At 61.6% G+C, this 57,671-nt stretch carries 48 protein-coding genes (2 of these 48 running past the window's edge); 18 read left to right on the top strand and 30 right to left on the bottom strand.

Going from position 1 to position 57,671, the window contains the following annotated elements; genetic code table 11:
* Together DDE77_RS08585 and DDE77_RS08580 are read right to left on the bottom strand one after the other, a co-directional pair.
* A protein-coding gene (locus tag DDE77_RS08585) for an RNA polymerase sigma factor (RefSeq protein WP_108397049.1) crosses the window boundary here: on the bottom strand, positions 1–288 show its 5' portion. The gene continues 267 nt to the left of window position 1, outside the view; only the first 288 of its 555 coding nucleotides appear in the window; its start codon is at positions 286–288; the stop codon falls past the left edge of the window.
* Positions 289–292: 4 nt separating this feature from the next.
* Entirely contained in the window at positions 293–514 is a 222-nt protein-coding gene (locus DDE77_RS08580; protein ID WP_245895142.1) for a NepR family anti-sigma factor, read from the bottom strand.
* Between the two features lie 154 nt (positions 515–668).
* Between DDE77_RS08580 and DDE77_RS08575 the strand changes: the two genes are divergently transcribed.
* The 7 genes from DDE77_RS08575 (at position 669) to DDE77_RS08545 (ending at position 6,216) form a co-directional block, all read left to right on the top strand.
* The gene (locus DDE77_RS08575; RefSeq protein WP_108397048.1) at positions 669–1,463 is read left to right on the top strand and encodes a response regulator; all 795 of its coding nucleotides are present in this window, start codon (positions 669–671) and stop codon (positions 1,461–1,463) included.
* Positions 1,464–1,579: 116 nt separating this feature from the next.
* Entirely contained in the window at positions 1,580–1,744 is a 165-nt protein-coding gene (locus DDE77_RS08570; RefSeq protein ID WP_108397232.1) for a DUF1328 domain-containing protein, read from the top strand.
* Positions 1,745–1,832: 88 nt separating this feature from the next.
* Entirely contained in the window at positions 1,833–2,810 is a 978-nt protein-coding gene (locus tag DDE77_RS08565; RefSeq protein ID WP_170116498.1) for a sensor histidine kinase, read from the top strand.
* Between the two features lie 142 nt (positions 2,811–2,952).
* Positions 2,953–3,771, top strand: coding sequence for an ABC transporter ATP-binding protein (locus DDE77_RS08560; protein ID WP_108397046.1), 819 nt, complete (start codon positions 2,953–2,955; stop codon positions 3,769–3,771).
* Positions 3,772–3,793: 22 nt separating this feature from the next.
* The gene (locus DDE77_RS08555; protein WP_108397231.1) at positions 3,794–4,546 is read left to right on the top strand and encodes a transporter substrate-binding domain-containing protein; all 753 of its coding nucleotides are present in this window, start codon (positions 3,794–3,796) and stop codon (positions 4,544–4,546) included.
* A gap of 123 nt (positions 4,547–4,669) precedes the next feature.
* On the top strand, positions 4,670–5,482 hold the full coding sequence (locus DDE77_RS08550) for an ABC transporter permease subunit (RefSeq protein WP_108397045.1): 813 nt from the start codon (positions 4,670–4,672) through the stop codon (positions 5,480–5,482).
* Positions 5,482–6,216 (top strand): ABC transporter permease, encoded by a 735-nt coding sequence (locus DDE77_RS08545; RefSeq protein WP_108397044.1) that lies wholly within the window; start codon positions 5,482–5,484, stop codon positions 6,214–6,216. The genes DDE77_RS08550 and DDE77_RS08545 overlap by 1 nt, the downstream gene beginning before the upstream one ends.
* A gap of 174 nt (positions 6,217–6,390) precedes the next feature.
* Here DDE77_RS08545 and uxuA read toward each other — a convergent pair whose 3' ends face one another.
* The 14 genes from uxuA to DDE77_RS08475 all read right to left on the bottom strand — a co-directional run bounded on the left by uxuA (position 6,391) and on the right by DDE77_RS08475 (position 22,477).
* Positions 6,391–7,602 (bottom strand): mannonate dehydratase, encoded by a 1,212-nt coding sequence (gene uxuA, locus DDE77_RS08540; protein ID WP_108397043.1) that lies wholly within the window; start codon positions 7,600–7,602, stop codon positions 6,391–6,393.
* Positions 7,603–7,662: 60 nt separating this feature from the next.
* Positions 7,663–8,274: a trimeric intracellular cation channel family protein gene (locus DDE77_RS08535; protein WP_108397042.1), complete on the bottom strand. Its 612-nt coding sequence runs from the start codon at positions 8,272–8,274 to the stop codon at positions 7,663–7,665.
* Positions 8,275–8,409: 135 nt separating this feature from the next.
* Entirely contained in the window at positions 8,410–9,819 is a 1,410-nt protein-coding gene (gene lpdA, locus DDE77_RS08530) for a dihydrolipoyl dehydrogenase (RefSeq protein ID WP_108397041.1), read from the bottom strand.
* 24 nt (positions 9,820–9,843) lie between these two features.
* Complete coding sequence (locus DDE77_RS08525; RefSeq protein ID WP_108397040.1) at positions 9,844–10,476, bottom strand: LysE family transporter; 633 nt, start codon at positions 10,474–10,476, stop codon at positions 9,844–9,846.
* Positions 10,477–10,573: 97 nt separating this feature from the next.
* A complete protein-coding gene (locus DDE77_RS08520) occupies positions 10,574–11,014 on the bottom strand; it encodes a hypothetical protein (protein WP_108397039.1) in 441 nt (146 codons plus the stop codon).
* Positions 11,015–11,117: 103 nt separating this feature from the next.
* Positions 11,118–11,876 carry an SDR family oxidoreductase gene (locus tag DDE77_RS08515; protein ID WP_108397038.1) on the bottom strand — a complete coding sequence of 253 codons (759 nt, stop codon included), beginning with the start codon at positions 11,874–11,876 and terminating at the stop codon, positions 11,118–11,120.
* Between the two features lie 62 nt (positions 11,877–11,938).
* Positions 11,939–13,255: a 2-oxoglutarate dehydrogenase complex dihydrolipoyllysine-residue succinyltransferase gene (gene odhB / locus DDE77_RS08510; RefSeq protein ID WP_108397037.1), complete on the bottom strand. Its 1,317-nt coding sequence runs from the start codon at positions 13,253–13,255 to the stop codon at positions 11,939–11,941.
* A gap of 158 nt (positions 13,256–13,413) precedes the next feature.
* The gene (locus DDE77_RS08505; protein WP_108397036.1) at positions 13,414–16,416 is read right to left on the bottom strand and encodes a 2-oxoglutarate dehydrogenase E1 component; all 3,003 of its coding nucleotides are present in this window, start codon (positions 16,414–16,416) and stop codon (positions 13,414–13,416) included.
* A gap of 354 nt (positions 16,417–16,770) precedes the next feature.
* The gene (sucD, locus tag DDE77_RS08500) at positions 16,771–17,679 is read right to left on the bottom strand and encodes a succinate--CoA ligase subunit alpha (RefSeq protein WP_108397035.1); all 909 of its coding nucleotides are present in this window, start codon (positions 17,677–17,679) and stop codon (positions 16,771–16,773) included.
* Between the two features lie 25 nt (positions 17,680–17,704).
* Entirely contained in the window at positions 17,705–18,904 is a 1,200-nt protein-coding gene (gene sucC / locus DDE77_RS08495) for an ADP-forming succinate--CoA ligase subunit beta (protein ID WP_108397230.1), read from the bottom strand.
* Between the two features lie 160 nt (positions 18,905–19,064).
* Positions 19,065–20,027, bottom strand: a complete 963-nt coding sequence (gene mdh / locus DDE77_RS08490; protein ID WP_108397034.1) for a malate dehydrogenase — start codon at positions 20,025–20,027, stop codon at positions 19,065–19,067.
* A 138-nt stretch (positions 20,028–20,165) separates the two neighbouring features.
* Positions 20,166–21,314, bottom strand: a complete 1,149-nt coding sequence (gene zapE / locus DDE77_RS08485; protein WP_281261295.1) for a cell division protein ZapE — start codon at positions 21,312–21,314, stop codon at positions 20,166–20,168.
* A gap of 138 nt (positions 21,315–21,452) precedes the next feature.
* Positions 21,453–22,121: an AprI/Inh family metalloprotease inhibitor gene (locus tag DDE77_RS08480; RefSeq protein ID WP_108397033.1), complete on the bottom strand. Its 669-nt coding sequence runs from the start codon at positions 22,119–22,121 to the stop codon at positions 21,453–21,455.
* 128 nt (positions 22,122–22,249) lie between these two features.
* Positions 22,250–22,477, bottom strand: coding sequence for a hypothetical protein (locus tag DDE77_RS08475; protein ID WP_157959737.1), 228 nt, complete (start codon positions 22,475–22,477; stop codon positions 22,250–22,252).
* Between the two features lie 198 nt (positions 22,478–22,675).
* Between DDE77_RS08475 and DDE77_RS08470 the strand changes: the two genes are divergently transcribed.
* The 4 genes from DDE77_RS08470 to DDE77_RS08455 are packed head-to-tail and all read left to right on the top strand — an operon-like array spanning position 22,676 to position 28,426.
* A complete protein-coding gene (locus DDE77_RS08470) occupies positions 22,676–23,773 on the top strand; it encodes a microcin C ABC transporter permease YejB (protein WP_108397031.1) in 1,098 nt (365 codons plus the stop codon).
* Positions 23,770–24,912 (top strand): ABC transporter permease, encoded by a 1,143-nt coding sequence (locus tag DDE77_RS08465; protein WP_245895140.1) that lies wholly within the window; start codon positions 23,770–23,772, stop codon positions 24,910–24,912. Before DDE77_RS08470 ends, DDE77_RS08465 begins: the two co-directional genes overlap by 4 nt.
* Positions 24,909–26,531 carry an ABC transporter ATP-binding protein gene (locus DDE77_RS08460; protein ID WP_108397030.1) on the top strand — a complete coding sequence of 541 codons (1,623 nt, stop codon included), beginning with the start codon at positions 24,909–24,911 and terminating at the stop codon, positions 26,529–26,531. The genes DDE77_RS08465 and DDE77_RS08460 overlap by 4 nt, the downstream gene beginning before the upstream one ends.
* A 50-nt stretch (positions 26,532–26,581) precedes the next feature.
* The gene (locus tag DDE77_RS08455) at positions 26,582–28,426 is read left to right on the top strand and encodes an extracellular solute-binding protein (protein ID WP_108397029.1); all 1,845 of its coding nucleotides are present in this window, start codon (positions 26,582–26,584) and stop codon (positions 28,424–28,426) included.
* 387 nt (positions 28,427–28,813) lie between these two features.
* Here the strand turns inward: DDE77_RS08455 and DDE77_RS08450 are convergent, their stop codons facing one another.
* Together DDE77_RS08450 and DDE77_RS08445 are read right to left on the bottom strand one after the other, a co-directional pair.
* Positions 28,814–33,148: a translocation/assembly module TamB domain-containing protein gene (locus tag DDE77_RS08450; protein ID WP_108397028.1), complete on the bottom strand. Its 4,335-nt coding sequence runs from the start codon at positions 33,146–33,148 to the stop codon at positions 28,814–28,816.
* Positions 33,148–35,025 carry an autotransporter assembly complex protein TamA gene (locus tag DDE77_RS08445; protein ID WP_245895139.1) on the bottom strand — a complete coding sequence of 626 codons (1,878 nt, stop codon included), beginning with the start codon at positions 35,023–35,025 and terminating at the stop codon, positions 33,148–33,150. The genes DDE77_RS08450 and DDE77_RS08445 overlap by 1 nt, the downstream gene beginning before the upstream one ends.
* A gap of 245 nt (positions 35,026–35,270) precedes the next feature.
* Here DDE77_RS08445 and DDE77_RS08440 point away from each other — a divergent pair, with 245 nt between their 5' ends.
* The 5 genes from DDE77_RS08440 (at position 35,271) to fabV (ending at position 41,073) form a co-directional block, all read left to right on the top strand.
* Complete coding sequence (locus tag DDE77_RS08440) at positions 35,271–36,044, top strand: SDR family NAD(P)-dependent oxidoreductase (protein ID WP_108397027.1); 774 nt, start codon at positions 35,271–35,273, stop codon at positions 36,042–36,044.
* 181 nt (positions 36,045–36,225) lie between these two features.
* Positions 36,226–37,119 (top strand): aromatic ring-hydroxylating oxygenase subunit alpha, encoded by an 894-nt coding sequence (locus DDE77_RS08435; RefSeq protein WP_108397026.1) that lies wholly within the window; start codon positions 36,226–36,228, stop codon positions 37,117–37,119.
* A gap of 186 nt (positions 37,120–37,305) precedes the next feature.
* Positions 37,306–39,012, top strand: a complete 1,707-nt coding sequence (locus DDE77_RS08430) for a Rieske 2Fe-2S domain-containing protein (protein WP_108397025.1) — start codon at positions 37,306–37,308, stop codon at positions 39,010–39,012.
* Positions 39,013–39,148: 136 nt separating this feature from the next.
* Entirely contained in the window at positions 39,149–39,796 is a 648-nt protein-coding gene (locus DDE77_RS08425; RefSeq protein ID WP_108397024.1) for a glutathione S-transferase family protein, read from the top strand.
* Positions 39,797–39,903: 107 nt separating this feature from the next.
* A complete protein-coding gene (fabV, locus tag DDE77_RS08420) occupies positions 39,904–41,073 on the top strand; it encodes an enoyl-ACP reductase FabV (RefSeq protein WP_108397023.1) in 1,170 nt (389 codons plus the stop codon).
* A gap of 112 nt (positions 41,074–41,185) precedes the next feature.
* Here the strand turns inward: fabV and DDE77_RS08415 are convergent, their stop codons facing one another.
* Both DDE77_RS08415 and epmA read right to left on the bottom strand, forming a co-directional pair.
* Positions 41,186–42,292: a lysine-2,3-aminomutase-like protein gene (locus DDE77_RS08415; protein WP_108397022.1), complete on the bottom strand. Its 1,107-nt coding sequence runs from the start codon at positions 42,290–42,292 to the stop codon at positions 41,186–41,188.
* Positions 42,293–42,455: 163 nt separating this feature from the next.
* Entirely contained in the window at positions 42,456–43,511 is a 1,056-nt protein-coding gene (gene epmA, locus DDE77_RS08410; protein ID WP_108397021.1) for an EF-P lysine aminoacylase EpmA, read from the bottom strand.
* A 129-nt stretch (positions 43,512–43,640) separates the two neighbouring features.
* Here epmA and efp point away from each other — a divergent pair, with 129 nt between their 5' ends.
* On the top strand, positions 43,641–44,210 hold the full coding sequence (gene efp, locus DDE77_RS08405) for an elongation factor P (protein ID WP_108397020.1): 570 nt from the start codon (positions 43,641–43,643) through the stop codon (positions 44,208–44,210).
* A 212-nt stretch (positions 44,211–44,422) separates the two neighbouring features.
* Here efp and DDE77_RS08400 read toward each other — a convergent pair whose 3' ends face one another.
* Positions 44,423–44,911, bottom strand: coding sequence for a YciE/YciF ferroxidase family protein (locus DDE77_RS08400; protein WP_108397019.1), 489 nt, complete (start codon positions 44,909–44,911; stop codon positions 44,423–44,425).
* 133 nt (positions 44,912–45,044) lie between these two features.
* On the opposite strand from DDE77_RS08400, the gene DDE77_RS08395 reads away from it, so the two are divergent.
* Positions 45,045–45,764 carry a class I SAM-dependent methyltransferase gene (locus DDE77_RS08395; RefSeq protein WP_108397018.1) on the top strand — a complete coding sequence of 240 codons (720 nt, stop codon included), beginning with the start codon at positions 45,045–45,047 and terminating at the stop codon, positions 45,762–45,764.
* Positions 45,765–45,773: 9 nt separating this feature from the next.
* Here the strand turns inward: DDE77_RS08395 and DDE77_RS08390 are convergent, their stop codons facing one another.
* The 9 genes from DDE77_RS08390 to DDE77_RS08345 form a co-directional block, all read right to left on the bottom strand.
* Complete coding sequence (locus DDE77_RS08390) at positions 45,774–46,421, bottom strand: ThuA domain-containing protein (protein WP_108397017.1); 648 nt, start codon at positions 46,419–46,421, stop codon at positions 45,774–45,776.
* Between the two features lie 183 nt (positions 46,422–46,604).
* Entirely contained in the window at positions 46,605–48,245 is a 1,641-nt protein-coding gene (locus DDE77_RS08385; RefSeq protein WP_108397016.1) for an acyltransferase, read from the bottom strand.
* 144 nt (positions 48,246–48,389) lie between these two features.
* Complete coding sequence (locus DDE77_RS08380; RefSeq protein ID WP_245895152.1) at positions 48,390–49,400, bottom strand: hydroxyacid dehydrogenase; 1,011 nt, start codon at positions 49,398–49,400, stop codon at positions 48,390–48,392.
* On the bottom strand, positions 49,397–51,250 hold the full coding sequence (locus tag DDE77_RS08375) for a DUF2264 domain-containing protein (protein ID WP_108397014.1): 1,854 nt from the start codon (positions 51,248–51,250) through the stop codon (positions 49,397–49,399). Before DDE77_RS08375 ends, DDE77_RS08380 begins: the two co-directional genes overlap by 4 nt.
* Before the next feature lie 203 nt (positions 51,251–51,453).
* Complete coding sequence (locus DDE77_RS08370; RefSeq protein WP_108397013.1) at positions 51,454–52,494, bottom strand: ABC transporter ATP-binding protein; 1,041 nt, start codon at positions 52,492–52,494, stop codon at positions 51,454–51,456.
* Positions 52,491–53,510, bottom strand: coding sequence for an ABC transporter ATP-binding protein (locus DDE77_RS08365; RefSeq protein WP_108397012.1), 1,020 nt, complete (start codon positions 53,508–53,510; stop codon positions 52,491–52,493). The genes DDE77_RS08370 and DDE77_RS08365 overlap by 4 nt, the downstream gene beginning before the upstream one ends.
* A 189-nt stretch (positions 53,511–53,699) precedes the next feature.
* On the bottom strand, positions 53,700–54,824 hold the full coding sequence (locus DDE77_RS08355) for an ABC transporter permease (protein ID WP_245895151.1): 1,125 nt from the start codon (positions 54,822–54,824) through the stop codon (positions 53,700–53,702).
* A gap of 15 nt (positions 54,825–54,839) precedes the next feature.
* Positions 54,840–55,832, bottom strand: coding sequence for an ABC transporter permease (locus DDE77_RS08350; protein WP_108397009.1), 993 nt, complete (start codon positions 55,830–55,832; stop codon positions 54,840–54,842).
* Between the two features lie 428 nt (positions 55,833–56,260).
* Positions 56,261–57,671 carry the 3' portion of an ABC transporter substrate-binding protein gene (locus DDE77_RS08345; protein ID WP_108397008.1) on the bottom strand. Its footprint extends 518 nt past the window's final position, so only the last 1,411 of its 1,929 coding nucleotides appear in the window; its start codon lies off the right edge, out of view; the stop codon is at positions 56,261–56,263.

Here is a 57,671-nt window from a genome sequence, read left to right as displayed (position 1 = left end):
CGATGGATGAACGGACAGCCGCTCGGTAAAGGCCCCGTCGCTGTCCTGCACTTCACGGCCGCGCTTGCGCATCTGGCTATAGAATTCATTGCGCAGGATGGTGAAGAGCCACGCCTTGATATTGGTGCCCATCTCGAAGCTGGTCTGCTTTGCCCAGGCCTTCATGACGGTATCCTGCACCAGATCGTCGGCCTTGTCGTGCTTGCCCGTGAGGGAAACAGCAAAGGCGCGCAAGCTGGGCAAGGTCGCAAGCATCTCGCGCTTGAAAGAGGTCGGTTCGGCGCTCATGGCGTTACTCCCCGTCTCTCGTGGCAGTCCCGTTCTTTTGCGCCTGTTCGGCGCTGTCCAACTTTTCCAGTAAGTCGAGCAACTGCGCCGGCACGCCTTCTTCCTGCACCGCACCATAAAGAGCGCGCAGACGGTTACCAATGTCCGTGTTCGGACCCAAACCGTCGTCTGCGCGCCCGGCTTGCGTACGCGTACGCTGCTGGGTCACCAGTTTATCCTTCATCATGCCCTGTCAGACCGCCAATGTATTTGATTTGCCCACATTCGAGACTACAAATCCCCAACGCCAAAAAAGTTCCGGCCGGTAGGAACTTCTATCTTTTCAAGCCGTTTTCCAGCTTCGTGTATTCACGAGCCAAAGCGTCACTGGGAGTTTCTATATGACTTTGTCCACGCGGATTGCTCCGCACCTGCCGTACCTGCGGCGGTTTTCACGCGCGGTTACCGGATCACAAACATCCGGCGATGCCTATGTCGCGGCGACACTTGAAGCCCTGATTGCTGACATTTCCCTTTTCCCGGAAGCCTCCAACGATCGCATAGCCCTCTACAAGCTATTTTCGGCACTGTTCTCCACCTCGGCAGTCACCATTCCCGAGCCGGTTTCGACCTTTGCCTGGGAACAGCGCGCAGCAACCAATCTGGCCAATCTTTCTGCCCGTCCTCGCCAGGCCTTCCTGCTGGTCGCCGTGGAGGGCTTCACCCACGCCCAGGCCGCTGAGATCCTCAACGTCAGTGAGGCTGAATTTGGCTCCTTGCTGGAAGAGGCCACTATCGAAATTTCCCGCCAGGTCGCAACCGAGATCATGATCATCGAGGATGAGCCACTCATCGCGATGGATATTGAGCAGTTGGTAGAGAGCCTCGGCCACAAGGTAGTGAGCGTCGCCCGCACCCATCGCGAAGCGGTCAGCCTCTTCAACCAGACCCAACCGCGCATGATCCTGGCTGATATTCAGCTGGCAGATGGCAGCTCGGGCATCGATGCGGTGAACGACATCCTCAACACCCACTCGGTGCCTGTGATCTTTATCACGGCCTTTCCCGAGCGCCTGCTCACCGGCGAACGCCCCGAGCCTACCTTCCTCGTGACCAAGCCGTTCAATCCGGACATGGTCAAGGCCCTGATCAGCCAGGCCTTGTTCTTCGATGAGGGATCGCGCGCGGCCGCGTGATTTTTGCTGGTTTTCCACAGCAAAGGGCTGGCAGTGCCGGCCCTTTTTTGTTGCGCGCAGGAACCGGCAAACGGGCAAGCCGTTGTGAAACCAACAAGCTGATCCGGAGAGTTACGGTGTTATATTACACTCTCGTATTCCTGGTTATTGCGCTGATTGCCGGTGTTCTGGGTTTCGGCGGCATAGCCGGGGCATCCGCAGGCATAGCGCAGATCCTGTTCTTCCTGTTCGTCGCATTCCTGCTGATTTCCATTGTTGTCGCCCTTATTCGGCGGGTCTGAGCGCCCCGGCATAGATGGCCTGAAATCCTGACGGCCTCGCCCTGGCGAGGCCTTTATTGTTCCGAATAGACCAGTTTCGAGTATGCCCATGCCCCCTGCCGTTCTCCCGCAGCAAACGCAGTTGAGGCTCAAGGCTTTCGCCCAGGCTCTGGAAGGCCGCGGCATCTGCATTCTGCACCAGACCAGTGACCAGCGCTTCGATCTGGCGGAGCATCTTCCGCCGATCTGGACGGCTTCCGCGATCCTGGGCAAGGACGTTGCTGAGTTCATGACCGAGGGCAATGCGCGGCTGTTCTCCGAGGCAGCCGAAAAATGCATACGCGAGCAGCAAGCGCAGGATCTGGAGCTCGAACTATCCCAAGCTGGCAGGACCTCCGTTTACCTGGCGCGGCTTGTTCCAGACGAAGACGGCGTACTCACGACACTGAGCGACGTTTCCGAGCGGCGGAACCGGGAAGCCGCCATAGCCGCGCTCCTGCGCGAGGTCAGCCACCGCTCCAAGAACCTGCTCGCCATTGTGCAATCCGTCGCCATGCAGACCGCCCATCACAGCGGCGACATCCAGGATTTTCTCAAGAAATTTCGCGGCCGGCTGCATGCCCTCTCCACAACGCAGGACCTTGTCACCGAAAGCAATTGGCGCGGCACCCATCTGCATGTCCTGATAGCATCGCAGCTGGCCCGTACCGGCTACGGCGCGCTGCGCGATATCGAGATCACCGGCGAAAATCCGCTATTGGGTCCCAATGCATCCCTCCATCTGGGGCTGGCTATTCACGAACTGGCGGCCAATGCTGTTGTCCATGGTGGCTTGGGCGATGGCAAGGACGGCCATGTTGGCGTGCATGCAACTCTGCACGATGATGAAGGCGCAGATCCCACGCTCGAGATCGAATGGACGGAAACCAACCCCGGTGCAGCCCAAACATCCGGTGAGCCCCGCTTCGGCACTTTGGTGCTGGAAAGGATCGTGCCCCTTTCTGTCTCTGGCACAGCCCTCCTGTCCATCGGGAACGAGCAGGTGACCTATCGCTTGACCATTCCTGCGGGACAGTTCGAGATATAACTCACAAGCCAGTTAGGCTCTCCGGCCTGATTATGCTTGCTATCTCCCCTGTTTTTGCTTTTCTAGCGGGCGGTTTAGGTTGCCAGCCTCTATTCATGGCAATCGCCCTCAGGAAGGCGCCTGCCCAGCAGGCTCGGTAAGCATGGCGCAAACTGCCCCGGCAGCAGAAGCATTGCCCGTCGTTGAAACCAGCGACCTGCACAAATCGTTCGGCACCTTGGAGGTGCTCAAGGGCATATCCTTTCGCGCCTGCGAAGGCGAAGTTATCTCCTTGATCGGCTCGTCAGGCTCAGGCAAGTCCACCCTGCTGCGCTGCATCAACATGCTCGAAATTCCCGACAGCGGCACGGTCAGGATCGACAACGAGACGATCAAGCTGCGCGGTGAGGGCCAACGGCGCCAGATCGCCGATGAGGAACAAATCCGGCGCATTCGCTCCGAACTGGGCATGGTCTTCCAGAGCTTCAACCTTTGGGCCCATATGACGATCCTCCAGAACGTCATGGAAGTGCCTATCATTGTGCAAAAGCGCGACCGCGCAGAAGTCGAGCAGGAAGCCTTGGCCATGCTGGCCAAGGTTGGCATTCGCGAAAAGGCCGACGCCTATCCTAACCAACTCTCCGGCGGCCAGCAGCAGCGTGCCGCCATAGCGCGTGCCCTTTGCATCAATCCGCGCGTCATGTTGTTCGACGAACCGACTTCTGCTCTTGATCCTGAACTCGAGGTGGAGGTTCTGCGGGTCATCAAGATCCTCGCCGATGAAGGCCGCACCATGATCCTGGTCACCCATGACATGGAATTTGCCCGATCGGTCAGCGATCGGGTGATCTTCCTTCATCAAGGATTGATCGAGGAGCAAGGTACGCCCGAAGAGGTCTTCACAGCCACCAAATCGGCGCGTCTCAAGCAATTTCTCAATGCTGCCAGCCACGAGCAGGAAGCAACGGAACAGGCGTTTTAACCAGAATAATATGGAGCAAGACATGAAGAAGCTGATCTTGGCGGCCGCAACCGTCCTCGCCCTCGGCACTGCCGCGCAGGCGCAGGAAACCGTCCGCATCGCGACCGAAGGCGCCTATGCCCCCTGGAACTATGTCAACGAAGCCGGTGAGCTTGCCGGCTATGAAATCGATCTGGGCAATGCCATCTGCGAAAAGGCCGGGCTCACCTGCGAATTCGTCAGCAATGACTGGGACTCCATCATCCCGAACCTGCTGGCTGGCAACTACGACCTGATCATGGCCGGCATGTCGATCACCGAAGAGCGCAAGGAAACGATCGACTTCACGCAAGATTACTTCCCGCCCGATCCGTCCAAGTTCGTCGCCATGGCCGGCTCGGACATTGATCCGACCAATCTCGAAGGCAAGCGCGTCGGTGTTCAGGGCGGCACCATCCAGGCTGCCTATGCCGAAGAAAACTTCGGCAGCACCAATACGGTCGTGTCCTTCACCACGGCTGACCAGGCCATGGCCGACCTTGCCGCCGGCAATCTCGACACCATCATCGCTGATGGCCCCTATCTCGAACCCGTCGTTGCTGCATCCGGCGGCGCCATCGAATTCGTTGGCGAAGACGTCATGATCGGGGATGGCTTTGGCGCAGGCATCCGCAAGGACGAGACCGAACTCAAGGCCAAGTTCGATGAAGCCCTTGCCGCGCTCAAGGCAGACGGCACGGTCGACAAGCTGATCGCGCAGCACTTCGAAGGCCGCGGTCCCTTCTACGCCGAGTAACAAGCTCATTGCACTTGTGTTTCCTCCCCTTCATAGGGGAGGAAACCTGGGGCATATGCCCCTCCTCCCTCTTGGAGGTGCTTTACGGATTTCTTTGATGTTCTTGCCAGCCCGGACCAGTTCATGAGCGAAGATATCGCCTTCTGGCTGAGCTATCTGACCAATGGCAAGCACCTCACCTGGTACGCCAGCTTCCAGTTCACCATCTTTGCGGCAATTGCAGGCGGAACGCTTGCCGTTCTCTTCGGCCTGGGTGGTGCAGCGCTCAAGAACTCACGCTTCCTGCCTCTGCGCCTTATTGGCAGCACCTATTCATCCATAGTACGCGGCGTCCCAGACGTTTTGTTCTTCCTGTTCTTTCCCCTCGCCTTCGAGCAGGCGGTGGAATGGTTCATTGCGGCGCAGGTCTGCACACCCGAAGCCATCGCCGCCCAAAGTGCGGCTTGGCCACCCTGCCGTGAGGCCAATTGGTTCCTGGGCACGCCCGAATACCTGATCCTGGCCTCCGTCTCCCTGGGCCTCGTCTACGGTGCTTTTGCCACCAACGTCATTCATGGTGCCATGTGCTCGGTGCCGCGCGGCCAGATCGAAGCCGCGCGCGCCTATGGCATGTCGGCCCGTCAGGTTCTCTGGCGCATCCAGATCCGCCAGATGTGGGTCTACGCCCTGCCGGGCCTTTCCAATGTCTGGATGCTGATCGTCAAGGCGACCTCGCTCCTCTCGCTGCTGCAGATCGCCGACATTGTCCTCTGGGCCGATCGCCTGGGCGCACCCAATTTCTTGCCAACGGTCGGCCTTGTCCACGAGGACTGGCGCTGGCGCTACTACCTCGTGCTATTCCTGTTCTATATCCTCGTGACGCTTATATCCGAGAAGGTCTTCAACGCCCTCATGGCGCGCATGGGCCGCGGCATCCTGAGCGAGGCGCGCGCCTGATGGATCGATTGTTAACCGAACTCGCCATCTTCGCGCCCGCCGCCCTGTTCAATATCTATTTTGCCGTAGCGTCGATCCCGCTCGGCTTCGTGTTTGCCGTTTTTCTCGCCCTTGGTAAGGCCTCCAGCAATCCTTTCTTGTCGCGCCTCAGCCGCGCCTACATCTATGCTTTCCGTGGCTCGCCGCTCTTTATCCAGTTCTTCATGGTTTATTCGCTGGGCCTTTCGTTCAACGTCTCGGTCTGGAAGCCTATGGGCATATCGGGGTTCGTCCTCCACCCCCTCTTCATCGGCCCTCTCGTGCTGGTCCTCAACACCGCCGCCTATACTGCCGAAATTTTCTATGGTGCCCTTCGCGCCGTACCGCGCGGCGAGATCGAGGCCGCCAGGGCCTATGGCATGTCCCGCACGCAGCAGTTTCGTCGCGTTGTCTGGCCCAATCTTATCCGCCTGGCTTGGCCGGCCTACACCAACGAAGTGGTGTTCCTGTTCCACGCCACGGCGATTGTTTACTTCGCCCTACCGGTGATCGGCCAGCAGAAGGATCTGATGATCACCGCCAAGGAGCTGTTCGAGCGCGACTACAATGCCTTCCTCCACTTCTCCGTGGCAGCGCTCTATTTTTTGGCCGTATCGCTCGTGGTGTTCTTTATCTTCGGGCTGGTCTACCAACGCCTGATGCGGCACATGCCTGCCGCGCCGCGCATGCGCTTCGTTCCCAAGTGGATTCGCTGAAGACCTCCCGAGCCAGCGGTGGCTTGCTGGAAGACGACAACCACCCCAAGGCCAACACCCTCAACTAGGCGCTCAATCTCTCCCCACCCCCGATGTCATCCCGGCCTCGGGCCGGGACCCATCCTGCGAATGCTGCAACAAAAGCGAGGCGAGTGGAGCAGGCGCTACAAGCCCCTACAGCCCCAATTCGCCATGCTCAAGCGTGCGGAACACACCTCGCAGTTCCGCAAGCCCCTTCATCCGCCCAATTGTCGGATAGCCCGGCTGCGAGCGTCGTCCCAGATCGTCGAGAATGTCTTGTCCATGATCGGGCCGCATGGGAATGCTGTGGTCAGCACGCCCCTCGTCACGGCGACGCTTCTCTTCCCTCACAATGGCTGCGATCAGCGCCACCATGTCCGTATCGCCATCCAGATGCTCGGCCTCATAGAACGAGCCCATGATGTCATCGCTGTCGCGCTTGACGTTGCGCAGATGCAGGAAATGTACCTTTGGCCCCAGCCGCTCCATCATCCCGGGCAGATCATTGTCCGGCCGCGCGCCCAGTGATCCCGAACACAGCGTCATGCCGTTGGCCGGGCTGCTGACCGCATCCATGATATAGGTATAGTCCGCCTCGGTAGACATCACCCGCGGCAGACCCAGCAGGGAGAACGGCGGATCATCGGGATGGCAACACATCCGCAATCCGAGGTCCTCCGCCACCGGCACCACCTCGCTCAGGAAATCGACGAAATGCTGCCGCAGCAAGTCGCGGCTGATATTGCCATATTCCGCCAGATGCTCGCGCACATCGTCCAGCGTCATGGACTCGGTGGAGCCCGGCAGGCCCATGGTCACATTACGCGCCAGCTGCTTGCGCCCCTCCTCATCGAGTTCGGCAAAGCGTCGTCCCGCTTCATCCGCAATGGCATTGGTATAGTCGGCCCCTGCCCCGGGCCGCTCCAGCACATGAATGTCGAAGGCGGCGAAATCGTTGATGTCAAACCGCATGCACGAGGCGCCGTTTGCCACGGTGTAGCGCAGATCCGTGCGCGTCCAATCCAGCACTGGCATGAAATTGTAGCAGATGACCTCGATTCCTGCGTCCGCCAGATGGCGCAGCGACACCTTGTAGTTGGCGATATGCTCGCGCCAATCGTTCTTCTGCTTTTTGATGTCCTCGCTGACCGGCAGGCTTTCCACCACATCCCAGGTCAGCCCCGATGGCGAACCATCCTTGCGCGTCGCGATCTCCCTCTTGCGCTTGGCGATCTCCTCCGGGGTCCAGATCACGCCATTTGGCACATGGTGCAGCGCGCTTACGACACCCTCGGCCCCCACCTGCGTAATATCATCGATGCTGCACAAATCCTTGGGCCCGAACCACCGCCAGGTCTGCCGCATGTCGTCTCTCCTCCATCTTGTATGGCAGTGCTTGCCACAAGAGCGTGCCTTCGTGAAGAGCTAGAGATCCTTGTCATAGACGAATTTTGGCATTTCCCACTTGCGCCACAGAGCAACCATCCGCAGTGGAAAGCCGATTGCGACAGCGATGATGATGAGGATGTCGCGGTTGATGTCGGTCATGGCACCAAAATAATAGATGGCGCCCGTGACGATCGACACGGTTGCATAAAGCTCGCTGCGAAAAACCAGCGGCACGTCGTTGCACAGGACGTCACGCAATATGCCGCCCACAATCCCCGTGACCATGCCCGACACGATGACAATCAGCGGATGGGCGTTGATCTCCATCGCCACATTGCACCCGACAATGGTGAAGACCACCAGCCCCAAAGCGTCCAGTGCCAGAAACGCCCAGCGCAACCGGTCCATGACGCGGGCGATGATGATGGTGAACAGCGCTGCCCCGCACACCAACAGCAGGACATAGGGATTGCCGACCCAGTACAGCGGATAATGGTCGAGAAACGTGTCGCGCATCGTGCCCCCGCCCAGCGCAGTAACACAGGCAAGAAGGCACACGCCGAACCAGTCCATCTTTCGGCGCCCCGCAGCCAATGCCGCCGTCATCGCTTCGGCTGTGATGGCAATATAGAAAAGGATCTGCAGCATGGTTTGCCCTGCACGGAGAGTTGCGGCCCTAATTAGCGCAGGAAGCTTGTGGGTCCAGTGCTTCCCGCTCGCCTTGCGCCAAAACAAAGCGCCGCCGGATTGCTCCAGCGGCGCCAGAAATGCGTTTAGCCCAGATCAGATGTGGATGGCGCCATCCCCCAGCGACAGCGCTGCCTCGCGAATGGCTTCCGACAACGTCGGATGGGCATGAGTCGAGCGCGCCAGATCTTCCGAAGAGCCCGAGAACTCCATCAACACCACCAGCTCGTGGATCATTTCGCCAGCATTCTTGCCTACAATGTGAGCGCCCAGCACGCGGTCGGTGTTGACGTCGCTCAGGATCTTGACGAACCCCTGGCTCGCCAGCATTGCCTTGGCGCGCCCATTGGCCGTGAATGGGAACTTGCCAATCTTGTATTCTATGCCCTCGGCTTTCAGCTCATCTTCGGTCTTGCCGACGGAAGCCACTTCGGGGTTGGTGTAGACCACCGCCGGGATTGCGGCATAGTTCACATGCCCCGCCTGCCCGGCCAGGATTTCGGCAACGGCAATGCCCTCGTCCTCTGCCTTATGCGCTAGCATCGGCCCGGCAATCACGTCACCAATGGCGTAGATACCGTCAACCGAGCTCTTGTACTGCCCGTCTACGCGCACGCGCCCGCGCTCATCCAGCGCCACGCCGACAATCTCGAGCCCCAGCCCTTCGGTATATGGCTTGCGGCCAATGGCGACCAGCGCCACATCGGCGTCCAGCACCTCGGCCTCGCCGCCCTTGGCTGGCTCCACCCGCACCTTGAGCGCGCCGTTGGGCTTCTTGTCGATCCCCGCAACCTTGCTGGAAAGCTTGAACTCCATGCCCTGCTTTTGCAGCATGCGCTGGAACTGCCGCGCCACTTCGCTGTCCATGCCGGGCAAGATGCGGTCGAAATACTCGACAACTGTTACTTGGGCTCCTAACCGCGCCCAGACCGAACCAAGCTCAAGCCCGATAACGCCAGCACCAATCACCACCAGCTGACGCGGTACACGCTCCAGCGTCAATGCACCGGTGGAGGTAACAATCGTCTTCTCATCGATCTCGATGCCCGGCAGGCTTGCCGATACCGAGCCCGTCGCGATCACGATGTTCTTGGTTTCGTATTCCGTAGCCGCGCCATTCTGTGGCGTCACACGCACCTTACCAGGGCCGGCAATGGTGCCGATGCCGCGCAGCACGGCGATCTTGTTCTTCTTGAACAGGTAATCGACGCCGCCCACATTGCCCGCCACGGTCTGGGTCTTGTGGTTCATCATTTGCGGCAGGTTCAGCACGGGCTTGGGAATATCGATGCCCAGCGCCTTGAAGCCGTGCGTTGCTTCTTCAAACAATTCGGACGCATGCAGCAGCGCCTTGGACGGGATACAGCCGATATTGAGGCATGTTCCGCCCAGCGTTGGCCACTTCTCCACCACGCCGACCTTCATGCCCAGCTGTGCTGCGCGGATCGCCGCGACATAGCCCCCTGGACCCGAGCCGATGATGATGAGGTCGAACGCGTCTGCCATGATTACCTAGCCCTGAATCGTATTTTAGTGCTGTTGCGCCAGCGCCACCCGAATGGCGAGCGCGATGAATGTAATGCCGGTGACCCGATTAAACCACCGGCCGAACCGGAAAAAGCCCTGCCGCACGGCAGGGGTCGTAAAGAAAACCGACACCAAGGCAAACCAGGCAAAAAGCAGCATGCTCATGCACAGCACATAGATGACCTTGATGTCCCCCGCCGTGTGGGCTGATACCAGCGTCGTAAACAGCGCCAGAAAGAACAGCACGGCCTTGGGGTTCAACAGATTGGTCAGGAACCCGAGCGCGAAAGCGGCCCAGTCGCCGCGCCGCGCGCCTGCCAGTTCAGCCTCTTGGGGCGGCTGCGGCGGAGCCGATCGCAAAGCCGAGATAGCGAGCCACACCAGATAGGCCGCGCCAAGCCATTTAATGATGTTGAACAGCATCAGCGATTGTCCCACGATCACTCCGATACCCAGCAGCGTATAGCTGCCATGGACCAGAATGGATGTCGCGATCCCCGCCGAGGTGAACAGCGCGGCCCGGCGGCCATGCGCTATGGACTGGCGCAACACCATGGCAAAGTCCGCCCCCGGAATAATGGCGTTGATGCCAAAGGCCAGCATAAGGGCGGCGAACTCGAGCCAGGGAAAAATCATCGGGGCACCAATGTTTGCCCACCCTGTTTAGCGGAGTCGCCGCCCGTGGCAAGCCCGCTGCTGTTACGGAGCCCGCAATAAGTGCGAGAAACAGACGCTACTCTGCCGCGATCTCCTGTGCCTGCTTCAGCGGCCCGGGAAGCTGCTTGTCGATGTCGAGCGCACCGCTATCCACCTGCTCCAGAAATGCGCGGCAGAAAATCTCTTTGTCCTGGGCCTGGTTGTAGGCGCTCATGATTTGGCTGCCGCCATAGTTTTCCGCTGCAGCAATCTCCTCGGGCGTTCCCCCGCCAAGCTTTGCCGCAACCCGGTCAGCAAGGTCGAGAAAGCCGATATTGCGCAAATACCAATTGTCGTAGGCCGACTTGTAGGCGCTATCGAGACCGGTCGTTTCATAGCAATGCGTTGTCATTGCCGACACGATCGCGTCGGATCCATGAAAAGCCATCAACTCGCCTACCAGCTTGGCATTGGCTGCCTCTTGCGCCTGGACCTGCGGCACGAGCAGACAAAACCCAACAAGCAGAAAACGTCTCAATAGCTCAACTCCAGCATTGGGGCAGAAAGCCCTTCTAAGCAGCCCAAAATGCTAGCAATTCCTTAACGAATACCGTTTCCCACGCCATTGTGAGCAAGCCTCGCTAGGGCGCAATAGCCCGCCCGCCCGAAACATGGATCACCGTTCCCGTGGTGTAGCTCGCTTCGTCCGACAACAGCCAAAGCGCGGCCCGGGCGACCTCTTCGGCCGTTCCCGTGCGAGCCATGGGCAGGCTCGGCGCCAAGCGCGCGGCCCGCTCTGGATCACCGCCCGAAGCATGAATATCAGTTTCGATAATGCCGGGGCGCACGGCATTGACGCGAATGCCTTCATTGGCCACTTCAAGCGCCAGGCCAATTGTAAACGTGTCGATGGCGCCCTTGGCAGCTGCATAGTCCACGAACATGGCAGGCGCGCCGAGCTTGGAGGCCGCAGACCCGATATTGACGATGGCCCCGCCCTTGCCCCCATGGCGGGTGGACATGCGCCGCACTGCCTGTCCCGCGCAAAGGATCGAGCCCAGCGTGTTGATCGAAAACATGCGCGTCAGCCGAGCCATGTCCATCTCATCGACGCGCGCCGCCTTGTCCACCACCCCGGCATTGTTGACCAAGCCTGCAAGAGGCCCAAATGCATCCGCCTCAACAAAGAGCTGTTCGATATCGGCTTCAACAGCCACATTGGCCTTCACCGCAATAGCAGACCCGCCCTTTGACGTAATCTGCCCGCAAACTGCCTCGGCCGCATCCCTGCTGGCCGCATAGTTGACCACCACGCCGTAGCCGCGCTCCGCCGCAAGCAGCGCGATGGCCGCCCCGATCCCGCGCGATCCGCCGGTAACAACAACGACACCCCTGTCCATATCCCCCTCCAAATAAAAAAGGCCGGAGCATCGCCCCGGCCTTTGCCGAACTAAACCAGACCCTAGAGGTCGAGCACCAGGCGCTCGGGAGCCTCAAGGCTTTCCTTGACGCGCACGAGGAACGTCACGGCTTCCTTGCCGTCCACAATGCGGTGGTCATAGCTCAGCGCCAGATACATCATCGGGCGCACAACGATCTGCCCGCCAACAACCACCGGCCGCTCCTGGATCTTGTGCATGCCCAGAATGCCCGACTGCGGTGCATTGAGGATCGGCGTCGACATTAGCGAACCGTAAACACCACCATTGGAAATGGTGAAGGTGCCGCCCTGCATGTCGGCCATGGACAATTGCCCGTCGCGAGCCTTCTTGCCGAGATTGCCGATTTCCTTTTCGATTTCGGCAATGCTCATCTGGTCCGCATTGCGCACCACCGGCACGACAAGGCCTTTCTCGGTGCCCACAGCCACCCCGATATGGGCATATTGCTTGTAGATCAGGTCATCGCCATCGATCTCGGCATTGACCGCCGGGATCTCCTTGAGCGCGTGCACCACGGCCTTGGTGAAAAAGCCCATGAAGCCAAGCTTCACGCCATGCTTTTTCTCGAACAATTCCTTGTAGGAATTGCGCATGTCCATCACCGGCTTCATGTCTACCTCGTTGAAGGTGGTGAGCATTGCGGCCGTGTTCTGCGCGTCCTTGAGGCGCCGCGCAATGGTCTGGCGCAGGCGGGTCATCTTCACGCGCTCTTCGCGGCTGGCGTCGTCCGCCGCCACAGGGCCCCGTGGCGCTGCCGGGCCCTTGGCTTCAGGAGCCTTGACCTCTGAGGGCTTGGCCGCTGGTGCCGAAGCTGGCGCGGGCTGGTAAACCTTGGGCGCTGCATCTTGCGGAGCACCAGAGGCTGGCTGCGCTGCTGCCGCCGGACGGCTCAGGGCCGCCAGCACGTCTTCTTTGAGCACCTGGCCATGCTTGCCCGACCCGCTGATGCCACCGGCATCAAGGCCATTCTCGTTGATCATCTTCTGGGCCGATGGTGCAGGTGGCCGCTCGCTTGATGGCGCGGGCTGCGTCGCTGCTTCTTGCGGAGCGGCTGCGGGCTGCGGACGGCTCTCGGCAGGCGGCGGGCTCGCCGAAGCACCGGCTGCGCCTATAGCACCCAGAAGAGCCCCCACATCAACCGTCTCACCCTGCTGTGCTGCAATCGCCTCCAGCACGCCCGCTGCGGGCGCGGGCACTTCGATCGTCACCTTGTCAGTTTCAAGCTCAACAATCGGCTCGTCTGCACTCACCGTGTCGCCCACCTTCTTGAACCACTGACCGATGGTTGCCTCGGTAACACTCTCGCCCAGCGTTGGAACGCGGATTTCAGTCGACATTGTTTTCTGTCCTTTTTTGGCAGGGTAGATAGCGCGGTCAGTCCGAGACGAAAACCGAGATGTTCGAGAACCGGAGCAGATTGTACCCTTTGTACATGAGCATCGGAAGCGCTGAATATCTCGGTTTGCAAGTCCGAATGGCCGTAACTGCTATCCCCCTATTGAGCGAAGGCTTCGTCGAGGAAGGCCTGCAATTGTGCAAGATGGGTCCGCATCAGACCGGTGGCGGTGGAAGCCGAAGCCGGCCGACCGACATAGCGCACGCGCTGACCACCCCGGCCCATCTGGTCGAACACCCATTCAACATAGGGCTGAATGAACGCCCAGGCACCCATGTTCTTGGGCTCTTCCTGGCACCAGATGATCTCGGCATGGGGGAACCGGTTGAGCTCGTCCAGCAGCGCCTTGGCCGGGAACGGATAAAGCTGCTCGATGCGCAGGAGATACACATCGTTAAGCCCACGCTTTTCGCGCTCTTCCAGAAGGTCGTAATAAACCTTGCCCGTGCACAGCACCACGCGGCGGATCTTGTCGTCGCCCGCAAGCTTGATGCTGGTCTTGGGCGCACCCGGCGCCTCCGCATCGTCCCACAAAAGGCGATGGAAGCAGGAGTCCGGACCCATTTCGACCAGGCCAGACACCGCCCGCTTGTGGCGGAGCAGCGACTTGGGTGTCATCAGGATCAGCGGCTTGCGGAAGTCGCGTGTCACCTGCCGGCGCAGGATATGGAAATAGTTCGCCGGCGTCGTGCAATTGGCGACCTGCATGTTGTCTTCAGCGCAAAGCTGCAGGAACCGCTCCGGACGCGCCGAAGAGTGTTCCGGCCCCTGCCCTTCATAGCCATGCGGCAACAGCATCACCAGGCCCGACATGCGGAACCATTTGCGCTCGCCCGAGGAAATGAATTGGTCGATCACCACTTGGGCGCCGTTCACGAAGTCACCGAACTGGGCTTCCCAGATTGTCAGCGCCTTGGGCTCGGCCAGCGAATAGCCATACTCGAACCCTAGCACCGCTTCTTCGGAGAGCATCGAGTTGATGACCTCGTAGCGGCTCTGGTCGTCGGCAAGGTTGTTGAGCGGGGTATAGGTCTTGTTGTCGACCTGCTGATCATTCAGCACCGAATGGCGCTGGCTGAACGTGCCGCGTTCGACGTCCTGGCCCGAAAGGCGCACGGGATGACCTTCTGTCACGAGCGTCCCGAACGCCAATGCTTCGGCCGTCGCCCAGTCGATGCCCTCACGCGATTCAATCGCGGCAAGGCGGTTGTCGAGGAAGCGCTTCACCGTCCGATGAACGTTGAACCCTTCGGGGATACGGGTCAGCGCCGTGCCGATCTTTGCGAGCTTATCAACGGCAACGCCGGTTTCTCCCCGGCGCGCGCCTTCCTGGTCAGCGGGACGGAAATCCTTCCACGCACCATCGAGCCAATCGGCCTTGTTGGGGCGATAATCCTGGCCCGCCTCAAACTCGTTTTCGAGCTTGGCACGCCACTCAGCCTTGAGTTTTTCAATATCCTCGGCGCTCAGCAGACCTTCGGCAACGAGCTTGTCCGAGTAAATCTCCAGCGTCGTTTTATGCGAGCGGATGCGTGAATACATCAGCGGCTGGGTGAAGCTGGGCTCATCGCCCTCGTTATGCCCAAACCGGCGATAGCAGAACATGTCGATCACGACAGGCTTGCCGAACTTCTGGCGATACTCGACCGCCACCTTGGCCGCAAAAACCACTGCTTCCGGATCATCGCCATTAACATGGAACACCGGCGCTTCGATCATCTTGGCGACGTCGGTCGGGTATGGCGAAGATCGCGAATACATCGGGCTCGTGGTGAACCCGATCTGGTTGTTGATCACGAAATGGATCGAGCCGCCCGTGCGGTGCCCCTTTAGGCCGGAAAGCCCCAGGCACTCGGCAATAACGCCCTGCCCGGCAAAGGCCGCATCACCATGGATCAGCAATGGCAGCACCATGGACCGGTCCGGCTTGCCGTCGGTCGCGATGTTGACGAGCTTGCCGTCGGGCGCGATGTGCTGGTCCTGCTTGGCGCGCGACTTGCCCAGCACCACGGGATCCACGATCTCGAGGTGCGAAGGGTTGGCGGTGAGCGACAAGTGAACCTTGTTGCCGTCGAAATCGCGGTCCGAGGAAGCGCCGAGATGGTACTTCACGTCGCCCGAACCCTCCACATCGTCGGGGTAGAACGCGCCGCCCTTGAATTCGTGAAACAGGGCGCGATGCGGCTTGTGCATCACCTGCGTCAGCACGTTCAGCCGCCCGCGGTGCGCCATGCCAAGAACGATGTCCTTGATCCCGAGCGCGCCGCCGCGCTTGATGATCTGTTCCAGCGCCGGAATGGTGGATTCCGCGCCATCAAGGCCGAACCGCTTGGTGCCGGTATATTTGACATCAAGGAACTTCTCGAAGCCTTCGGCTTCGATCAGCTTGTTGAGGATCGCCTTCTTGCCTTCACCGGTAAAGGTGATTTCCTTGTCCGGCCCCTCGATGCGCTCCTGGATCCACTGCTTGGCTTCAGGATCCGAGATATGCATGAACTCGATACCGAGCGTGCCGCAATAGGTGCGGTTCAGGATCGCGAGCATCTCTGGGATGGTCGCGTATTCCAGGCCCAGATAGTTATCGATGAAAATCTTGCGGCTGTAATCGGCCTCGGTGAAGCCATAGCTTTTGGGATCGAGCTCCGGCGCCGGCTCCTCGGCCTTCATCTTGAGCGGATCAAGATCGGCATGCAGATGCCCGCGCATGCGATAGGCACGGATCATCATGATGGCGCGGATCGAATCGCGCGTGGCCTGCAGCACATCGGCGACGCTGGCCTTGGCTACGCCCAGGGCTTCGGCCTTCTTGGTCACGGCCTTTTCGGTCTTGACGGCGATGTCGCCCCAATTGCCATCCAGCGCACTGACCAGTTCGCCCTTGGGGCTCTGCGGCCAGTCCTTGCGGCCCCAGCTCGGACCCTCGGCATTCTGCTGCGCGACACCCTCGGCGTCGTCCAGCCGGCCGAAAAAGGTCTTCCAGGTCTCATCGACGCTGGACGGATCGGATTTGTAGCGGGAATAAAGTTGCTCGATGTAGTCGGCGTTCCCACCATAGAGGAACGAGGTCAGCAAGAACGTGTCGTTCTTTTCCTGTCGTGTCATCGCTTTTTGTGCGAGGCGCTGGCCCCGCCATCCTTCTCAACAACCGGTTTAAGGCCGGTCCATGCGGTCCTTAATTCTAGATCGGATACTGACCGCTTATCCTTAGTATCCTGTTAAGTGTAACGGCCCCTGAGCAGGGCCGTGGCTCAAATCAACTATAAACGCTTCGGGCAGCTTTTGGCATAACACCCTTGTGTGTCCGAAGCGGGACTGACTTTGGTCGAACAGAAGTTCTCGACATCGACAACATCCCTCCCATCGTCATTGCCCGGCTTGTCCAGGCAATCCAATTTCGCGCTGGAAGCTGGATCAGCCGGACAAAGCCGGGTGACAATGGCAGAAACGGTTCGACACCTACCCCTTCAAGACTTCCGCCAGGGTCCGGCCAATACGCGCAGGCGACTTTGAAACACGGATCCCGGCCGCTTCCATGGCCGCGATCTTGTCTTCCGCACCGCCCTTACCGCCCGAAATTACTGCGCCAGCATGGCCCATCGTGCGCCCCTTGGGAGCAGTCAGACCCGCAATGAAACCAGCCATCGGCTTCTTGCGGCCGCGCTTGGCTTCATCGATCAGGAACTGCGCGGCTTCTTCCTCGGCCGAACCACCGATTTCGCCGATCATGATGATCGACTTGGTGGCTTCGTCGGCCAGGAACATTTCGAGCATGTCGATAAATTCGGTGCCCTTCACAGGGTCGCCGCCAATACCCACAGCGGTCGTTTGGCCCAGGCCCTCATTGGTGGTCTGGAACACTGCCTCATAGGTAAGCGTGCCAGAGCGCGAAACAATGCCCACCGAGCCCTTGGAGAAGATCGAACCGGGCATGATGCCGATCTTGCATTCTTCCGGCGTCAGCACCCCCGGGCAGTTCGGCCCGATGAGGCGAGATTTCGATTTTTCGAGCTTGGCCTTAACCCGCACCATGTCGAGCACGGGAACACCTTCGGTGATGCACACGATCAGCGGGATTTCCGCATCGATCGCTTCCTCGATGGCGGCAGCGGCGCCCGGAGGCGGCACATAGATCACCGATGCATTGGCGCCGGTCTTTTCCTTGCCTTCGGCAACCGTGGCAAACACGGGCAGCGATGCCGAGGCATCAATCCCGGAAGTCCAGGTTTCCCCGGCCTTCTTGGGGTTCACGCCCCCGACCATCTTGGTGCCGTAATAGGCTAGCGCCTGTTCGGTGTGGAACGTGCCGGTCTTGCCGGTCAGGCCCTGCACGAGAACCTTGGTGTCTTTATTGACGAGAATGGACATCGGTTTTTAAACTCTCTTGCGGGGCTTAGGCGGCTTGCTTGACGGCAGCGACGATCTTTTGCGCAGCGTCGTCAAGGTCGTCGGCGGAGATGACGTTAAGGCCCGACTGGTCCAGAATGGCCTTGCCCTCTTTCACATTGGTGCCTTCAAGGCGCACCACGAGCGGCACTTCAAGACCCACTTCCTTGACGGCCGCAATCACGCCCTCGGCGATCACGTCGCAGCGCATGATGCCACCAAAAATGTTGACGAGGATGCCCTTCACCGCCGGATCGGCCGTGATGATCTTGAAAGCCGCCGTTACCTTCTCCTTGGAGGCGCCGCCGCCTACGTCGAGGAAGTTGGCCGGCTCGGCGCCATAAAGCTTGATGATGTCCATGGTGGACATGGCAAGACCCGCGCCATTGACCATGCAGCCGATGTTGCCATCCAGCGCCACATAGGCAAGGTCGTACTTGGATGCCTCGATTTCCTTGGCATCTTCTTCCGAAAGGTCACGCAGGGGCTTGAGCTCTTCGTGGCGGAACGCCGCATTGTTATCGAAGCTCACCTTGGCGTCCAGCACGCGCAGATGACCATCGGTCATGACGATCAGCGGATTGACCTCGAGAAGGCTCATGTCCTTCTCGGTGAAGGCCTTGTAGAGGATCGGGAACAAGCTGGCAGCATCAGCCGCGGCATCGCCATCGAGCTGCAGCGCGGAGACGATCTCGGCCACATTGGCTTTCGTCACGCCAGCTGTCGGATCGATATCAACGGTGATGATCTTTTCGGGCGTATGCTCGGCAACAGCCTCGATGTCCATGCCGCCTTCGGTGGAAACCACAAAGGAAACACGGCCGGTAGCACGGTCCACCAGCAGCGAGCAGTAAAGCTCGCGGGCAATGTCCGCACCATCTTCGATATAGAGGCGGTTGACCTGCTTGCCGGCATCGCCGGTCTGCTTGGTCACCAGTGTATTGCCCAACATTTCCTTGGAGAAGGCGACCACTTCCTCGACCGACTTGGCGAGGCGCACGCCGCCCTTGGCATCAGGGCCGAGTTCCTTGAACTTGCCCTTGCCACGCCCACCGGCATGGATCTGCGACTTCACCACATAAAGCGGCCCTGGCAATTGCCGGGCTGCGGCCTCGGCCTCGTCAGCCGAAAAAATCGCCACGCCCTGCGCCACAGGCGCCCCGTAGGACTTCAACAGCTCTTTGGCCTGATGTTCATGGATGTTCATGTCTGGTCCCTTGAATGGGTTTAGATTTGGTGGAACCGACCGCTTGGCGGGCTCGATTTGCCCCAACATCGTCATTGCCGGACCTTGCCCGGCAATCCACCTTGGGTGGGATGGACCACCGGGACAAGCCCGGTGGTGACGACGGACTAAATAACTGCCGCTACGCCAGCTTCGGCGCGATCTTCTTGCAGGCCTCGATCAGGCCTTCAACGGCGCCAACCGACTTGTCGAAGGCCTTCTGCTCGGCTGAATTGAGCGCAATCTCAATCACGCGCTCGGCGCCTTCTGCACCGATCACCACCGGCACGCCAACATAGGTGCCTTTGACGCCATATTGGCCATCAAGATAGGCAGCAGCCGGCAGCACGCGCTTTTTGTCCTTGAGATAGCTCTCGGCCATCGCAATCGCCGATGTCGCTGGCGCATAAAAGGCCGAACCGGTCTTGAGCAGACCCACGATCTCGGCGCCGCCATCGCGCGTACGCTGGATGATGCTTTCAAGCTTTTCCTTGGTCATCCAGCCCATCTTGACGATGTCGGTCAGCGGAATGCCGGCAACCGTCGAATAGCGCGCCAGCGGCACCATGGTGTCGCCATGACCACCCAGCACGAAAGCATTGATGTCCTCGACCGAAACATTGAGCTCTTCGGCGATGAAATGCACGAAGCGGGAAGAGTCGAGCACGCCGGCCATGCCGATCACGCGATTGGTGGGAAGCCCAGAGAACTTCTGCAGCGCCCAGACCATGGCATCGAGCGGGTTGGTGATGCAGATCACGAAGGCATTGGGCGCATATTTGGCAATACCCGCACCCACCTGCTCCATCACCTTGAGGTTGATTTCCAGCAGATCGTCGCGGCTCATGCCCGGCTTGCGAGGCACGCCGGCTGTCACGATGACAACGTCAGCGCCTGCAAGATCTTCGTACTTCGAAGTACCCGAGATCTTGGCGTCGTAGCCTTCCACCGGAGCGGACTGGGAGATGTCGAGCGCCTTGCCCTGCGGCACCCCGTCCACGATATCGAACAGCACGATGTCGCCGAGATCCTTGAGAGCCGCCAGATGGGCCAGGGTCCCACCAATCTGACCCGAGCCGATAAGAGCGATCTTCTTGCGCGCCATAAGTCCTCATCCCAGTCTGCGTTGATTTGGCGCACGTCTTAACCCTCCCAGCCGGGAGGGGCAAGTGAACCCTTCGTCTAAACCCCTCATAAGGTCTTGCTGATGAGCGAAGGCCTAGTGCCCAAAACGCAGGAGCCGCTATTCGCTGCTGTTTGCCGGCGCATCGCGCAAGCCCTTGGCGAGATATTCCTCCGACTGCATTTCGATCAGCCGCGACACGGTGCGCTGAAACTCGAACGCGGTCTTGTCATCCCGCCCCATTTGCTCGAGCGGCACGGCAAAGCTCGCCCCCAGCTTCACGCCGCGATCATAAAGGCTGTCGATCAGCAGGATGAACCGCTTGGCGGCATCTGACTTGGTGCGGTCCATCTGCGGCACGTCATCAATGACGACCGAGTCGAAGGCATGGGCAATGCGTACGAAGTCACGTGAACCCAACGGCTTTTCACAAAGATCGGCAAACCCGAACCGCGCCGCTCCCATCGCGGCCCGAGGGACCGCGATCTGCCGTCCAATCGATTCCACGCTCGTGGGCTTGCCCGGCGCACCACCCGTGATCCGCAACCACAAGCGATCTATGGCGGCTCTGGTTTCCTCACTACGGCCAAATGCATAAACCTGCTGCCCCGAGAATTTGAGCCGCCGGTAGTCCTGCTGTGCCGGCAGCGCCGCCACCGTCACATGCTGCTTGAGCAAGGCAATGAACGGCAAGAACAACTGACGATTGAGCCCATCCTTGTAGAGCTCGTCCGGCACGACATTGGATGTGGCGACCAGCGTCACCCCTTGCGCAAACAGCTTTTCAAACAGCCGCTGCAGCAGCATGGCATTGGTGATGTCATGCACATGAAATTCATCGAGGCACAGGAGGCGCAGCCCCGAGCGTATGATCGGCCGAACCACGGCTTCCACAGGATCGGCGTCCCGGCCCTTCTCGCTCTTGCGAAAGGCAGCCATTCCCGCATGGATCTCGTCCATGAACTGATGGAAATGCACCCGCCGCTTTTCGGCAAACGGCACGGCATCATAAAACAAATCCATCAGCATGGTCTTGCCGCGCCCCACCTCACCATGAAGGTAAAGGCCCTGCACCGGCTGGGGCTTGTCAAGCAGCTTGGCCAGGAAACCCTTTGGCTTGCTTTCCACCAAGCCAGACAACACCCCATCCAACAGCCCAGCCGCATCCATTTGCGCCGGATCCGCGAACAAAACACCCCCATCCGCCAGCTCTGCATAAGCAACGCTGACGGGGCCAAGGTTTGAACTATCTGGGAAGACTTGGGGCAATCGGGCGCCGGGCTCTCGGTAGTCGGGTCAGGCCGAGTCGAAAATCGTAGTTTGTGAGAACCGGAGCGCAGCGTACTTAATGTACGTGAGCACCGGAAGCGCAACAAACTACGATTTGCAGGCCGGCATCACCCGACGTTAACGGGCCATGGAGATGGCCTGGCCACCCCCAAGAGTCCCGATGTAACGGCCGCCGCTGGGCGCAAGAAACGCGGCGATATTGCCATTGTCATCATAAAGCTGCAGCTGGCTGCCCACCTGCTGCCAACCCGTGACCGAGGAAAGCCCCGGCACCGTGCAGCCCGGCGCCGAAGCGCGGTAATAGCTGGTACCAGCCTTGGCTGTCATCGGCAGGTTCAGCCGGCACTGTGCTGAGCCGGCGACCACGTTCCACACGCCTTCAGGACCCGCAGACATGCCCCCAGCGGTCGGCTGGTTGAGCGGCGCAAGCGACACCATGGAGCCGCCGGGCTGGGTGCCGGGCGTGGTTGTCGGGATCGTGCCGATGGTCGTGGTTGTTGGCGCCGGAGCCGTGAAGCCCGGGCTAACCGATGCAACCTGGGGTGTCGCCTGAACACCGCCTAGCACGGGCTGGCCGGCAAGCCCTGGTGCGGGCGTACCGGTCGCGCCAAGAGCGGGCAGCGTTCCCTGCTGCACGGTTGAATTCTGCACGGGCGCAATTTGTGACGGTGCACCGATAGTGTTGAGGTTGGCGGTATTCGAGCCGGTGGACTGGCATGCTGCCAGCAACACGGCAATCGACGCAATTCCCGCAGCGGACAACGATCCGCGCATCCAAACCAGCATAAGGTTCGACTCCTGCCGAAGGCTAAACAAAGGTTAACAGCTTGGCTGCCTTATAGCCAAACGCTTGATCGCACACAACCGCCCGGCCCGCATAAGACCCAAGGCATACCAATATGGCTGCAATGGGATCAGGATGCCGCCATGTCCCTTAATAGTTCCTGCGCGAGCACGCTTGCATCGCGCGCCTCATCCTCCGGAACCTGGATGGGAATGCCTTCGGGCCCGAAAAGATTTCGCACGCCCGGCAATCCGCCCTCCCCTTGTTCGAGCGGATGGAATCCGTGCGCCCGCAGGGCCACAACAAGGACGCGCGCCGCCGATGGGTTCTTCACATGGGCAATGATTTGATAGCTCATCCTGGTCTCCGATCCCGCCAGGCGATCCTGAGGCTTGCGAGATGCCTGGGCAAGACACAAAACCATATCGCGGCCATGTGCCTTGCGGACGCCATCAAACTGTTGCACTCACACCTAAGCTGTTTCACTCTAAGCTGATTTGCTGGCCTGCATGAGCCGGAACAAGCGCGCGGAAAAACACTCCGCCTTGGGGACTGAATGGGCGCCTATATTCTTCGCCGCCTTCTGCTGATGATCCCGACCGTTTTCGGCATCATGGCGATATCCTTTCTCATCACCCAGTTTGCCCCCGGGGGCCCTGTCGAACAGGCGCTTGCCAATCTTTCCGGCCAGAACCGTTCCATCACCGAACGCATTACCGGCAGCCAGGCAGGTGACTTCGCCGGCCAGCCCAGCCCTGGCACGGGCGGCAGCACCTATCGCGGCAGCCAGGGCCTCTCTCCCGATCTCGTCGCCCGCATCGAAAAGCAGTTCGGTTTCGACAAGCCGCCGCTCGAACGGTTCGGGCTCATGCTCTGGAACTACCTTCGCTTTGACTTCGGCGAGAGCTATTATCGCGATATCTCCGTCATCGACCTCATCAAGGAGAAGATGCCCGTTTCCATCTCCTTAGGGCTCTGGATGACGCTGATCGCCTACGGCATCTCCATCCCCCTGGGCATAAAGAAGGCCGTTACGGATGGTTCGCGCTTCGATGTCTGGACCTCCACGATCGTCATCATCGGCTATGCCATTCCCGGCTTCCTGATCGGCATCATGCTGATCGTTATTTTCGCCGGCGGCAGCTTCTGGTCCATCTTCCCCTTGCGTGGCCTGGTCTCCCCCGGTTGGGAGAACTTCCCCTGGTGGCGACAGATCCTTGATTATTTCTGGCACATGACCCTGCCCATCATCGCCATGGGCTTGGGCGCTTTCGCCACCACGACGCTCCTCACCAAGAATTCCTTTATTGACGAGATCGGCAAGCAATACGTCACCACCGCCCGCGCCAAGGGCCTTACCGAGCGACAGGTGCTCTATCGCCACGTCTTCCGCAACGCCATGATGCTGATCATCGCGAGCTTTCCCGCGGCCTTCATCTCCGCCTTCTTCTCCGGCTCGCTGCTGATCGAGACCATCTTCTCCCTCGATGGCCTGGGCTTGCTCGGCCTTGAATCGGTATCCAACCGCGACTATCCCGTGGTTTTTGCCACGCTCTATATCTTCAGCCTGCTGGGCCTTGTGGTCTCCCTCCTGTCCGACCTTGCCTATATGTGGGTCGATCCGCGGCTCGATTTCGAAAGCCGCGAAGTATGACCGATCAGATGCAGCAGGCGGCGGCCATCGAGGCGCCGCGCAATCCCACGCTGTCCCCGCTCAATCAGCGCCGCTGGCTCAATTTTAAGCGAAACCGCCGCGGCTGGTGGTCGCTCTGGATTTTCCTTGCGCTGTTCCTGGCAACCCTCGGCTCAGAGTTCATCGCCAACGACCGCCCCATCCTCGTCTCCTACAAGGGCGAACTGCTGTTCCCCGCCTTTGTCGACTACCCCGAATCCAAATTCGGCGGCTTCCTGGCCGTCACCAACTACCGCGACGAATTCATCGCCTCTGACATATCGGCCAATGGCTGGGCTCTATGGCCGCCTGTCCACTTCAGCTACCAGACCATCGACACCTATCTTCCCTATTCCGGCTCCGTTGCTCCCAGCTGGCTCATGAGTTGGGAAGAGTTCTGCTCCCGCTACCCCGCGCAAACCGCCGACCCAAACTGCCACATGGGCAATTACCATTGGCTGGGCACCGATGATCGCGGCCGCGACGTCCTTGCGCGCCTCCTCTATGGCTTCCGTATCTCGGTCCTGTTCGGGCTGACGCTCACCCTCTTCTCCTCCATCATCGGCGTCGTCGCTGGCGCCGTGCAAGGCTATTTCGGCGGCTGGGTCGATCTCCTCTTCCAGCGCTTCATCGAAATCTGGACTTCCATTCCTGCCCTTTACCTCTTGCTGATCATCTCCTCGGTAATCGCCCCCAGTTTCTGGGTCCTACTGGGCATCCTGCTTCTCTTCTCCTGGGTCGCCCTGGTGGGCATTGTGCGCGCCGAGTTCCTGCGCGGCCGCAATTTCGAATACATCGCCGCCGCCCGCGCCCTTGGCGTATCCAATTGGACCATCATGTTCCGCCATTTGCTGCCCAACGCCATGGTCGCAACCCTCACCTTCATGCCCTTCATCCTTTCGGGCTCGGTGGTGACGCTCACTTCGTTGGACCTCCTCGGCTTCGGCCTGCCCCCCGGCTCCCCCTCCCTGGGCGAACTGCTAGCCCAAGGTAAAAACGACCTTCAGGCCCCCTGGCTTGGCCTCACCGGCTTTTTCACCATCGCCATCATGATGACCCTCCTTGTCTTCATCGGCGAAGCCGTCCGTGACGCCTTTGACCCGCGAAAGTCGATGGCATGAGCGCGCCCCTCCTCTCCGTCCGCGACCTCACCATCCGCTTTGGCGCCTCCGAAGCAACCAGGAACCTCTCCTTCGACATAGCCCCCGGCGAAACCCTTGCCCTTGTGGGCGAAAGCGGCTCGGGCAAATCCGTCACCGCCCTCTCCGTCCTCCAGCTCCTGCCCCCCTCAGCGCAGCTGTCGGGAAAGATCCTCTTCAAGAACCAGGACCTCCTCACAGCCTCGCCCACTGAACTGCGCGCCGTGCGCGGCAACGACGTTTCCATGATCTTCCAGGAGCCGATGAGCTCGCTCAATCCGGTCCACACGGTCGAGCGCCAGATCGGCGAAGTCCTCGCCATCCATCAGGGCCTGCGCCCCAACGCGGCCCGCGCCCGCACCCTTGAACTGCTCGACGCCGTCGGCATTCCCGACCCCAAAAGCCGCCTCTCCTCCTATCCCCACCAGCTCTCCGGCGGCCAGCGCCAGCGCGTCATGATCGCCATGGCGCTCGCCAATGAGCCCGATCTGCTGATCGCCGACGAACCCACCACGGCCCTCGACGTGACCGTTCAGGCGCAGGTCCTCACACTGCTCAAATCGCTGCAGCAGCGCCTGGGCATGGCCATGCTGTTTATCACCCACGATCTGGGCATCGTCCGCAAAATAGCCGACCGCGTCTGCGTCATGACAAAAGGCGAGATCGTCGAAACCGGCCCCGTCGCCCCCCTCTTCAGCAATCCCCAGCACGCCTATACCCGCCATCTCCTTGCCGCCGAACCGCGCGGCACACCGCCCGCCACCGATCCCGCCGCACCCACCATCGTGGATGTCGCCGACCTCAAGGTCTGGTTCCCCATCAAGCGGGGCCTGCTGCGCCGCACCGTGGGTCATATCAAGGCCGTCGATGGCATTGATCTCTCCATCCGCCGCGGTGAAACCCTGGGCGTCGTCGGCGAAAGCGGCTCGGGCAAGTCGACCCTTGGCTATGCCCTCCTTCGCCTCATCCCGTCCGAGGGCCGCATCGTGGTCTTGGGCAATGAGATCCAGGGCCGCTCCTGGAAAGCCATGCGCCCCCTTCGTGCCGATATGCAGATCGTCTTTCAGGATCCTTTCGGCTCCCTCAGCCCCCGCCTGTCGGTCGATCGCATCATCGGCGAAGGCCTGGCCGTCCATATGCCCAAGCTCACCCCAGCCGAACGCGACGGTCGCGTCGTCAAGGCACTGGAGGAAGTTGGCCTTCCCGCCGAAGCCCGCTTCCGCTATCCCCACGAATTCTCCGGCGGCCAGCGCCAGCGCATTGCCATCGCGCGCGCCATGGTGCTCGAGCCCAAATTCGTGGTGCTCGACGAACCGACCTCTGCCCTCGACGTGTCCATCCAGGCCCAAGTCGTTGATCTCCTGCGCGATCTGCAACAGCGCCATGGCCTCACCTACATGTTCATCTCGCATGATCTCAAGGTCGTGCGCGCGCTCGCCAACCAGCTCATCGTCATGCGCAACGGCAAGATCGTCGAACACGGCCCCGCCGCCGATATCTTCGCCACCCCCCGGTCGGACTACACAAGCGCCCTCATGGCCGCGGCCTTCGACGTGGCAGTGATTGACGCACCATCGCTTGATCCCCCTGTCGCCTCCTGACATTTCCTCCTAGAACTGCCTGTGACCCTCTGCAAATCCGGAGCTGCCTGATGAAGTTCACCCCCCTTCTCATCACCGCCCTGTTGGGTCTTGCAGCGCCGGTTGCGGCGCAAACGCCGACCGACACCTGGTCCCACGCCTTCACCATGATCGAACAGCCGAAATACCCGGCCGAGTTCCCCCACTTCGACTACGTCAACGCCGATGCGCCCAAGGGCGGCGTGGTCCGCATGGGCGACATGGGCGGTTTCGACACCTTCAACCCCATTCTGCCCAAAGGTGAACCGGCAGGCGGGCTTGGCCTGATCTACGAAACCTTGCTCACCCCATCGCTTGATGAAGTGAACACCTATTATGGCCTCCTGGCCGAAAGCCTCCGCATCGCACCCGATTACGGCGCCGTCACCTTTCGCATGAATCCCGCAGCCAAATGGCACGATGGAGAGCCGGTAACGGCCGAAGACGTCGTCTGGTCTTTCAACAAATCCAAGGAGCTCAACCCCAATCAGGCGCAATACTACGCCAATGTGGTCAAGGCGGAAGTCACCGCTCCCGGCGAAGTCACTTTCACCTTCGATCAAACCGGCAATCGCGAACTCCCCCTGATCCTGGGCCAGCTCCAGGTTTTGCCGCAACATTGGTGGGAGGGCACCAACAGCAGGGGCCAGCCCCGCAACATCGCCGAGTCCACGCTTGAGGCGCCCCTCGGCTCAGGGCCCTATCAGCTCGCAAACTTCGATCCTGGCCGGACCATCACCTACAAGCGCGTGCCGGACTATTGGGGCCTCACCCACCCGACCCAGATCGGCGCCAACAATTTCGACGAATACCGGATCGAGTATTTCCTGGACCTCACCGTTCAGTTCGAAGCCTTCAAGGGCGACCAGTTCGATTGGTGGAACGAGAACCAGGCCCGTCGCTGGGCCACCGCCTACAATTTCCCCGCCGTCACCGAAGGCCGAATTGTCCAGGAGCTTTTCCCCCAGGATTATAATGGCTATGGCAGCATGGTGGGCTTCATCCCCAATCTGCGCCGCGCCAAATTCCAGGACGAGCGCGTCCGCGAAGCCCTTAACTACGCCTTCGATTTCGAGCAGCTCAGCACCACGTTGTTTTTCGGTCAATACGAGCGCATCGACAGCTATTTCTTTGGCCTGCCTTTCCGCTCTACTGGCCTCCCGCAAGGCGAGGAGCTGGAAATCCTCAATTCGGTCAAGGATCAGGTCCCGCCCTCCGTCTTCACTGAGGAATTCACCAACCCGGTGAGCGGTGACCCACAAAAGCTGCGCGAAAACCTGCGCACTGCCCTCCAGCTCCTGACGGACGCTGGCTATACCCTCCAGGGCAACCAGCTCCTCGACCCCAGCGGCGCGCCCTTCACCTTCGAGATCCTCCTCAACGGCCCCACCATCGAGCCCGTCGCGCAGAACCTCGTCACCAACCTCGCCAAAATCGGTATCCAGGTGTCCCTGCGCTCGGTCGACAGCCCGCAATATATCAACCGCCTGCGCAGCTTTGATTACGACGTGATCTATGGCGGCTGGGGTCAGTCCTTCTCGCCGGGCAACGAGCAGCGCTATTTCTTTGGCTCATCCAGCGTCAGCCAGGAAGGCTCGCAAAACTACCTTGGCCTAACCGACCCTGGAATCGATGCTCTCATTGAAAAGATCATCGCTGCCGACGATCGCGACACCCAGGAAGCCGCCACGGCCGCCTTGGACCGCACCTTGCTCCACCACCATCTGATGGTCCCCAGCTACTCCCTGCGCCAATCCCGCATCGCCCGCTGGAACCGCTTCAGCCACCCCGACCCCCTGCCCGAATTCTCCAGCGGTTTCCCCACCATCTGGTGGTACGACGAAGCCAAAGCCGCCGCCACGGGTGGTGGTCAGTAAGCAAACAGCCAAACTGGTCGGGCAGCCTCCAGCCTGACCCCACTCTCGATGTCATCCCGGCCTCGAGCCGGGATCCAACCCAAGATTTAGGGCGTGCCGCAATGTAGCTCGGCTTGAACTCCCCAACCAAGCACCATCCGACCAACAGCCCTCATCCTGAGCTTGTCTAAGCACGAGGGCATGGCACCATCGGCGTACCCGCCCTCATGGTTCGACAAGCTCACCATGAGGCCTCGGGCGGGCCAGTGTAGTGGCCTGCCGCAGCTCGTAACTGCCAGTAGCCCTCATCCTGAGCCCGTCGAAGGACGAAGGTGTGGCACATAAGCCTCCACTTGCTCAACTATAGTCAGGCTATGAAAACACCGATCAGCTGCGGGCAAAAGCCCCTCAATAGTCCTGCTCATAAAACACGCCTAGGCTCGACTCCCCGCCCTGCCCGGCAGCACCGGTGATCTTGAGATCATCCGTCACATCGAGATTGATCGTCACCCGGCTCTGCCCGCCCGCCCCGGCCTGCACACCCAGATACACATTGTCCTGGATATAGGTCCCGGCCTGCACCGCAACATTGCCCTGCGCATCTGTAACCACGTCGAGGTCATCAAGCCCCGCCGCCCCGCGCAAACTGTCGACCAGCCCGCCGCCACCGCCACCACCGACCAATTCCCCGGCCGCCGCCGCCAAACGTGCCAATTGCAGGGGCGAAAGCTCGCCCATGGAGCGCCCAAAGATCAGCCGGCTCAAAACCTCATCCTGCGGCAGCGTGGGATTGGAGCTAAACGTCACCTCGATATCGGAAGCACGCCCCGCCACCGTCACGAACACGGTGATGTCGTCACCCTCGATGCTTGCCACGAAATTCAGCAGCGGATCAAGATCCCCCACCAGCGTCACGGCACCGCTTTCGAAGTTCACTCGCTCCCCGAGGATCGACAGCCGTCCGCGCGTCAGCTCGAACGCACCCACGGGCTGGATATCCCCGATCGGCCCGGTGATCCGCACCGACCCACCCACCTCGGCATCGAGCCCGCGGCCACGAACAAACACCTGATTAGGCGCATTGAGGTTGATATCGAGCAACACGCCCCCCGGCCGCGTCTGCGGCACCGGCGCACCCGATTCATCGATCCGCGCCCGCGCCAGCGTCTGCTCCACGGCCGGCGGGGTGCGCACATGCTCCACATCGATCAGTTGTGCCCCGCCACCAAAGCTTTCCGGCACGGTGATATTGGCTTCGTCGATCAGCACATCGCCGCTCAATAGGGGCGAGCCTGCCAGATTGCCCGTGAGTGCCAGATTGCCCGACCCGCGCGCCACAAACAGATTGCCATCGGCATAGCGCGCTTCGTTAAGCGCTATCCGGATACTGGCCGGCAAGCCACCCGAAAGCCCCACCGAACCGGAAGCGGAAACCGACCCGCCCGTCGCCAGATTGGCCGACAACGACGCGATCTCGAGGTTAGTCCCGCTCAGGCTCGCCAAACCCGTGATCCCCTGCAGCCGCAAATTCAGCTCGGGATCCACATAGCCCGCGCCGCTGGTCGCTACGCGCCCGCCGAACTGCGGCTCAGCCAAACTGCCGCGCACCTGCGCATCCAACGTCACGACGCCGCTCAATTGCCCGCCACGATCCGCCACAAAGCGGTTCGCCAGCGCCAGCGGCACCGATCCGGTCACAGCCACATCGAGCCCACCGCCGCCCAGCGGCACCGAGCCCGACCCCTGCAGCGTCAAGCCGCCCGACCCGTTCGCGCGCACCGATGCCAGCCGCACCACATTGTCCGCAAAGCTGCCATTGGCGGCCACTGACAAGGGTGCAATGCCAAACTCGCTGATCGCTGCAGCATCAACGCCCTGCGCGTCCGCCTCGAACTGCACCTGGGGCGCACTGCCCGTGCCCCTTATCGTCGCCCGTCCGTTCAGCGTTCCCGCAAGGCCAAGATCGGGCGCCAGCGTATTGGCAATCGAGAGCGGCAGCGCATTGATGTCCAGCGCGATATCCAGCGTCTGACCCGCCGATCCCGTTGCCGTCACCGAACCTGAACCCACATCGAACCGCACGGCATCGAGCGATACATTCGAGCCCGCCACCTGCAACACAGTCGGCCGTGCCAGCCGCGCCCCGAGCTGCCCCTGCACCAGTTCGAGCCGGTCCACCGCCAGCCGATAGCCATCTTCAACCGGCGTCAGCGCGCCGGCTACATCCACATCCGTGCCCGTTGCAAGCGCCGCCTGCGCATCAAACGCCGTCGTCGTGCCGTTCTGCGACGCCGTGGCCACAAGCGTGCTGATATTCACACCCGCTGCCGCAATATCGCGTCCGTTAAGCGACCCATCGATCACCGGTACGCCAAACAGATCGGTGAGGTTCGCGGACACATCCGCCGCACCCACCGCAATCCCGTTCACCTCCAACTCGCGCACATCGCCGCGCACAGTCGCGCCCTGCGTGCCGTCCACCGGCGCCAGCGCGATCTCGGCATTCACCGCACCCGAAGCCTCCAGCAGCGCCAGCGCCGCTGGCACCGACACATCGGGCGAAACCATGCTCAGATTGCCCTCGATCAATCCGCTCTGCGCCACGCGCACCAGATCGCCGCTGATGCGCGTGCCCGCGGCCTGGAAATCGATCCCGCGCAGCGCCTGCTCGTCGGGTGATGCCGTCAGCGCCGCCGCCAGCGCCGTCCGGAATCCATCCAGCGCCGCCTCGCCGCTGATATCACCCTCAAGCGTTGACTCGGCATATTGCCCGGTAAAGCCCACATTGGCTTCCCGCAATTGCCGCCCCGCCAGCGTCCCACTGGGCACCCTGACATCAAGATCAAGATTAATCACCCCCTCGGCGCCCCTGGCGGTTCCCACCACCGCGAGCGCACCCGACGCTTCTTCGGACAACAGCTCGAGATCGCTCAGATCAAGGTTGAACGCAAAATCGGCCGTTTCGCTCGAAAACGAGCCATCCGCCAGAACCTGCACCTGCGGGTTTTCGATCCGGAAATCGTCCGCCGTCAGCCCATTGGCCGTGCGCGCCACCCGCCCGCTCAGCGCAACATTGCCGGCCAGCAGCCGGTCGGCCACTTCATCGTCGATGCGCAGATCGGTCCCCGTGCCATCCAACCGGAGGTCGAACCCACCGCTCACCGGCATGATCGAGCCATTGGCCCGCAGCGACAGCGCCCCATCGAGCTCACGCCCGGCCAGCCCCGAGAACGGCGCAATGCTCGACGTCTCGACGCCGATGTCGCCGGAAAAATCGAGCCCGTTCAGCTGCCCCGTCAGCATGGCCGTCAGCGCTTCGCCCGCAACCCGGAATTCGGCGAGCTGCACCGGCTCGCCTGCATTCCACAGGCCGGCAATGCCAATACCCACGCCGCCGCCCAGCGCCGCTTCCACCTCAGGCGAAGCCTCGATGCCAGCCAGCGTACCATCACCATTAAACGTAATGCGCCGCGTCGCGGGATCGCTGAGATTGCTCGCCACCCCACCCACGCTCAGCGCGACCGTGTCAGCCGCAAAGCCGGAGGTCGAAAATCCCGCAATGCTCAGCGTCGACGTCCAGTCCTCATTGCCCTCGCCGCCAAAGGCGATCGCTAGTTGCGCCGTGTTGACCTGCGTCGCGCTTCCGGGTACCGGCAGCGTCACTGCCGCCCCATTGGGATCTGCAATCACGGCGTTGAGCGCCAGCGTGCGCAGGAAATTGTCCGCGGATGTATCCGCAGCCGCCTCAAGCGACAATTGCCCCCCGCTCAGGCGCAAGCCACTGATGGTGAAGCCACCGCCCGAGCGCACCAGCGCATTGGCACTGAGCGACGTTTCCGCGCCGAAAAACGGCCGGTAGGGCTCGGCCACAAGCGTTGCCAGCGGCCCCTGGAGATCCGCATCGACCGCAAAGCCTTCTGCCTGCTGCTCGATGGTCGCGGCGCCCGACAGGGCCGTCTGCCCATTGGCCTGCAGCACCAGTTCCGTGCGCAGATCAGCCACCGGGCCCGCGCCCGTCAGGGTCAGCGTAACAGCTGGGCGATTTTCAATGCTGAGCAGATTGGCCATGACGCCGTTTTCCGGCTCCACCAGCGACAGGCCGAGATCAATGGCATTGTCTTCGGCGGTATAGGCAACATCGAGATCGAGCGTGCCCCCCGGTCCGTCAAGCCGCACAATGTCGAGACTGGTATCGAGATTGCCATCCTGCAGCGTCAGCCCACCGGCCAGCGAAATCTCCGAGCCCAGGCCAAACACATCCTCGCCAAAGGTCACCCGCGGAACGTTCAGCTCCTGGAGGATAATGGCGACGGGAAACTCCGGGATCTCGAGGGACCGGGCTTCCGGCGCGGGCAAGTCCACGCCCTCGGCCGGCACGGCATTGCGAATGTAATCGATGCTCTCTGCGGTAAGAGAACTCACCTCCAGCCGGCCCAAAAACAGCGCCGCCTGGTTCCAGGTCAGCCGCGCATTGGTCACACGCAGCCACACGCCTTCCTGGTCGGAAATGGTGATCTCGCGGATCGAAACGTCCGATCCCAATATGCCATCGATATTGGAAATCCCAATCTGGCGCTCGGGCGTTGAAAGCCGGTCCTGCACGAAATTGGCAAGGAACCCCTTTTCCGCCTCGCTCGCCGTTCCAGCAATCTCCTCCTGCGCAAAGACGCCCACCGGCGCAAAGCCGCATAGGAGGAAAGCACCAAGGGCAAGCCCGCGGATTGGAGAAATCAACTTGCCCATCAGAACGCCTGTCCTATGCCCACATAGATGGCGTAATCGGGATCACCCGACTGCTTGTTGAGCGGCACGGCCACATCGAGCCGCAGCGGCCCAAGCCCAGTATAATAGCGAACGCCAACACCCGCCCCCAGCCGCAAATCCTCGATCCCGGGGAACTCATCGCCCGCCACATAGCCGCCATCGAGGAACCCGACAACGCCGATGCTTTCGGTCACCTTGGCACGCGCCTCGAGCGATCCTTCCAGCAGATATCGTCCGCCGATGATATTGCCAAAGCCATCGTCCACGCCGATCGAGCGGAACGCATAGCCGCGCACCGATCCGCCACCTCCGGCAAAGAACAAGCGATCGGGCGGCAGTTCATCAAGCTCTGCGCCGATCACCGCTCCGGCCTTGACCCGCCCGGCCAAAACAAACGGATCATCCTCGCCAAAACCGAAATAGGTCCGCCCTTCAACGGTTACCCGCCCGGCCGCATTGCCATAGTTGAATTCATAGAAAGGCTCGATATCGGCCCGTAGATACCACCCGCTGGTGGGATCCACCATGTCATCGCGGAAGTCGAGGGTCGCCGCTCCATAAGCACCGACCAGCGCGAAATCGCGCGTTCCCTGCGCGTCTTCGAACTGGCTGCGCTCGAATTGGGCGCCACCTTCAAGGGTGATCTGGTCTGAAAAAAGATGCGTCAGGCCCACACGGCCGCCGGCCGAGACTTCGGTATAGGTCGGATAAACCGTCCGCTCTGCCGAGATCGTCGCGACAAGATCGGTGTCAGGCGTAAAAATGCCCGGCTTGGTGAAGGTGCCACCAAAGAAATAGTCGAACTCTTCGGTTTCCACGGGAAAACCGATGCCCGCGATGCGCGCATCGAGCCGCAGCCGCTCCGCCTGACCAAAAAGATTTCGCCAGAGATGGAAAGCCTCAATGCCCAGCCCATCGATCGTCGAATAGGTCGCGCCCACGCCAAAGCGGGCACCCGGCAGCTCCTGCACCAGAAGATCATAGGGCAGCAAGCCATCGGCGCCGATCGATTCGGCCGCTTCCAGCCGCGCCGAGCGAAACACTTCAAGCCGGTCCAGCCGCTTCTGGGCGCGTTCGACTTCATCGGGGTCGAACTCCTCGCCCACGGTCAAACCCGTCTGGCGCCGGACGAATTCGGGGTCCATCCGCTCCGTGCCCGAAACGGCCACATCCCCAAACGCCGCCTTCCGGCCCGGATCAACATTGATCCGCACATCAACAAGCCTTGTTGCATGGTCGGCCACCACATCGCGGCTCGCGATAAAAGCCTTGGCATAGCCCTGCTGCCGCCAGGCTTCTAGCGCCAGCGCTTCCGCCCGCGTCACGACGTTGGATCGGGCCACCTCGCCCACGCCAAAGCCCTGGCCGGACGGGGAGTCCACCTGATCGAACGGATCATTGGTGGGCGGCGCCTGGTTGACGATATCGACGCGATTGAAATGAAACAACGGCCCGGGATCCACCACAATGGTCACCGGAACCGGATCGGGCAGTTCCACATCGGGCGGCAGACCCGTGACCTCGCTTGCACCCACCCGGATGCTGACGACGCCCCCATAGTGGCCTTCCTGGTAAAGCGCCGCGATGATGCGCCGGTAGTCGCCCCGCGCCTTGGCCAAAAGCCCCGCCGCACCCGATGCCGGCTCGTCCTCGTCGGCCACCAACGCCGATGCATTGCGCACCACGTTTTCGAGCTCGCTCCCGCTATTGACCACCACTTCAACGCTGTAGGGCTGCGGATCGGCGATCACCGCCTCGGCGTCCGCATCGCTCTGGTCTTCAAAGAGCTTGACCCCGAAAATCTCGAACGCATGAGACGGCGTAGCAAGGGCAAGACCTGCTGCTGCAACGCACAAAGCGCCGATACTCGTTACTAAACGCGCGATCTGCAGTGGACCAACCCCCGCCAAAAACTCTCCAGCCCCTTGGCCGCAACTTAAAGCTGCTTTAATCAAACAACCATTCACATGTGACCCAGTTTATCATTTGAATCAAATTCCGTGTCCTATGGGCAACGAATCGTTAACGCCCACCCCGTGTTGACCCCGCTTCAACTGCGGTCCACTTTGCCCTTTCGGTTCTAAACTAGGCGGATATTTCCATGTACCAGCTGCTCGATCCCAGCCGCTTCGTCGTTTTCATCACCGGCGCCACCTCCGGCTTCGGCGCCGCCGCAGCGCGCCGCTATGTGGAGGCCGGCGGCAAGGTGATCGCGACGGGCCGCCGCCATGACAGGCTGGTGGAGCTGCAAAACGGGTTGGGCAAGGCCAACTGCCACATTGCCGAACTCGACATCCGCGACCGCGCGGCTATCGACCGCGTGATTGCCGATCTTCCCAACGAATTCGCCGGCATCAACATCGTCCTCGCCAATGCCGGCCTCGCCCTGGGCCTCCAGCCCGCCGCCGAAACCGACATCACGGATTGGGAAACCATGATCGCCACCAACATCACGGGCCTCGCCTATACGGTGCGTGCCTTGCTCCCGGGCATGATCGCGCGCGGCGGCGGCCATGTGGTGACCCTTGGCTCCGTCGCCGGCGACTACCCCTATCCCGGCGGCTCTGTTTATGGCGCCACCAAAGCCTTCGTGAAGCAGTTCGCCCTCAATCTGCGCTCGGACGTCCAAGGCAAGAACATCCGCGTCACCAATATCGAGCCCGGCCTCACCGAAACCGAATTCTCCCTCGTCCGCTTCAAGGGCGACGAAGCAAAAGCCGCCAAGCCCTACGAAGGCACCAAAGCCATGAACGCTGAGGACATTGCCGAAACCATCATGTGGTCCACGCTCCTGCCCGCCCACGTCAACGTCAACCGCCTCCAGGTGATGGCTACCACCCAAGCCTTCGGCCCCTTCGACATTTATCGCGGTTAGGGTCGCTCCAGACCATTCCACACTCGATGTCACCCCGGGCTCGACCCGGGGCCCATCCTGAGATCTCGAGATGGATCCCGGGTCGAGCCCGGGATGACAAAGCGCAGGTAGGAAGATGCGGCGGACCATGCCACCCAACTTCCCCATTCCCCTCCACGCCCCCAATCGCTATTCTCCCCCCATGACCACACCAGACCCCCTGACCCTCAATTCCTGGCAGGTAATCGCCGCCCTGGACGAGCTCCCCCCGGGCCTCGTCGAGCGCACCATCCTGCTTGACACTCCCCTCGCCATGACGCGCGACAGGGACGGCCTCCCCGTCGTCTGGCGCCGCACCGACGAGGAAACCGGCGACGAGATCGACCCCGAAACCATTTTCGATCGCCTGCCCGTCACCACCGGCTATGGCTTTGTCTGGACCTCCCTGGGCACCCCACCCACCGACCTTTTCCCCATTCCCGAATATGCCGAACCCGACCGCGTCAACATGAGCTGCGGCTCCATCGGCATTCATGTCTCGGCCCCGCGCGCCGTGGAAAACTTCCTCGACATGGGCCACTTCCCCTATGTCCACACCGATATCCTGGGCGCCGAACCGCACACCGAGGTCAAGGAATACGACGTCGAAGTCTCCGAGGAGCGCGACGAAGTCCTCGCGACCCGGTGCCGCTTCTTTCAGCCCCGCGCGGCCCTCTCGGCCACCGACGGCATGGAAGTCGAATATGTCTACCGCGTGCCGCACCCCTATTGCTCGGTGCTCTACAAATCCTCCCCCGAAGCGCCGGAACGCCGCGACGTCATCGCCATATTCCTGCAGCCCGTTTCCGAGGAACGCTGCCGCGCGCATCTCCTCCAGTCCATGATCGACTCCACCTCGACCATCACCGAACTGCGCCGCTTCCAGCAGACCATTTTCGGCCAGGACAAGCCGATCCTCGAAAACCAATACCCCAAGCGCTTGCCCCTCGATCCGCGCTCGGAAACCCCCATCCGCGCCGACAAATCCGCCATCGCCTACCGGAGATGGCTCTCCCAGAAAGGCGTCAATTACGGAGTGATCCCCGTCGCCTCTTGATCAACCGCGGAAGCTTTAGTCGACACCTCCCCCTCTCAGGGGGAGGATCAAGGTGGGGGTCTGTTTAGCCCGGATATTGCGGCTTCCTCCCGGCTAGAGAAAACCACATCCAGTCCCGTACGCCAGGACTGCAGCAAACGACCTCATCCGATCGTGGCGCGATCTACCGAATATTCGGATGAAAGCATGACTCTTTCCCTCACCGATTCCACCTGGTACCCCATAGCCAGCTCCGACGACCTCCCCTTCCGTCACGTCTACCAGGGCCAACTCCTGGGCCGCGAACTCGCCGTCTGGCGCGCCGACGACGGCAACGTCAATGTCTGGGAAAACCGGTGCCTCCACCGCGGCGTGCGCCTCTCTATCGGCATCAACGAAGGCGGCGAGCTCAAATGCCAGTACCATGGCTGGCGCTACGCCAATCGCTCCGCCGGCTGCACCTATATCCCGGCCCACCCTGCCGATGCCCCCGCGCGCCGCATCCAGAACCGCACCTATCCCGTGCGCGAAGCCTTCGGCCTCATTTGGTCGGCCGCCAATGACGATCAACCCTTCCAGCCTTTTCCCGGCGCTGAAACAGGCGAGTGGTTCCCCCTTCGCCCCATCCCGGTCAACGCCGCCCCCGAAGACGTCCTTGCCGGCCTTGTCACCCTCGCGCCCGACGACCAGCCCGCCGATATCCTCCCAGGCCTGGCCGTGCGTCTCGGCGCTGCCCACTATTTCGTCCAGCCCGTCGACAGCAATCGTGCCGTCATCCGTGGTCTCCTCCAGGGCCAACCCGAAGACGCCGTAACCACGCTCCGGAGCTACAACGAAACGCTCACCAAGCTGCGCGATCGTCTCGAGCGCGCCGCCCGCAAGAAGCCCGCACCCGAGCCGCTGCAACCATCCTTCGAGCAGGTCTCGGTCGACCTTGCTACCATGCCCGACATTGCCATTCCGCGCGGCAACACCATCACCGTCGTGGTCAAGCGCAAATGGGCCAGCGCCGATGGCATTATTGGCTTCGAGCTCGCCCCGCGCGAAGGCCATTTGCCCACCTTCCAGCCAGGCGCTCATATCGACGTCCACCTGCCCAACGGCCTGATCCGCCAATATTCCATCACCAATGGCCCCGGCGAACTCCTCAGCTACATCATCGGCGTCAAGGCTGAGAGCGCCGGCAAGGGCGGCAGCAAGATCTTGGTGGAAAGCGTGAGGGAGGGCGACCTCCTCTCTATCTCCGAGCCGCGCAACAACTTCCCCCTGCGCCGCGACGCCGTCCGCACCGTCCTCATCGCCGCCGGCATTGGCATCACCCCGCTCCTGTCCATGGCGCGCTTCCTCGATAAATCGAGCCTGCCCTACGAACTTCACTATTTCACGCGCCTTGGCGAACACATTGCCTTCCGCCCCGAGCTCGAAGCGCTCCACGGCAAGGTCCAATTCCACACGGGCCTCGCCCGGCCCGAAATCGCGCAAACCATCTCCCAGACCTTGGGTGAATGGAGCCACGCCCAGCACGTCTATGTCTGCGGTCCCTCGGCCTTGCTGGAATCCGTGCGCGTCACCGCGGCCACCCAAGGCTGGCCCGAAGAGTCCATCCACTTCGAATATTTCAAGAACGACAAGGTCATCGACGACAGCTCGAGCTTTGAAGTCGAACTCGCCCGTTCCGCCATGACGCTGCAGGTTCCGGCCGGCAAGACCATCCTGGAAGTCATGCGCGAAGCGGGCCTTCAGGTCCCGTCCTCCTGCGAGCAAGGCGCCTGCGGCACCTGCCTCACCGGCGTCATCGAAGGCGAATGCGACCACCAGGACGTTTATCTCAACGACACCGAAAAACGCGCCAACACAGCCATTCTCACCTGTGTGAGCCGCGCAAAATCCGCGCGCCTCGTGCTGGATATCTGATGCGCCATCCCCATCATCCGTTCCATCGTCATCACCCGGCTTGTCCGGGTGATCCATCGCTCAAAGCACGCGGGGCCCTCGTCTGGATTGCCCGGACAAGCCGGGCAATGACGAAAACCCAAGATTTGGTGAGCCAATGATCACCCTCTACGACTTCGAACTCTCCGGCAATTGCTACAAGCTGCGCCTGCTGATGAGCATCCTGCGCCTGCGCTACGACGTCATCCCGGTTGATTTCTTCCCCGGCCGCCAGCACAAATCCGACTGGTTTTTGAAGCTCAACCCCTTCGGCCAGCTTCCCGTTCTCAAGGATGACGACCTCGTCCTCTCCGATTCCGGCGCGATCCTCGCCTACCTCGCCAAGAAGTATGACGAGACCGGCCTCTGGTTCCCCGACGATCCCGCGATCACAGCCGAAATCCTGCGCTGGCATGCAATCGCCGACGACATCACGGCCACCGCTTCCGCCGCCCGCCTGGCCCTCGGCTTCGACTACGACTTCGATGTCCCCAAGGCGCAGGCCGGCGCTCACCGCATCTTCCGCCTCATGGACGAACACCTCTGGTTCGGCGAACGCGAAGGCCGCGACTGGCTCTGCCGCCCTGCGCACCCCACCACCGCCGACATCGCCTGCTTCCCCTATGTGATGCTCTCCGAAGAAGGCGGCATCGGCCGACAGGACTACCCAGCCCTGCGCCGCTGGTGCGATCGCGTCCGCCGCATCCCCGGGTTCACAATCATGTCCGGCATTTTTCCGGCCGGCCGGGCACTGGAACAAGCTTGACCGCAAACCCGATCTGTCTCTTCCCCTTTCAGGGGGAGGTTAGGTGGGGGTAGCCCCGCGCCCGCAATCCGGCTATTGCGGTAAACCAAAACCACCGGAGTGTTCCCATGATCATCGAGCCCAAGATCCGCGGCTTTATCTGCACCACGGCTCATCCCGTCGGCTGCGCCACCAATGTGCAGCGCCAGATCGATCATGTCGTGGTCAAGGGCCCCATCCCCTCGAGCCGCAAGCGCGTTCTCGTCTTGGGCTGCTCCACCGGCTATGGCCTGGCCTCCCGCATCGTCAACACCTTCGGCAGCGATGCCGACACCGTCGGCGTTTCCTTCGAGCGCCCGCCTGCCGAAAACAAGCCTGCTTCCGCCGGCTGGTACAACAACCGCGCCTTTGAAAACCGTGCCAAGGCCGCCGGCCGCAAAGCCGTGACCATTGAAGGCGACGCCTTTTCCGATGCGGTGAAAGCCGAAGCCATCGCGGCCATCAAGGCCAATCTCGGTCAAGTCGACCTGATCGTTTATTCGCTCGCCTCACCCGTCCGCACCGACCCAAAGACCGGCGAAACCTTCCGCTCCGCCATCAAGCCCTATGGCTCTTCGGTCACCAGCAAGACGCTGAACACCACCACCGGCGAAGTCTCCGAAATCTCCGTCGAGCCCGCCACCGAGGAGGAAGCCGCCGCCACCGTCAAGGTCATGGGCGGCGAGGATTGGGAACTCTGGATCGCGGCGCTTGCCGATGCCGGCGTTTTGGCAGACGGTTTCCTCACTCTTAACTATACCTATCTCGGCAGCGAACTGACCTGGCCCATCTACCACAAGGGCACCCTCGGCAAGGCCAAGGGCGATCTCGACCGCGCTGCCGCAGCCATCCGCGCGCGCTTCGGCGATGGTGCTGCCAATGTCGTGGCGCTCAAGGCCGTCGTCACCCAAGCCAGCTCCGCTATTCCCGTCGTGCCGCTCTATGGCACGCTGCTGATCAAGGTCGAAGACGAAATGGGGCTAAGCGAAGGTCCCATCCAACAGATCGACCGCCTCTTCCGCGACAAGCTTCAGGGCACCCCTGCCGTCGACGACGAGAACCGCATCCGCGTCGATGATTGGGAACTGTCCGAACCCATGCAGGCCGAACTCAAGAAGCGCTGGGCCGCCCTCACCACCGAGTCGCTGCCCGCGCTGGCGGACCTTCCCAAATACCGGGCCGAATTCCTCAAACTCTTCGGCTTCGGCCTCGGTGGCGTAGACTATTCGGCCGACGTCGACCCGCAAGTGGTGAACTAAATAACTAACGGACCACAATAGTCCCGCACACCAGATGTCACCCCGGGCTCGACCCGGGGCCTATCTCGAGATTTCTCCGCAGCCGCAAGGTCTCAGTACCAGTTCACACACCTCAGGATGGATCCCGGGTCGAGCCCGGGATGACATCGCGCGTGTTCAGGGCCCGGTGAACACCTGACCCCCTGTATGCGTGCTCCCCACCCTGCCAATCCCGCACGGTGAAACACCCATCTCCGCCCGCAATCTCTGCCGCCCCAATATCCGCTTTCCCATACCCCCCGGGAATATCGAGAATATACCTCGGCTGCGCCAATCCCGAGACGCGCCCGCGTAATCCCGCCACCAGCGCCTGCCCCTCCGCAATGCTCAAGCGAAAATGTCCCGTCCCCGGCGCTAAATCCGGATGGTGCAGATAATACGGCTTGATCCGGTTCTCGACAAAACACCGCAAAAGCGCCGCCAGCGTATCGACATTGTCATTCACCCCCCGCAGCAGCACCGACTGGCTGATCAGCACAATCCCGCCATCCACCAGCCGCGCCACCGCAGCCTTCGCTTCCTCTGAAAACTCCCGCGGATGATTGGAATGCACCGCCAAATAGATCGTCTTGCCACTGGCCTTCAGCGCCCCGATCAGCTCGGCATTCACATGGCTTGGCTCCACCACCGGCACCCGCGTGTGGAACCGCACGATCTTGACATGGCTGATCCCCGCCAGCCGCCCCGTGATCTCCCGCAGCCGCCGCGGTGACAAGACGAGCGGATCGCCCCCCGTCAGGATCACCTCCCAGACCTCCGGATGCGCCGCGATATACGCAATCGCCGCATCCAACTCCGCCGGCGTCAGGGTCCCTAGCCCCTGCGGCCCCACCATTTCCCGCCGGAAGCAGAACCGGCAATAAACCGGGCAAACATGCACCGCCTTGAGCAGCACCCGATCGGGATAGCGGTGGACAATCCCCGTCACGGGCGAATGGCTGAGATCCCCGATCGGGTCCGACATCTCCTCTGGCGTCGTCACCAGCTCATCCACCGTCGGCACAAACTGCCGCGCGATCGGGTCCGCGGGATCATTTGGGTCGATCAGCGCAGCGACAGCCGGCGTGATCCCAACAGCATATTTTGCTGCGACGGCCTCAAGTCCGGCGGCATCTGCAACCAGGCCGGCCTCTGCGAGCCCTGCGAGGGTCCTGATACTGTAAACCCCTTGGTGCTTCATCACCGCACCTCCCCACAACCACCGCGCAGCACCTCCCCCTTGACGGGGGAGGTTGGGAGGGGGTGCTCGGAGCCACGATCTCTATGGGGCAACCGCCCCCCACCCTTGATCCCTCCCCGCGAGGGGGAGGGTGTCGACTGACAAATGGTGCGCAAAGCTTCACTCACCCCGCAACCGGCGCCCAAAGCACCGCCTCGATCCGCGGCGCCCCAGTCGCGAGCATCACCAGCCGATCAAACCCCAGCGCCACCCCGCTCGCCTCCGGCATGATCTCGAGGGCCGCCAAAAAATCCTCATCCACCGGATAGCGCTCGCCATAGATGCGCTCCTTCTCGGCCATCTCAGCCGCAAAGCGCCGCCGCTGCTCCCCCGCATCTGTCAGCTCGCCAAACCCATTGGCCAGCTCCACCCCGCAGGCATAAAGCTCGAACCGCTCCGACACGCGCCGATCATCCGCCGCCCGCCGCGCCAGCGCGGCTTCCGCCGCCGGATAGCGGTCCAGCACCGTGATCCGCCCATTCCCCAAATGCGGCTCCACCTTGTCGGTCAGAACGAGGCTGAAGAGATAACTCCAGCTCCGGTCCTCCGGCACAGCCATCCCCAGCGTCAGCATCTGCCCCGCCAGCGCTTCGCCATTCGTTATACCCTCGCCATCCATCGTCGCCAGCAGATCAATTCCCGCACATCGCCTGAACGCCTCCACAACACTCAGTCGCTCCGGCTCGGCAAATGGATCGCATTCCCGCTCGCGGAACCGCAAAGCCTTGGCCCCTGTCGCTTCTGCCGCCAGTCGCAGCAGTGCAACGCAGTCATCAATCACCGCGTCATAGCCTTCGCCCACCCGATACCATTCCAGCATGGTGAACTCCGGGTGATGCAGCGCGCTCCGCTCCCGGTTGCGCCACACATGCCCCAGGCTCGCAATCCGCAGTTCCCCGGCTGCGAGCAGCTTCTTCATGGTGAATTCGGGCGAAGTATGCAGATACATGGGCTGCCCCACCCCATCATTGCCGATCATGGTGGTGGCAAAGGCATGCAGATGGGTTTCATTGCCCGGCGAGCGCTGCAGCGCCGGCGGGTCCACCATGAGGAAGTCCCGCTCCACCAGATAGCCGCGCACCGCAGCCTCGATCCGCCCACGCGCCACAAGGATGGGCCGGCGATCGGCGTGAACGCTGGGCGTCCACCAAGGAGAGGAGGGGGAAAGATTGGTGCTCATGCGACCTTTATCGTGAGGCAGACTGGCGATTTACCCCGAGATAGGGTAGTTGGCGCAGCGAAAACACTTTTCCAAGCGCCGGACGGCCCTGCCTCTACGCCGCGCTGTTGAAACGAACAAGGAAGAATAATGGTCAAAGTCATCGCCTCCTCGCTGCGCAAGGGGAACGTCGTCGAGCAGGACGGCAATCTCCATGTCATCCTGACGGCTGAAAACGTCCACCCTGGCAAGGGCAATTCCATCACCAACGTCAACATGCGCCGCATTTCGGACGGCGTGAAGGTCGTCGGCCGCTGGCGTACCGTGGAAATGGTCGAAAAGGCCGACGTGGACGATCGCGAATATGACTATCTTTATTCCGACGGCGAAGGGCACCATTTCATGGAGCCCGCCACCTATGAGCAGATCACCGTTTCCGACGAAGTGATCGGCGACCAGAAGGCCTATCTCGTTGATGGCATGAAGGTTCACCTCAAAACCTTCGAAGGCGTTGCCCTGTCGATGGAACTGCCCCAGCGCCTGACCTTCGAGATCGTCGAGACCGAACCCGTGGTCAAGGGCCAGACGGCCTCCTCCTCCTACAAGCCCGCCGTCCTCAACAACGGCCTGCGCGTCATGGTCCCGCCCCACATCGGCACCGGCACCCGTATCGTAATCCTCACCGAAGACAACTCCTACGTCGAGCGTGCAAAGGACTGATCACGAGGCTAGCCCACCCCCGATCGTCACCCTCGGGCTTGACCCGAGGGCTCTACACTTGCCCACCTGCCGCTAAGTGCAGGCCCCTTGGGTCAAGCCCAAGGGTGACGGCAGGTGATGAGCCACAAGCACCTGAAACTTGAAGGATGCTTCAACGAAAAAGGCCGACCGCTCCACGCGATCGGCCTCTTTCATTTAAACCCAGCTAAGGCCTAGGCAGCCTTCTTGTTCGCCTGCGCTTCGGCCAGCTGCGTCAGCTTCTTGTCGGTGGCAATTTCTTCCTGCAGCGTCTGGTCGAGCAGCTTGACGGCATCATTCAGGCCCAGCTGCTGCGCCCAGCTCTTGAGCGTGCCATAGCGGGCAATTTCATAGTGTTCCACAGCCTGCGCGGACGAAGCGAGACCGGCATCAAGCGCATCGGTGCCCTTGTACTCGGTCATGATCTCCTTGCCTTCCTCGACAATGCCAAGAATGGCTTCGCAGGTCTTGCCGCGGGCCGGCTTGCCGATCATCTCGAAAATCTGCTCGAGGCGTTCGACCTGGCCTTCGGTTTCTTCGGCATGCTGCTCAAAGCCTGCCTTGAGTTCGGCTGAGCCGGCAGCTTTCGCCATCTTGGGAAGGGTCTTCAGGATCTGCTTTTCGGCGTAGTAGATGTCCTTGAGCGTATCGAGAAACAAGTCGTTCAGGGTCTTCTCAGCCATTTCATCGTCTCCAGTGGAAGTATTGTCTGCCCCTTCAACGGGACTCCTTGCTTAGAGTTCCGGCCGAAATGATCTCGTCTGGTGTTCGGATCGAACTGTGCATAGGTTGGGCGCAAACCGCGATTGATCTTGCATGACCGCATCCCTCTACCCCACCGATTTCTATCAAAATCGCCGCGCACACACCGCGCATGCCGCCCGGCGTATTCTCGACGCCCTGCCACAAGACCTGCCGCGCGCCAGCGTCGCTGATATCGGCTGCGGCACGGGCACCTGGCTTGCCGCAGCCCTCGCCACCGGCAGCCAAACGGCCTTTGGAATGGAGGGCGGTTGGGTCACTCCAGCCATGCTGGACAACCAGCGCATCCAATTCACCGCGCACGATCTGGAACAAGCTTTCACAGCCCCTCCCGTCGACCTCGCCATGTCCCTTGAAGTCGCCGAGCACCTCTCCCCGGAACGCGCGTCCAGCTTCGTTGCCGATCTTGTGAGGCTAGCCCCTGCTATCCTGTTCAGCGCCGCCATTCCTGGCCAGGGCGGCATCGGCCATCGCAACGAACAATGGCAAAGCTTCTGGGCCCGCCTCTTTGCCGGGCATGGCTACACCGCTCACGACATCATCCGCCCCCGGATCTGGACCGACGAAGCTATCCCCTCCTGGTACCGGCAGAACACTGTTCTTTACCTGGACACCTCGACCCTTTCGCGCCTGAACCTGGTGCCCACCGATCCCAGCCTGCTCGATTGTGTCCATCCCAGCTTTTGGGAACGAGCCAATCGTGAACTACGCTACGCCAATGCCCTTCCCGAATCCGAAGTGCTGCGAATCCAGGCACAACAGGCCCAGCAATAGCCCCCCATTTCAGCGCGCGGCCCAGAGCAGCCCGCGCCGCAATATCTCGCGCACCGGCCCACCCGCCAGCTCGTCCGCCGTATGCCCGAGTGAAGAATAAAACACCCGCCCCTGGTCATGCATCGTTGTGAACACCACCGGCATCACCACGTCCTTGCGCCAGGGGTGGAACTCGCCCGAGAAGGTCGTCGTTGCCAACACCTCAACCGCCGGATCATAGTTGAGGTAATACTGCTCTGATGTGTGCTCGAAACTTTCGATCCCTCTAGTGATCGGGTGCTCGCTGTCGCGCACATCCACGCGGTAGGTAAGGATATTGCCGGGGTGCTGCACCCAATAGCAGCTCGCCATATAACGAAACGGCACGCTCGCCCGAAAACTCGTCGCCAGCCCCATATGGTACCCGGCCAGCCCCGTCCCCGCCCGCACCGCCGCCACCAGATTGTTCATCTTTTCCGGCGCCAATTGCCCATCGGTGATCACCGGCACCACAAGGTCATTGCTGCCGACATCCTCGGCCCCAAGCGCGTCGTAGTCGGGCGTCACTTGAACGGCAAAACCCTCCGCCTCCAACAACTCCCGCACCACCCGCGCCCCCCGCTCGGGCGTATGCAATTCCATCCCGCCCCAAACCACGAGGGCTTTTTTGCGTGTCATGCTCGGCTCTCCCTATTGTCGCGAGCGGTCTATCAGCACCGGAACATGGATCACCCGGACAAGCAGGGTGATGCGGCGTAGCGGGCAACGGGGTCAATCCGCTGTTTGCCGCCTCGCATTTCGTCCCATCGTCATTGCCCGGCCTGTCCGGGCAATCCACTCTTCCCGAGCACCAGACCTGCCTTATAGCCCCAACCCCACCGCCTGCGTCCGGTGCACCCCCTTGGGCACGAACGAAAACTCCCCTGCAATTCCCAACAGCTCCGCCGCCAGATGCACCACGGAGAGCCACATCTCCGTGCCCTGAAGGCTCGGCGCCTGCCCATCGGCAAAGGCAAAGCCCTGCCCGCTCACCCAGCGCTCCCCGGCGCGCCCGATCACTGCGCGCGCAACCGCCTCCGCCTCCGCCCGCCGATGATCGGTCTGCCCCAGGCACAGCAGCAGCGGATGAATCGTGTCCAGCAGATTACACGCCGTATAGGTCGCCCCCGAAAACCCGCCGTAATTGCGGTGATTGAGCAGCACACTATCGATCGCCCGCTCGGGATTGGGCACCGGTACCCCAAACTGCGCATAAGTCCCCCGCGTCAGCCGGTAAAACCCGTTCACCGGCTGCAGCAAGCCCTCCGCCGCCGTTGGCGATCCCCAAAGCCCAGTCCCACGATCCTGCCGCAGCGCCAGCCAGCCAAACAGCGTTTCCCGTGCCCGCCCGCTCGAATGGCAGCGCGCATTGAAATAAAGCGCCGTCCCGATGGCATCCACCGCCGCGCCTGCTCCCCAGGCCCGCTCCCGCCAGCTTAGCCCCTCCAGCCATTGGCACAGCGCCGGCGCATCGAGCTCCACCGCCGCAACGGGATAGAGCGGCTTGCCCCCCAGCACCTCGATGGCATAGCCAACCGAAAGCACATTATAAAGCGCCAAACCATTGTCGCGCACCGCCTGCCCCGGCGCAGGCGGCTGATGGGGGTCGGGGAACAACCCCGTTTCAGGATCCTGCAGCGCCTGCAATTGCGCCAAAGTCGTCTGGACATCGAGCCCTTCGGGCAGGCTGTCGAACCCGGCCGTCAGCTCGATCGCATCATTAAGATGCCGCGCGCTGCGCCGCACCTGCCCATCCGCTTCGCGCGAAACAAATGCGCCATTCTCGCGGTAACACGCCAGCACCTCGGGCAGCTGCGTCTTGGCCGCGCTCCCGAGCTTGCCCAGCGCGCTCACCGCATCGGCCTTGGCCCCGCGCCCCCGAAAGCGAACCACCCTAGCCGGCACACCGCCCACAATGGCGAGCGGCGGCACATCCTTGCTGACCACAGCCCCCGCCGCAATCACCGCCCCGCGTCCTACCCGAACGCCATCGAGCACCACGGCGTTGGCCCCGATCCACACATCGTCCTCGATAATGATCCCAAGGCTCTCGTGCTTTTGCGTATGAATGGGCACATGGGGATCATCGAACCCGTGGTTGAACCCCACGATCGACACATGGCTCGCGATCCGCACCCCATCGCCGCACCGCACCTTGCCCGAAATCATGGCATAGGGATTAACCGTGCAATGCGCTCCAAACTCCACATCCCCCCGCACCAGCGCATGCCCGGCAATCCAGGAATGCTCGCCCAGGACGAGATGGGTGGTAAACACCGCCGCCTCTGCCGCCACATAGGCAGTCGGGGCAAAGCTCGCCCCCGCCACTTCAGCCAAACGCGCCTGTCGTGCCCTGTGCTCCGGCGCCTCGATATCCGCGGGCGTCCGGTCCCAGGTCAGAAACTGAAGCCGTTGTTCGTGCCGAAGATCTTCCGCCGTCCGATAACTATCCACTGACCTCATCCCAAACACGGAACGCACCCTCCCCCTTGCGGGGAGGGAAGCGAGATAGGACTTAGCCCTCCGCTAAGTCCGTCATCGAGCAGGGTGGGGGTATAGGAGCCCCGATATCGTGCCTTCACGCCCAACCTTCCTTATGCACCAACCCTAAGCCAACCGCTCCAACAACGCCGGCTCCACCTCGAACTCCAGCGCCTGCCCACGGACAAATCGCTCCACTTCCGTCACCGCCATCTCCCCTAGCCGCAACCGCTCCATGCCCACGGCACCGGCCACATGCGGGGTCAAAAACACATTGGGCAGCGAATAAAACGGCGACCCCGCCACGGGGATTTCCGGATCGGTCACATCGATCACCGCATGGATGCGCCCGCTCTGGAGTTCAGCCAGAAGCGCCGCCTCATCCACCAGCGCCCCCCGCGCCGTATTGATGAAACTGGCACCGTCCCGCATCAACCCCAGTTCCCGCGCCCCGATCATATGCCGTGTCGACGGTAGGGATGGCGCATGCAGCGACACCACATCGGAGCGCCCGAGCAGATCGTCGAGATCCACCAGCTCGCAATGATCCAGCACCGGATCGTTGGGATAAACAAAGGGATCGCTCAGCAGCACGGTGTAGTCGAGCGCTTGGAGCAGTTTGGCGACCTTGCGACCGATCCGCGAGGCACCAATCAGCCCCACCACCCGCCGATAATTGCCGATCGGCTCGTTCATCAAGGCATAGGCGCTGCGCCGCTGCGGATCCGCGCGATAGCGGTCACGCAGCTCGAACACCCGCTTGTTGGCAAAGATGATCGACGCCAGCGTGAACTCTGCCACCGGCACGGCATTGGCATCAGCCGCATGGGTTACGCGAATGCCCCGCTGGTACACCGCATCGTCTAGCGTGTATTTCACCGTCCCTGCGGCATGGGCAATCAGCTTTAGCCGAGGCGCCGCACGCAGCACCTCGGCATTGACCGTTGGACAGCCCCATCCCGTCACCAGAATGTCGGCCTCGCCCAACACAGCCCTCGCCCCGGCGCTCGAAAACTCCTCGAGCGGCGCTGCCTGCAACACCTCGCAACATTGCTCGAGCCGCCCCAAAGCCGCGGCATCGAACACGAACTTGGTTTTGTCTGCCGCCATTGCAAAGGCGAGTTTTGGTCGCATCAGAACCGCTCCGGCACCAGAATGGCGCTGACATCGACACCCCTACGGGCAAACAGCTGCTCAAGCTCGCCCAAATCCGGCGCCTGCGGCACCCGACCCAATGCAGCCTCGGCAGCCTCGCCGGCCGGCAGCGCCATGGCCGCCGTCACCAGCACGCTTGTTCCCGCCGCGATATCGCCGCGCAATTGCGGCACCAGCGTCTTGGCCACGACGAGATTGGTGTTGGGAAAGGGCCTGTGCGCCCGCCCGCTCCGCTGCCCGGAAAGATCGACGATAGCACTCAAATCCGTCCGGCTCCGGGCCACCGCCCGCCCGGCTTCTTCCAGCACTTGGTCGGCATTCAGATCCGCCCGTCCGATGGCAAATCCACCTTCTGTGCCATGCAAGGCGCGCGGCGTCGTGATCCGGTGCACGCGAATATGCCAGGGATTGGCCGGCAGGAGCCAGGTTTCCACCTCCACATCGCTCCAGGGCTTCCAGCGCGAATAAAGATTGTCACCGGCAATCTGCGCCGCCTCGTTGGCCTCCCGCACCCGGTAGTGCCTTCCATCGTCCGATAGCGCGAGCGCGCCATCGAACACGCCCATTGGGTAGGCGCGCTCGTCCACCTCGACGGAAAAGCCATAGCGCGAGGCATAAACGAACTTGGCGTATTTCTCCGTGCCCGCCCGCATCTGCCAGTTCTGCTGCCCGCTCGAGAGCGCCACCACATTGCCCGGCGTATGCATCATCACCATGCCCGGATGCTTGAGCGGCACCGGCGCCTCGTCCGTCACCGCCTCGGTCTCCTCTGCCGTCCAGAACGGATGATCCTCGGGCAATGCCAGCGGCAAAAAGGCCTTGAGCGCCCAATAGGGTGAGCCTGCCGAATTATAGCTCTCGCTCATGAAGAGGTTGGGATAGCCATAGCCGATCGATAAAATGCCATCCCTGTTGGCGATCGGCTTTTCCGCCCACCAGCGCAGATGGCGCATGAACTGCCCCTTGATCTCGCCCCAGGGCAGCGCCTCCACATCGGCAAAGGCCAGCGCCCCCCAGATGCCGCCACAGGCAAACCGGTAGGTCAGGCTCCGCCCAAAGGCCAGTGTGCCGCCCTCGTCATCGAACCAGTGCCGAATGTCCTTGGCAAAAAGCTCCGCCCGCTCCTTGTAGGCTTGGACGCGCTTCTCATCGCCCCGCGCCAGCTTGGCGTAGATCAGCCCATAGAAGTGCATGGCAAAGGGAATGTAATGGTCGATCCGCCGGATATTGCCGTCGCGGTACCACCCGTCACCCAGATAAAACCCGTCCAGCTCCTCGAGGTATTTTTCCGTCAGCGAGCGGTCGAATTCGACGCCACATTCCTCCAACCCCAGATCCACCAGCACACGGAAGAACTTCCAATTGTTGTCGGCATAATCGAACTGCCGCGCATGCTTCAGGTAAGCCGCCAGGTTATCCTTCGCCTTTTGCTCCAGCGGCTCCCAAACCAGATGCGGCAGGAGCCGCATGGTGAACCCGATCGCCGCCAGCTCCACCATGCGCTGGTCGGTCGAGTTCACCTCTCCCCAATACTCTGGATGCTCGGGATCCGTCCCGTTCGCCAACCCCCGCCGGTATAGTTCCCAATGATCGAACTCAGCGCCACCCGCCGCTAGCGGCGTCAGCCCCCAGAGCGGCCGCGCAAACCCCTCCAGATCAGCCGCCGCCCGATCAAAATGCGCCGCCGCCCCATCGAGCCGCACCCGCGCCCCGCCTTTGGAAAAATAGGGCAGCAGGGGCTGGAAAAGGTCACGCAGCGCCTTCTCCACATCAGCCCGCGTCCTCAGCGGATTGCCATGCAGCGGATTGGCGGAAACGGGATCATAGGTCATTTATTACTGTTCCTAACGGAGTGTTCGGTTCTGCATCCGTTGTGCCGCAAGCACCGGACGGCACCTCCCCCTCGACGGGGGAGGTTGGGAGGGGGTGTCGGAAGCCCCGATATCTGGGCTCCCACCTCCACCCTTGATCCCTCCCCGCAAGGGGGAGGGTGTCGACTGCAGGTAATCGGGCATGCGAAGCGAAAAGTGCAGCATCACGCTTCATGCAGCACCTTGACGGGCCCATCCTCATAAGCCCCCTTTAATTCGAGCTCCTCGGCGAAAAGGCACGCCGCCTCCTGCGCCGTCCCGTTTACCCGCCGCAGCGCCGGCTTCTCCGCCCGGCACACATCCTGCGCATAGCGACACCGTGTATGAAACGGGCACCCCTGGGGGCGATTGCCCAGATACGGGATCTCCCCGCGCACCTCAGCCTTGCGGCCCTTGCGCCGCAGCGGGTCGGCAATGGGCAGCGCCTCAAGCAGCAGCTCGGTGTAGGGGTGGCGCGGCCGTTCAAACAGCATCTCGGTGGGCGCATTTTCCACCACATGCCCGAGATACATCACCACCACCCGGTCAGCGATGTAGTTCACCACTCCCAGATCGTGGCTGATGAAGATATAGGTCAGCCCGAATTCGCTCTTGAGGTCTTCCAGCAGGTTCAGCACCTGCGCCTGAATGGAAACATCGAGCGCCGACACCGCCTCGTCCGCGATCACGAGCTTTGGGTCGAGTACCAGCGCCCGCGCAATGCCGATGCGCTGCCGCTGCCCGCCTGAAAAGGCATGCGGATAGCGCCCCACGGCTTCTGCCGGAATGCCCACCTTGGCGAGCGTTCCGATCACCCTGTCTTCCAGCTCCCGCCCCTTGCAGATCTTGTGGATGCGCAAGGGCTCGGCCACAATGTCGAACACTCGCATATTGGGGTTGAGCGAGCTCATCGGGTCCTGGAAGATCATGCGGATGTCTTGTCGCCAGGGCTTGATCTGCCGCTTGTTGAGCGCTGATAGCTCCACTTCGCCGCCAGCCTTGGGGCGGTAAACCACCTTGCCCGCCGAGGCCGGCTGCGCCTGGATGATGCAGCGCCCCAGCGTTGTCTTGCCACACCCGCTCTCGCCCACAATGGCCAGCGTTTCCCCGGCTTCCACCGTGAGGTTGATGTCGGTCAGCGCATCCAGCCGCCGCTCGGCGCCGAACAGGCCCCCGCTCAGCGTATAATGCTTGGAGAGGTTCTCCACACTCAGCAGCGTGCTCATGCCGGCTCCTCCACGGGAACGCGCGTCAGCAGATGACACCGCGCATGGTGCCCATTCCCCAAATCGGTCCGCGCTGGCCGGATCGTCGGGCATGGCTCAAAGGCATGCGGACAGCGGCTGGTAAAGGCGCAGCCTTCCGGCCGGTCCTTGGGTGCCGGCACCGTCCCCTTGATCGGCGACAGCCGCACCCGATCGGCCTTCCGCGCCATCTTGGGAATGGAGCTCATAAGCGCCTGCGTATAGGGGTGCTTGGGAGCGGCAAAAACGTCGAACACGCTCCCCTGCTCCACCACATCGCCCAGATACATCACCGCGACTTCATCAGCGATCTCGGCCACCACGCCCAGATCATGGGTGATAAACAACATCGCCATGCCGAAGTCGGCCTGCAACTGGCGCAGCAGATCCAGGATCTGCGCCTGCGTCGTCACATCCAGCGCCGTCGTCGGCTCGTCGGCAATCAACACCTGCGGCTTGCAGGCGAGCGCCATGGCGATCATCGCGCGCTGCCGCAACCCGCCCGAGAGCTCGAAGGGATAGGCATTGGCCCGGTCCCGCGCGCCAGGAATACCCACCTGGTCCAAGAGCGCGACGGTCCGCTCCCGCGCCTGCTTAGGCTTGAGCCCCTCGTGGATGATCATCATCTCGTCGATCTGGTCGCCGATGGTATGAACGGGCGAGAGCGAACTCATCGGCTCCTGGAAGATCATCGAAATCTGGTTGCCACGGATGGCGCGTAGCGGCAGGCTGTCCTGCTTAAGCTCAGCAATGTCGACCGGCGCCTCGCCCTTGGGCTCAAAGGTAATGGACCCACGCTGGATCAGCGCATTCTTGTCCAGCAAGCGCAGCACGGCCCGCGCCGTCACCGACTTGCCGCACCCGCTCTCCCCCACCAGCGCCAGCGTCTTACCCGGCGTCAGCGTCAGCTCCACCTGCCGCACGGCCTCGATATCGGCCTCATCGGGCGAGGAAAACACGATCGACATATCGGCAATAGAAAGGATTGGTTTGGTCATTGTGGACCTCCACGGCTTGTGGATGTGGCGGGAAGGACCCCCACCCTGGCCCTCCCCGCAAGGGGGAGGGTAAGATCGCGTGCTGGGCAAATCCTTGCCACATGCACCGCGCCCACCTCCCCCCTTGCGGGGGAGGCCAGGAGGGGGGTGATCTCCCCGCACGCAAAAATCGGTAAGTTCACCATCACCTCACCGCCCATGCGGATCGGCCGCATCGCGCAGCCCATCGCCAAAGAAGTTCATCGACAGGATGATGATCACCACGCACACGCCCGGCGCCAGCAACCACGGCGCACTCGCAAGCGTGCGGATATTCTGCGCATCCTGCAAAAGCGTCCCCCAGCTCACGATCGGCGCCTGCAAGCCCAGCCCCAGGAAACTCAGCGCGGTCTCGGCTAAAATCATGCCCGGAATGGCCAGGGTCGCCGCCGCAATGATGTGGCTCATGAAGCTCGGCACCATGTGCCGCGTGATGATGCGCCAGTCGCTCGCGCCATCGAGTTGCGCTGCCGTCACGAAATCCTCGGTGCGAAGGCTCAAAAACCGCCCGCGCACCACGCGCGCCAGTTCCGTCCACCCGATGAGCGAGAGGATAATGGTGATGGCAAAGTATGTCTGCAGCGCCGTCCAGTCCTTGGGCATGGCCGCCGCCAGCCCCAGCCAGAGCGGAATGGTGGGCATGGAACGGATGAACTCGATCACGCGCATCACCGCGCTATCGAACCAACCGCCATAATAGCCGGCAAAGCCACCGATAATGATCCCGAAAAAGAGGCTCAGCGTCACCCCGGCTAACCCAATGGAAAGCGAAATGCGCGTGCCATGGATCAGCCGGCTGAGGAGATCCCGTCCCAGCCGGTCTGCGCCCAGGATATAGAACGGCGCACGCGCCTCGCTCACGCCCATGAGCTTGACGGACATAGGTATGAACCCGGCCAGCAGATAGGGATCGCTCGGCGCAAAGAACTGGACCGGAATTTCGATCTCGGGGTCCACCACGAAGATACGCCGCATCGCCTGACGATCCACTTCGGTGGAATAGCCATTCACATGCGGAAAGAACCGCCACCCGCCATTCTCGTCGGTTGAAAACAGCTGCAGCCCCTGCGGCGGCGCGTAGGTGTAGCGCGCGCTATAGGCTCCCGGATCGTGCGGTGCGAGAAACTCGGCAAGGATCGCGACGAGGTAAAACAGCGCCACGATCCACAGGCTCACCAGCGCCAGCTTGTGCCGCTTGAACCGGCGCCACATCAGCGCTGTCTGGCTCTCGCGACGGGCGCGTGTGGTCGGCGCGGCAACGGGAATGTCGGTCATGGTTTCCACCGCCATCTACTTGCTCCCATAGCGAATACGCGGATCGATCCAGGCCAGCAGCAGGTCTGAAATCAGCGTGCCGATCACCGTCAGCATGCCCAGGAGCATGATGATCGCTCCGGCCAGGAACATGTCCTGCGAGGTCAGCGAGCGCAGCAGCAGCGGCCCGGCTGTGGGCAGGTTTAGCACCACCGAAACGATCACCGAGCTCGACACCAGCGCCGGCAGCAACCAGCCGATGGTGGACACCAACGGATTGAGCGCTACGCGGACCGGATATTTCATAATGGTGCGAAATTCGCTCAGGCCCTTGGCCCGCGCAGTGGTCACATAGGGCTTCTTGAGTTCATCCAGCAGATTGGCGCGTAGGATGCGGATCAGCTCGGCCGTCCCTGCTAGCGACAGCACCAGGATCGGCGCCCAGGCATGGCTCAAAAAGTCCCACACCCGCGCCGGGCTCCAGCGGGCATTCTCCATCCCTGGCGAAAACAGCCCGCCAATGGTTTCCCCGAACCAGATGAAAGAAAGATACATCAGGATCAGCGCAAAAAAGAAGTTTGGGATGGCGAGCCCGATGAAGCCGCCAATGGTGGCGAGGTAATCGCCCAGCGAATATTTCCGAACTGCCGCATAGATGCCGATGGGCAGCGCCACCAGCCACATCACGATCACAGCCAGCCCTTCAACGAGGATGGAATTGCCCAGGCGCCCCCAGATCAGCGTCGTGACCGGCGCCTTCCATTCAAAGCTCTGCCCGAAATCACCACGAAGCACGATGCCGGAAATCCACTTCCAGTACTGGACGAAATAGGATTCCCCGAACCCATATTGCCGCCGCAGCGCCTCGATGGTTGCCGGGTCCACCCGGTCCCCATTGGCGGCAAGCGTTGCGATATAGGTCGTGAGGTAATCGCCCGGCGGCAGCTGGATAATGGCAAAGGCCACAAAGCTCACCGCCCAAAGGGTCAGAACCATTGCGATCAATCGTTTGCCAATGAACCCAAGCATGGGCGTCTCCTGCGATTTTTTGTTCTGGCGGCGGCGAAACTTGTCGTTCCCACTGGCGCGGCTCCTGCCACGGTGTCATCCCGGCGGAAGCCGGGATCCATCCTGAGGTTTCACCCAGGCCCCCATCGCCCTAGCCAAGTTCAACGACCTTGCGGCGCTGGCCATATCTCGAGATGGTTCCCGGCTTCCGCCGGGATGACATCGAGATTAACCAGCCTCTTCTTCCGTCGTCATTGCCGGGCTTGTCCCGGCAATCCAGCGATGCTCCAGCATCCCCTGGACCACCCGGACGAGCCGGGCGGTAACGGTGTAGAAAGATGCGGGGCTGATGAGGCTTCTTCTGTTCCAGCCTCTTTGTCCCCCCACAATCAACTGGTCTCCCCTTCCCCTCGCAGCCGGAGAGAGCCGCGAGGGGCGGGAGGGATCCGTTACTCGGCGGCGAAATACCACTGGAACGGATCATAGGGTGCCGGGGTCGGGAACAGATAGGCGTGGAGCATCGGCTCGGCGATGTTGCGCATATTGTTCTTGGCGATGAAGTAGCCATTGCCCGGCAAGCTCACCCCGATCACCGGGAAGTTTTCCTTGGCCAGCTGCAGGATCTGCTTCATCAGCTCGTCGCGCTTGGCCGGATCGCCTTCCTGGCGGATCTGGTTGAGCAGATCCATCTGCTGCTTGGCCCAGTCGGCTGGCTCTTCGGCAATCTCGGGGCGCGAGCCGTTGAACCATTGTGCCCAGCGATAGGCCCAGACTGATTCATCGCCCGAAGCCATGTAGTAGCGAGGCTCCTGGATCACATCGAGGCCACCATCGCCCTGCCAGATCTGCGCATCGTAATCGCCCAGCGGACGCTTGTCGTAGTAGAGTGTGCGGTCGATGTTGTTGAGCTCGACGTCGATGCCGCCGGCCTCCAGCTGCAGCTGGATCAGCTCCATCATATCGGTCCATTCGGTGCGGAAGGCCGCAATGGTGTCGATGGTGATCTGAAGCGGCGAGCCGTCCGGCATGGTGTAGAAACCATCGCCGTTCTTTTCGCCCAGGCCCGCAGCCTCGAACGCCGCAGCGGCGGCTTCGGGGTCGAACTCGGTATATTGCTTGGCCATTTCCTCGTCATAGAACGGAGATTCGGGCCGTGGCGCTGCCTGGAAGGGTTCACCGTCGCCGGTAAACACCACGTCGATGATCTCCTGCCGGTCCAGCAGATGGCTGATGCCGATGCGAAAATCCTTGTTGGAGAACAGCTCGCGCCGCGTGGGATCAACATGGTTCATGTTGAACTGGATCGTCATCGTGTTCATGCTGGAAGGGATATTGGCACCCAGCCGGTAGTCGCCCGCTTCCTGCCCGTCAAAGAACAGCGGCTGGTTGGCGACGGTCGCGATATGGCGGTCCTGGAAATCGATCTCGCCATTGAGCGCCATCAGTGTCAGCTCTTCGAGCGAGTCCGACACGCGCATGTCGAGCCGATCGATATAGGGCAGCTGGTTTCCTTCGGTATCGACCTTCCAATAATAGGGATTGCGCACAAAGGTCGCGCGGGAGGCATCGCCCGTTAACGGCTGCTCGATCATCCAGGCATTCATGAACGGCAGGTCTGGATTGGCCCAGCGAATGGTTTCCGTTGCCCAGGAGCAGCGGTTCGCCATGTGCAATTCCCAGGTCTCAAACCCTGCCGCCTTTGCTTCTTCGGCGGCGTTCGGATTGGTTCCTGGATAAAACTGGCCGCAATAATCCTTGGAGAGCGACACCACGGTCAGCCCGTTGATCGAGGCCAGCTCATCCATGATGATGCCGTTGGGATGCTCGAACACGAAGCTGAAGGTCGTCTCATCGACCACT

Source organism: Devosia submarina (genome assembly GCF_003056345.1).
GTDB classification, from domain to species: domain Bacteria; phylum Pseudomonadota; class Alphaproteobacteria; order Rhizobiales; family Devosiaceae; genus Devosia; species Devosia submarina.
This window is presented reverse-complemented; position numbering and strand designations above follow the sequence as displayed.

Bases quoted from the DNA above. Each gene is read 5' to 3' on its own strand.
- sucC (WP_108397230.1), bottom strand. From the start codon at position 18,904: ATGAACATCCATGAACATCAGGCCAAAGAGCTGTTGAAGTCCTACGGG.
- DDE77_RS08385 (WP_108397016.1), bottom strand. From the start codon at position 48,245: ATGAGGTCAGTGGATAGTTATCGGACGGCGGAAGATCTTCGGCACGAA.
- DDE77_RS08435 (WP_108397026.1), top strand. From the start codon at position 36,226: ATGACCACACCAGACCCCCTGACCCTCAATTCCTGGCAGGTAATCGCC.
- DDE77_RS08505 (WP_108397036.1), bottom strand. From the start codon at position 16,416: ATGACACGACAGGAAAAGAACGACACGTTCTTGCTGACCTCGTTCCTC.
- DDE77_RS08370 (WP_108397013.1), bottom strand. From the start codon at position 52,494: ATGAGCACGCTGCTGAGTGTGGAGAACCTCTCCAAGCATTATACGCTG.
- DDE77_RS08440 (WP_108397027.1), top strand. From the start codon at position 35,271: ATGTACCAGCTGCTCGATCCCAGCCGCTTCGTCGTTTTCATCACCGGC.
- DDE77_RS08355 (WP_245895151.1), bottom strand. From the start codon at position 54,824: ATGACCGACATTCCCGTTGCCGCGCCGACCACACGCGCCCGTCGCGAG.
- DDE77_RS08375 (WP_108397014.1), bottom strand. From the start codon at position 51,250: ATGACCTATGATCCCGTTTCCGCCAATCCGCTGCATGGCAATCCGCTG.
- DDE77_RS08415 (WP_108397022.1), bottom strand. From the start codon at position 42,292: ATGAAGCACCAAGGGGTTTACAGTATCAGGACCCTCGCAGGGCTCGCA.
- DDE77_RS08550 (WP_108397045.1), top strand. From the start codon at position 4,670: ATGAGCGAAGATATCGCCTTCTGGCTGAGCTATCTGACCAATGGCAAG.
- DDE77_RS08455 (WP_108397029.1), top strand. From the start codon at position 26,582: ATGAAGTTCACCCCCCTTCTCATCACCGCCCTGTTGGGTCTTGCAGCG.
- odhB (WP_108397037.1), bottom strand. From the start codon at position 13,255: ATGTCGACTGAAATCCGCGTTCCAACGCTGGGCGAGAGTGTTACCGAG.
- DDE77_RS08560 (WP_108397046.1), top strand. From the start codon at position 2,953: ATGGCGCAAACTGCCCCGGCAGCAGAAGCATTGCCCGTCGTTGAAACC.
- lpdA (WP_108397041.1), bottom strand. From the start codon at position 9,819: ATGGCAGACGCGTTCGACCTCATCATCATCGGCTCGGGTCCAGGGGGC.
- DDE77_RS08465 (WP_245895140.1), top strand. From the start codon at position 23,770: ATGACCGATCAGATGCAGCAGGCGGCGGCCATCGAGGCGCCGCGCAAT.
- efp (WP_108397020.1), top strand. From the start codon at position 43,641: ATGGTCAAAGTCATCGCCTCCTCGCTGCGCAAGGGGAACGTCGTCGAG.
- DDE77_RS08480 (WP_108397033.1), bottom strand. From the start codon at position 22,121: ATGCTGGTTTGGATGCGCGGATCGTTGTCCGCTGCGGGAATTGCGTCG.
- DDE77_RS08475 (WP_157959737.1), bottom strand. From the start codon at position 22,477: ATGAGCTATCAAATCATTGCCCATGTGAAGAACCCATCGGCGGCGCGC.
- DDE77_RS08450 (WP_108397028.1), bottom strand. From the start codon at position 33,148: ATGGGCAAGTTGATTTCTCCAATCCGCGGGCTTGCCCTTGGTGCTTTC.
- DDE77_RS08390 (WP_108397017.1), bottom strand. From the start codon at position 46,421: ATGACACGCAAAAAAGCCCTCGTGGTTTGGGGCGGGATGGAATTGCAT.
- DDE77_RS08515 (WP_108397038.1), bottom strand. From the start codon at position 11,876: ATGGACAGGGGTGTCGTTGTTGTTACCGGCGGATCGCGCGGGATCGGG.
- DDE77_RS08555 (WP_108397231.1), top strand. From the start codon at position 3,794: ATGAAGAAGCTGATCTTGGCGGCCGCAACCGTCCTCGCCCTCGGCACT.
- DDE77_RS08535 (WP_108397042.1), bottom strand. From the start codon at position 8,274: ATGCTGCAGATCCTTTTCTATATTGCCATCACAGCCGAAGCGATGACG.
- DDE77_RS08575 (WP_108397048.1), top strand. From the start codon at position 669: ATGACTTTGTCCACGCGGATTGCTCCGCACCTGCCGTACCTGCGGCGG.
- DDE77_RS08425 (WP_108397024.1), top strand. From the start codon at position 39,149: ATGATCACCCTCTACGACTTCGAACTCTCCGGCAATTGCTACAAGCTG.
- uxuA (WP_108397043.1), bottom strand. From the start codon at position 7,602: ATGCGGCAGACCTGGCGGTGGTTCGGGCCCAAGGATTTGTGCAGCATC.
- DDE77_RS08350 (WP_108397009.1), bottom strand. From the start codon at position 55,832: ATGCTTGGGTTCATTGGCAAACGATTGATCGCAATGGTTCTGACCCTT.
- epmA (WP_108397021.1), bottom strand. From the start codon at position 43,511: ATGAGCACCAATCTTTCCCCCTCCTCTCCTTGGTGGACGCCCAGCGTT.
- DDE77_RS08565 (WP_170116498.1), top strand. From the start codon at position 1,833: ATGCCCCCTGCCGTTCTCCCGCAGCAAACGCAGTTGAGGCTCAAGGCT.
- sucD (WP_108397035.1), bottom strand. From the start codon at position 17,679: ATGTCCATTCTCGTCAATAAAGACACCAAGGTTCTCGTGCAGGGCCTG.
- DDE77_RS08460 (WP_108397030.1), top strand. From the start codon at position 24,909: ATGAGCGCGCCCCTCCTCTCCGTCCGCGACCTCACCATCCGCTTTGGC.
- DDE77_RS08545 (WP_108397044.1), top strand. From the start codon at position 5,482: ATGGATCGATTGTTAACCGAACTCGCCATCTTCGCGCCCGCCGCCCTG.
- DDE77_RS08430 (WP_108397025.1), top strand. From the start codon at position 37,306: ATGACTCTTTCCCTCACCGATTCCACCTGGTACCCCATAGCCAGCTCC.
- DDE77_RS08525 (WP_108397040.1), bottom strand. From the start codon at position 10,476: ATGATTTTTCCCTGGCTCGAGTTCGCCGCCCTTATGCTGGCCTTTGGC.
- mdh (WP_108397034.1), bottom strand. From the start codon at position 20,027: ATGGCGCGCAAGAAGATCGCTCTTATCGGCTCGGGTCAGATTGGTGGG.
- DDE77_RS08580 (WP_245895142.1), bottom strand. From the start codon at position 514: ATGATGAAGGATAAACTGGTGACCCAGCAGCGTACGCGTACGCAAGCC.
- fabV (WP_108397023.1), top strand. From the start codon at position 39,904: ATGATCATCGAGCCCAAGATCCGCGGCTTTATCTGCACCACGGCTCAT.
- DDE77_RS08400 (WP_108397019.1), bottom strand. From the start codon at position 44,911: ATGGCTGAGAAGACCCTGAACGACTTGTTTCTCGATACGCTCAAGGAC.
- DDE77_RS08470 (WP_108397031.1), top strand. From the start codon at position 22,676: ATGGGCGCCTATATTCTTCGCCGCCTTCTGCTGATGATCCCGACCGTT.
- DDE77_RS08365 (WP_108397012.1), bottom strand. From the start codon at position 53,510: ATGACCAAACCAATCCTTTCTATTGCCGATATGTCGATCGTGTTTTCC.
- DDE77_RS08395 (WP_108397018.1), top strand. From the start codon at position 45,045: ATGACCGCATCCCTCTACCCCACCGATTTCTATCAAAATCGCCGCGCA.